The 57,671-nt window shown below is 73.9% G+C and carries 45 protein-coding genes and 1 pseudogene (2 of these 46 cut by a window edge); 23 read left to right on the forward strand and 23 right to left on the reverse strand.

Annotated features, from left to right (window positions below; all coding sequences use genetic code 11):
- Positions 1 to 1,062: the 5' portion of a M4 family metallopeptidase gene (locus tag IE180_RS00995; RefSeq protein ID WP_373302629.1), read on the reverse strand. The gene continues 549 nt to the left of window position 1, outside the view; the window shows 1,062 of its 1,611 coding nt (coding positions 1-1,062); it begins with the start codon at positions 1,060 to 1,062; its stop codon lies beyond the left edge, outside the window.
- Positions 1,063 to 2,287: 1,225 nt separating this feature from the next.
- On the opposite strand from IE180_RS00995, the gene IE180_RS01000 reads away from it, so the two are divergent.
- From IE180_RS01000 to IE180_RS01020, 5 genes are all read left to right on the forward strand, one after another.
- On the forward strand, positions 2,288 to 4,465 hold the full coding sequence (locus tag IE180_RS01000; protein ID WP_190154805.1) for a PBS lyase: 2,178 nt from the start codon (positions 2,288 to 2,290) through the stop codon (positions 4,463 to 4,465).
- A gap of 328 nt (positions 4,466 to 4,793) precedes the next feature.
- Complete coding sequence (locus tag IE180_RS01005) at positions 4,794 to 5,528, forward strand: hypothetical protein (RefSeq protein WP_190155188.1); 735 nt, start codon at positions 4,794 to 4,796, stop codon at positions 5,526 to 5,528.
- A complete protein-coding gene (locus IE180_RS01010) occupies positions 5,525 to 6,868 on the forward strand; it encodes an ATP-binding protein (RefSeq protein WP_190154806.1) in 1,344 nt (447 codons plus the stop codon). The genes IE180_RS01005 and IE180_RS01010 overlap by 4 nt, the downstream gene beginning before the upstream one ends.
- A gap of 136 nt (positions 6,869 to 7,004) precedes the next feature.
- Entirely contained in the window at positions 7,005 to 8,369 is a 1,365-nt protein-coding gene (locus tag IE180_RS01015) for an FtsW/RodA/SpoVE family cell cycle protein (RefSeq protein ID WP_190154807.1), read from the forward strand.
- A 92-nt stretch (positions 8,370 to 8,461) separates the two neighbouring features.
- Positions 8,462 to 9,982, forward strand: a complete 1,521-nt coding sequence (locus IE180_RS01020; RefSeq protein ID WP_190154808.1) for a penicillin-binding transpeptidase domain-containing protein — start codon at positions 8,462 to 8,464, stop codon at positions 9,980 to 9,982.
- 60 nt (positions 9,983 to 10,042) lie between these two features.
- On the opposite strand, the gene IE180_RS01025 is transcribed toward IE180_RS01020, so the two are convergent.
- Both IE180_RS01025 and IE180_RS01030 read right to left on the reverse strand, forming a co-directional pair.
- Complete coding sequence (locus tag IE180_RS01025) at positions 10,043 to 10,198, reverse strand: hypothetical protein (RefSeq protein ID WP_190154809.1); 156 nt, start codon at positions 10,196 to 10,198, stop codon at positions 10,043 to 10,045.
- Between the two features lie 243 nt (positions 10,199 to 10,441).
- Complete coding sequence (locus IE180_RS01030) at positions 10,442 to 11,554, reverse strand: ferritin-like domain-containing protein (protein ID WP_190154810.1); 1,113 nt, start codon at positions 11,552 to 11,554, stop codon at positions 10,442 to 10,444.
- A gap of 178 nt (positions 11,555 to 11,732) precedes the next feature.
- Here IE180_RS01030 and IE180_RS01035 point away from each other — a divergent pair, with 178 nt between their 5' ends.
- From IE180_RS01035 to IE180_RS01050, 4 genes are all read left to right on the forward strand, one after another.
- Positions 11,733 to 12,455: a TetR/AcrR family transcriptional regulator gene (locus IE180_RS01035; RefSeq protein ID WP_190154811.1), complete on the forward strand. Its 723-nt coding sequence runs from the start codon at positions 11,733 to 11,735 to the stop codon at positions 12,453 to 12,455.
- Between the two features lie 26 nt (positions 12,456 to 12,481).
- Positions 12,482 to 12,781 carry a DUF8847 domain-containing protein gene (locus tag IE180_RS01040; RefSeq protein WP_190154812.1) on the forward strand — a complete coding sequence of 100 codons (300 nt, stop codon included), beginning with the start codon at positions 12,482 to 12,484 and terminating at the stop codon, positions 12,779 to 12,781.
- A 75-nt stretch (positions 12,782 to 12,856) separates the two neighbouring features.
- Positions 12,857 to 14,284 carry a C40 family peptidase gene (locus IE180_RS01045; RefSeq protein ID WP_190154813.1) on the forward strand — a complete coding sequence of 476 codons (1,428 nt, stop codon included), beginning with the start codon at positions 12,857 to 12,859 and terminating at the stop codon, positions 14,282 to 14,284.
- A gap of 103 nt (positions 14,285 to 14,387) precedes the next feature.
- Complete coding sequence (locus IE180_RS01050) at positions 14,388 to 15,719, forward strand: MFS transporter (RefSeq protein WP_190154814.1); 1,332 nt, start codon at positions 14,388 to 14,390, stop codon at positions 15,717 to 15,719.
- On the opposite strand, the pseudogene IE180_RS37315 reads toward IE180_RS01050, so the two are convergent.
- The 6 genes and pseudogenes from IE180_RS37315 to IE180_RS01075 all read right to left on the reverse strand — a co-directional run.
- Positions 15,644 to 15,856: pseudogene (locus IE180_RS37315) on the reverse strand (DUF6584 family protein); the annotation flags it as partial. The gene IE180_RS01050 and the pseudogene IE180_RS37315 sit on opposite strands and share 76 nt — an antisense overlap.
- Before the next feature lie 112 nt (positions 15,857 to 15,968).
- Complete coding sequence (locus tag IE180_RS01055; protein ID WP_190154815.1) at positions 15,969 to 17,204, reverse strand: styrene monooxygenase/indole monooxygenase family protein; 1,236 nt, start codon at positions 17,202 to 17,204, stop codon at positions 15,969 to 15,971.
- A 47-nt stretch (positions 17,205 to 17,251) separates the two neighbouring features.
- Positions 17,252 to 17,968, reverse strand: coding sequence for a GTP-binding protein (locus tag IE180_RS01060; RefSeq protein ID WP_190154816.1), 717 nt, complete (start codon positions 17,966 to 17,968; stop codon positions 17,252 to 17,254).
- On the reverse strand, positions 17,949 to 18,362 hold the full coding sequence (locus IE180_RS01065; RefSeq protein WP_190154817.1) for a DUF742 domain-containing protein: 414 nt from the start codon (positions 18,360 to 18,362) through the stop codon (positions 17,949 to 17,951). Before IE180_RS01065 ends, IE180_RS01060 begins: the two co-directional genes overlap by 20 nt.
- Before the next feature lie 5 nt (positions 18,363 to 18,367).
- On the reverse strand, positions 18,368 to 18,859 hold the full coding sequence (locus tag IE180_RS01070; protein ID WP_190154818.1) for a roadblock/LC7 domain-containing protein: 492 nt from the start codon (positions 18,857 to 18,859) through the stop codon (positions 18,368 to 18,370).
- Positions 18,856 to 21,867, reverse strand: coding sequence for a sensor histidine kinase (locus IE180_RS01075; RefSeq protein WP_229860232.1), 3,012 nt, complete (start codon positions 21,865 to 21,867; stop codon positions 18,856 to 18,858). The genes IE180_RS01070 and IE180_RS01075 overlap by 4 nt, the downstream gene beginning before the upstream one ends.
- A 371-nt stretch (positions 21,868 to 22,238) precedes the next feature.
- Between IE180_RS01075 and IE180_RS01080 the strand changes: the two genes are divergently transcribed.
- Entirely contained in the window at positions 22,239 to 23,030 is a 792-nt protein-coding gene (locus IE180_RS01080; protein WP_190154819.1) for a protein phosphatase 2C domain-containing protein, read from the forward strand.
- Positions 23,031 to 23,045: 15 nt separating this feature from the next.
- On the opposite strand, the gene IE180_RS01085 is transcribed toward IE180_RS01080, so the two are convergent.
- Positions 23,046 to 23,528: a MarR family winged helix-turn-helix transcriptional regulator gene (locus IE180_RS01085; RefSeq protein WP_190154820.1), complete on the reverse strand. Its 483-nt coding sequence runs from the start codon at positions 23,526 to 23,528 to the stop codon at positions 23,046 to 23,048.
- Positions 23,529 to 23,762: 234 nt separating this feature from the next.
- Between IE180_RS01085 and IE180_RS01090 the strand changes: the two genes are divergently transcribed.
- Entirely contained in the window at positions 23,763 to 24,599 is an 837-nt protein-coding gene (locus tag IE180_RS01090; protein ID WP_190154821.1) for a lysozyme, read from the forward strand.
- Between the two features lie 192 nt (positions 24,600 to 24,791).
- Positions 24,792 to 25,661 carry a lytic polysaccharide monooxygenase auxiliary activity family 9 protein gene (locus tag IE180_RS01095; protein ID WP_190154822.1) on the forward strand — a complete coding sequence of 290 codons (870 nt, stop codon included), beginning with the start codon at positions 24,792 to 24,794 and terminating at the stop codon, positions 25,659 to 25,661.
- A gap of 63 nt (positions 25,662 to 25,724) precedes the next feature.
- Here the strand turns inward: IE180_RS01095 and IE180_RS01100 are convergent, their stop codons facing one another.
- Positions 25,725 to 26,315 carry a DUF4240 domain-containing protein gene (locus IE180_RS01100; RefSeq protein WP_229860233.1) on the reverse strand — a complete coding sequence of 197 codons (591 nt, stop codon included), beginning with the start codon at positions 26,313 to 26,315 and terminating at the stop codon, positions 25,725 to 25,727.
- A 110-nt stretch (positions 26,316 to 26,425) separates the two neighbouring features.
- Positions 26,426 to 28,837, reverse strand: a complete 2,412-nt coding sequence (gene lon / locus IE180_RS01105; protein ID WP_190154823.1) for an endopeptidase La — start codon at positions 28,835 to 28,837, stop codon at positions 26,426 to 26,428.
- Positions 28,838 to 28,968: 131 nt separating this feature from the next.
- On the opposite strand from lon, the gene IE180_RS01110 reads away from it, so the two are divergent.
- From IE180_RS01110 to IE180_RS01135, 6 genes are all read left to right on the forward strand, one after another.
- Positions 28,969 to 29,625 (forward strand): GNAT family N-acetyltransferase, encoded by a 657-nt coding sequence (locus tag IE180_RS01110; protein WP_190154824.1) that lies wholly within the window; start codon positions 28,969 to 28,971, stop codon positions 29,623 to 29,625.
- A 90-nt stretch (positions 29,626 to 29,715) separates the two neighbouring features.
- Positions 29,716 to 30,246 (forward strand): hypothetical protein, encoded by a 531-nt coding sequence (locus IE180_RS01115; protein ID WP_190154825.1) that lies wholly within the window; start codon positions 29,716 to 29,718, stop codon positions 30,244 to 30,246.
- 300 nt (positions 30,247 to 30,546) lie between these two features.
- The gene (locus tag IE180_RS01120; RefSeq protein WP_190154826.1) at positions 30,547 to 31,218 is read left to right on the forward strand and encodes a spermidine synthase family protein; all 672 of its coding nucleotides are present in this window, start codon (positions 30,547 to 30,549) and stop codon (positions 31,216 to 31,218) included.
- Positions 31,219 to 31,289: 71 nt separating this feature from the next.
- Positions 31,290 to 32,027 (forward strand): response regulator transcription factor, encoded by a 738-nt coding sequence (locus IE180_RS01125; RefSeq protein ID WP_030688813.1) that lies wholly within the window; start codon positions 31,290 to 31,292, stop codon positions 32,025 to 32,027.
- Complete coding sequence (locus IE180_RS01130) at positions 32,024 to 33,136, forward strand: HAMP domain-containing sensor histidine kinase (protein WP_373302631.1); 1,113 nt, start codon at positions 32,024 to 32,026, stop codon at positions 33,134 to 33,136. Before IE180_RS01125 ends, IE180_RS01130 begins: the two co-directional genes overlap by 4 nt.
- 331 nt (positions 33,137 to 33,467) lie before the next feature.
- Entirely contained in the window at positions 33,468 to 37,253 is a 3,786-nt protein-coding gene (locus IE180_RS01135) for a multifunctional oxoglutarate decarboxylase/oxoglutarate dehydrogenase thiamine pyrophosphate-binding subunit/dihydrolipoyllysine-residue succinyltransferase subunit (RefSeq protein WP_190154827.1), read from the forward strand.
- Between the two features lie 78 nt (positions 37,254 to 37,331).
- Here IE180_RS01135 and fxsT read toward each other — a convergent pair whose 3' ends face one another.
- From fxsT to IE180_RS01170, 7 genes are all read right to left on the reverse strand, one after another.
- Positions 37,332 to 40,349 carry an FxSxx-COOH system tetratricopeptide repeat protein gene (gene fxsT / locus IE180_RS01140; protein WP_190154828.1) on the reverse strand — a complete coding sequence of 1,006 codons (3,018 nt, stop codon included), beginning with the start codon at positions 40,347 to 40,349 and terminating at the stop codon, positions 37,332 to 37,334.
- Positions 40,350 to 40,408: 59 nt separating this feature from the next.
- A complete protein-coding gene (locus tag IE180_RS37060) occupies positions 40,409 to 41,686 on the reverse strand; it encodes an aKG-HExxH-type peptide beta-hydroxylase (RefSeq protein ID WP_190154829.1) in 1,278 nt (425 codons plus the stop codon).
- A gap of 78 nt (positions 41,687 to 41,764) precedes the next feature.
- Positions 41,765 to 41,971 (reverse strand): FxSxx-COOH-like cyclophane-containing RiPP peptide, encoded by a 207-nt coding sequence (locus IE180_RS01150; protein WP_190155230.1) that lies wholly within the window; start codon positions 41,969 to 41,971, stop codon positions 41,765 to 41,767.
- Between the two features lie 90 nt (positions 41,972 to 42,061).
- Entirely contained in the window at positions 42,062 to 45,193 is a 3,132-nt protein-coding gene (locus IE180_RS01155; protein WP_190154830.1) for an SAV_2336 N-terminal domain-related protein, read from the reverse strand.
- 7 nt (positions 45,194 to 45,200) lie between these two features.
- A complete protein-coding gene (locus IE180_RS01160; protein ID WP_190155192.1) occupies positions 45,201 to 46,217 on the reverse strand; it encodes an AAA family ATPase in 1,017 nt (338 codons plus the stop codon).
- A 301-nt stretch (positions 46,218 to 46,518) separates the two neighbouring features.
- A complete protein-coding gene (locus IE180_RS01165; RefSeq protein WP_190154831.1) occupies positions 46,519 to 48,540 on the reverse strand; it encodes a VMAP-C domain-containing protein in 2,022 nt (673 codons plus the stop codon).
- Positions 48,537 to 48,929, reverse strand: coding sequence for a CU044_2847 family protein (locus IE180_RS01170; protein WP_229860235.1), 393 nt, complete (start codon positions 48,927 to 48,929; stop codon positions 48,537 to 48,539). The genes IE180_RS01165 and IE180_RS01170 overlap by 4 nt, the downstream gene beginning before the upstream one ends.
- A gap of 144 nt (positions 48,930 to 49,073) precedes the next feature.
- Here IE180_RS01170 and IE180_RS01175 point away from each other — a divergent pair, with 144 nt between their 5' ends.
- Positions 49,074 to 49,259 (forward strand): DUF6104 family protein, encoded by a 186-nt coding sequence (locus tag IE180_RS01175; RefSeq protein ID WP_030207192.1) that lies wholly within the window; start codon positions 49,074 to 49,076, stop codon positions 49,257 to 49,259.
- A 140-nt stretch (positions 49,260 to 49,399) separates the two neighbouring features.
- Here the strand turns inward: IE180_RS01175 and IE180_RS01180 are convergent, their stop codons facing one another.
- The gene (locus tag IE180_RS01180; protein WP_190154832.1) at positions 49,400 to 50,215 is read right to left on the reverse strand and encodes a hypothetical protein; all 816 of its coding nucleotides are present in this window, start codon (positions 50,213 to 50,215) and stop codon (positions 49,400 to 49,402) included.
- Positions 50,216 to 50,375: 160 nt separating this feature from the next.
- Between IE180_RS01180 and IE180_RS01185 the strand changes: the two genes are divergently transcribed.
- A complete protein-coding gene (locus IE180_RS01185) occupies positions 50,376 to 51,251 on the forward strand; it encodes a DUF4097 family beta strand repeat-containing protein (protein ID WP_190154833.1) in 876 nt (291 codons plus the stop codon).
- A 1-nt stretch (position 51,252) separates the two neighbouring features.
- Positions 51,253 to 52,152 carry a PadR family transcriptional regulator gene (locus tag IE180_RS01190; RefSeq protein ID WP_190154834.1) on the forward strand — a complete coding sequence of 300 codons (900 nt, stop codon included), beginning with the start codon at positions 51,253 to 51,255 and terminating at the stop codon, positions 52,150 to 52,152.
- Between the two features lie 79 nt (positions 52,153 to 52,231).
- Here IE180_RS01190 and IE180_RS01195 read toward each other — a convergent pair whose 3' ends face one another.
- The 3 genes from IE180_RS01195 to IE180_RS01205 all read right to left on the reverse strand — a co-directional run bounded on the left by IE180_RS01195 (position 52,232) and on the right by IE180_RS01205 (position 56,078).
- Positions 52,232 to 53,515 (reverse strand): cellulase family glycosylhydrolase, encoded by a 1,284-nt coding sequence (locus IE180_RS01195; protein ID WP_373302653.1) that lies wholly within the window; start codon positions 53,513 to 53,515, stop codon positions 52,232 to 52,234.
- Positions 53,516 to 53,707: 192 nt separating this feature from the next.
- Positions 53,708 to 54,673, reverse strand: a complete 966-nt coding sequence (locus tag IE180_RS01200) for a zinc-binding dehydrogenase (RefSeq protein ID WP_190154836.1) — start codon at positions 54,671 to 54,673, stop codon at positions 53,708 to 53,710.
- Between the two features lie 193 nt (positions 54,674 to 54,866).
- Positions 54,867 to 56,078: an NAD(P)-dependent malic enzyme gene (locus IE180_RS01205; protein ID WP_093874118.1), complete on the reverse strand. Its 1,212-nt coding sequence runs from the start codon at positions 56,076 to 56,078 to the stop codon at positions 54,867 to 54,869.
- 536 nt (positions 56,079 to 56,614) lie between these two features.
- Here IE180_RS01205 and IE180_RS01210 point away from each other — a divergent pair.
- Complete coding sequence (locus tag IE180_RS01210; protein ID WP_190154837.1) at positions 56,615 to 57,580, forward strand: ABC transporter substrate-binding protein; 966 nt, start codon at positions 56,615 to 56,617, stop codon at positions 57,578 to 57,580.
- A gap of 31 nt (positions 57,581 to 57,611) precedes the next feature.
- Positions 57,612 to 57,671, forward strand: partial view of an amino acid ABC transporter permease gene (locus IE180_RS01215; RefSeq protein ID WP_190154838.1) — the start only. Its footprint extends 891 nt past the window's final position; 60 of the gene's 951 nt are visible here — the first part of the coding sequence; it begins with the start codon at positions 57,612 to 57,614; its stop codon lies beyond the right edge, outside the window.

The raw sequence follows: 57,671 nt of genomic DNA on the forward strand, positions 1-57,671 counted from the left end.
GTGGGACATCTCGTGGCCGGCCACGTCGAGGGACGTGAGCGGGTGGGTGTTGTTGATGCCGTCGCCGTAGGTCATGCAGAAGCAGGAGTCGTCCCAGAACGCGTTGACGTACGCGCTGCCGTAGTGGACGCGGGAGTAGGCGGCGACGCCGTCGCCGCGGATGCCGAGGCGGCCGAGCTCGTTCTTGTAGAAGTCCCAGGTCACCGCCGCGCCGTAGTGGGCGTCCGCGGCGGCCGTCTCGCGGTTGCTCGCGAGGCCGTTGCCCCAGGTGTCCGTGGAGTTGGTGAAGAGCGTGCCCTGGCCGGACGTGGCGCCCTTCAGGTCGTACGTCTTGTGGCCGCCGCGCGTGGCGTCGGTGAGGGTGTACGAGCCCGAGGTGCCGAGGGTGACCTGGCCGGCGTACATGGTGTTGCCGACGCCGGTCTCGATCGTCTCGGTGGAGAACAGCTCCTTGCCCGTGGTGGCGTCGGTGATGACCTGGCGGCGGCTCGGCGTGCCGTCCTTCTGGACGCCGGTGACGTAGGTCTCCCAGGCGAGGACCGGCTTGCCGGTGGCCGCCCAGATCACCTTGCGGGCGGAGGCGACGGCCTCGTTCGTGTTGGCGGCGGAGGCGAGGGCGGCCTTGTCGGCGGCGGCGCGCTCGACGGCGGGCGTCGTGCTGGCCACGGATATGCGGGCCGAGGTCGCCTTGGTGGTGGAGCGGGCGCCCGACTTCTTCTGGTGGACGACCAGGTCGCCACCGAGGACCGGGAGACCCTCGTAGGTGCGCTCGTAGCGCGTGTGCACGGTGCCGTCCGCGTCCTTGATGACGTCCCGGACGACCAGCTTCTCCTGGGCCTGCAGGCCGATGGCCCGGGCGGTGGCGGCCGCCTCGCCCTGCGCCTCGTGGATGGCGGCGGCGCGCTGGGCGCCGGCCGGCTGGACCGCCACGGCGTCGGCGGTGCGCTGGGCGTCGGCGTTGGCGGAGCCGGTCTGGACGCCGACGACGACCATGGCGGCCGATGCGATCAGCGCGGCGGCTCGGGCGGTGGTACGGCGGGACGAAGACTGCTGGCGGGTCACGCGGGCTCCTTCGCTGAAAAGCGTGGGGATCGTGGGGGTGGGTGGTGCGGCTGTGAGCGTGCCAGCGAAGTCGTCTGTTTGACAGGTCTGCAACAAGAATTTGACCATGTGTTGCCCGAAGGTCGGTGAACTCTGTTCGTTATGCGGGGAGTTCAGGGCTCATCGCGCCTCCCTCTGCCCAGATTCGGGCAGCACACAGCCCCCGGAAGGGGCGCCGGGGGGCTTGGGGCCCCCTGGGGTGTTTGGGATCCTGCGTGTACTTCTGGGGCTGTTGAGTCGAGTGGCGGGACCGCCTGCGGGCGGGCCCGCCCATGGGCGCGGTCGCCCGTGGGTGCGGTCGCTCTCGGCCGTGGCGCTTCCGGCGGCGACACCGTCGGGCTCGCACGCCTTGGCGCCGCCCTCCGGGCAGGCCTTCGTCGGCCACCGTCAGAACTTCGCCACCGCGACCGCCGCCGCCCCCTCCCGGGACCCCGACGAGCCCGCTCCGCCCGCCGGTCCCATGGGCGACATCGCGCCACGTCTGGGGCGGTACGGGAGGCTCATGGCACCGCTCCTCGCACCCGGGCGGGCCGGAGCCGTCCCGTGCCCCAGGGCCGGGGACGGGTGAGGGTGCGAGGTCCCGGCCGGTGAAGGCGGTGGGCGGGGTGGGCACGGTGGGCGGGGCGCGGCTCCGGGGCGTGGGGGTGTCGCGGGGGAAGGTAGGGGGGCGAGCCGTCGCTCCAGTGGGTGCCGGCCGCGGCGGACGGAGGGGATCGCGCGGGGCTTCCTCCGGGAGCCGTGGGCCGCTTGACGTCGAAGGCGTCGTCGTCAAGCGGCCCGCCTCGCCCGGCCCGGCGATCTCCGCCTCGCCCCGGCCGTCCTCCGCGCAGTCCCGCGAGGCCGGGGAGCCCGCGGCGGGCGGTACGAGACGGCCGCGCTCGTCCGCGTCCGGGCGGAGGGAGGGGCGGACGGGGAAAGGGGGCGGAGGGAGGGGTGCGGGGGGAAGGGGACGGAGGGAAGGCACAGGGGGTGGGGCCCGCTCGACGGCCCCGTCCCCCTCGTACGGCACCGGCGTGTCGTACGGGCGGGCACCGACCGCAACTGCCTTGCTCCGCACCGTACATGGCGCAAAGAGACCGCAACGGGCCCTCCCCGCAAGGCCGGTGTCGCCGGTTCGGCTTCGTTGTCCCTCCTGTGGTGCACACTTGCTGCCTGGCACAGCGCTCACGGGGAAGGCGGCCTGGCAATGCTGACGGGGATCGAGGAGGTCGACTGGGCCTCTTTGGGGCACGCGTACGGCCCCGCGGACGACGTGCCGGAGTTGCTCCGCGGACTCGCCTCCGCCGACCCCGCGGAGCGGGAGACCGCCCTCGACGGCATGTACGGCGCGGTGCACCACCAGGGCGACGTGTACGACTCGACGCTCGCCTGCATCCCCTTCCTCCTCGAACTCGTCGCCGACCCCTCCGTCCAGGACCGGGGGTGCATCGTCGAGCTGCTCACCAGCATCGGCGGGATCGAACTCGACGACGACGAGGAACTGGACGAACTCTGCTCCGAAGAAGAGGAGTTCATCCCCGCCGCCAACTACGCGATGGCCGCCGCCGCCATCGCCGCCGGGGCCGACGTCTTCCTCGGTCTCGTCTCGGACCCCGACCCCGAGGTGCGGCTCGCCGCCCCGTGCGCGCTCGCCTCGCTGCACCCCGAGCCCGCCCGGGTGCTGTCCCTGCTGCGGGAGCGGCTCACCGTCGAGCGCGACACCGAGGTGCGGCTCGCGCTGGTGGCCGCCGTCGGGCGGATCGCCCTGCGGCACGCCTCGCTGCGCGCCGAGACCGTCGACTGGCTCGACTGGCTCGCCCGCGCCGCGCAGGACCCCGGGCTGCGGCTCGCGGCCCTCGCGCAGCGGGCGCGCTGCGCGCCCGGCGACATCCCGGACGACGTGGTGCCGTGGGTGACGGGACTCCTGGAGGAGATCCGGACCTCGGTGAACCGGTCGGCCGCCCCCGGCACCGAGCGGGCCGCGGCGCCGACCCTCATCGGGCAGGTCCGCGAGCTCCTGGAGGAGCACGCCGCGGGGCGGCCCGCCCCGTGGACCGAGGAGCTGCTGCGGACCCTGCACGCGGCGCTCGACGACCGGGTCGACGACCGGATCGCGCTGATCCTCGCCCAGCTGCGCAGCCCCGACTGGGGGCAGCGCTCGGACGCGATCTGGCTGTGCGGCGGTTTGATACGGCTCTGGCGCGGGCGGTACGAGGAGGTCGTCCGGCTCGTCGGCGCCCAGCTCCAGGACCCCGAGCCCCGGCTCCGGGAGGCGGCCACGTCCTTCCTGGAGCGGCTCTTCGAGCTCGGCGCGCCCGCCGCCGACGCACTCGCCTCCCGTCTCGCCGCGGGACCGGGCACCACGGGACCGGATGCCACGGGACCGGGCACCACGGGGCCGGATGCCACGGGGCCGGGCGTCACGCGACCGGCCGGGTCCGCGCACGCCACCGGCCAGAGCCCCTTCGTCGGGCGGTCCGGGCGGGACGGGGCGCTGCTCGCGCTGGCCCGCGCCGGGGACACCCGGGCGGTGCCGCTGCTCGCCCGCGCCCTGGAGGAGGCCGAGGTGCGGCGCGAGCTGCTGTACGCCGTGGACGGGCTCGGCCCCTCCGCGGCGATGCTCGCCCCGCTGCTCCGGCGCCGGCTCGCCGAGGTCGAGTTCGACGAGCGGCTGTACGACCGGGCGGCGCCGCTGCTGTACGCCCTGGCGGCCGTGCGGGGCTCCCAGGCCCTGCCCGAGGTGCTGCGGATGCTGCGGGAAGCGCCGGCGAACCGGCGCGACTGGGTGCGGGAGGCCGCCCTGCGGACCCTGGCCGCCTTCGGGCCCGCCGCCCGGGAGGCCGTTCCGGACGTGCGAAGACTCCTGGCCGCCGAGTCGGCCTCCGTGGCCACTGCGGCGGCGCGGGCGCTGTGGGCGGCCGAGGGGGACCGAGGAGACGTGGTGCCGGCACTGGAGCGGTGGCTGCGGCCGGGCACGCCGGACGCGGACTGGTGCGCCGCCGCGCAGGTCCTCGGCGAGATCGGCCCGGCGGCCGCCTCGGCGGCCCCGGCCCTGCGGCCCGGTCTGGCCTCGCGGGACCTGTGGGTGCGGGTCCGCGGCGCGGCGGCGCTGTGGCGGGTCTCCGGCGAGGCGTCGGCGTCGCTCCCGGTGCTGCTCGCGGCCTGGGAGGAGAACCGGCACGCGCGCGTGGACATCGCGGAGTGTCTGGCGGAGATGGGCCCGGCGGCCTCGCAGGCGCAGCTGGTCGTCCTCACCGAGCTGACCCGAAGGCGCCGCCACAATGCGCGCGAGGGCAGCTCCGGCAGCCATGACATCCACCTCGACGAGAAGCTGCTGACCCTGTGCCGGGCGGCGCTGGCCCGGATGGAGCGGGGGGCGTTCTAGGGCCGCCCGCCGGGGCGCTCGACGGGCCCCGGCGGACCAGCCGGAGGATCACCGGAAGGACCACCCGGAGGACCCCTCGCCGAAGGCGGTCCGATGGTGAGACAAAAAGGACTTCACTCCGCATAAGGTCTACGGGGAGCCCCATCCCCCACCGACCCGACCGAGGAGCAGCGTGAGACCGCGCGGAGCGCGCCGTGGGAGACCACGCGGACGGCAGCGGACGGGACCGCGCGGCGCCCGGAGCGCGGCGGGAGCCCGGAACGCCGCCGGCGCCCGGAGCGTCACCGGCGCCCGGAACGCCACGGGCCTCCGGTGCGCCGCCGGCTTCCTGTGCGCCCTCGGTCTCGGCCTCGCGCTCGCCGGCTGCGGTGGCGGCGAGGGCGGGCTCGAGAGCGCCGGGCCCACGCCCACGGCCGTGGGGCCCGTCCGGCTCTGGCCCGATCTGCCGCCCGCCACGAATCCGCCGATCGACTACGGCGAGTCCGACATCCAGCGCGTCCCCGGCATGGAAGTCCCCGACAACGACGTCCACTCCGTCGACCCGGTGGCGGTCGTCCGCGCCGAGGTCCGCGCCCGCCCCGACGCGCGCACCGGCGCGGACGGCCTGTACGAGCAGACCGCCCGGGCGATCGAGGCCTGCGGCGCGGCACCGGCCGCCTGTCCGGTCCTGCGGCCGTACTACCGCGACCTCACCGGCAACGGCCGGGACGAGCTGATCGTCGGGATCCGGATGCCGGACCAGCAGGTCGGAGTGCGGGTCTACGTCGCCGAGAACGGCGGTCTGACCCGGATCATGTCCACCGTCGACCAGGTCATCAGCGTGGAGCTGGCGGGCCGGGACCTGATCATGCGGGTCGGCTCGGCCGGCATTCCCGGGTACGAGTACCGGACCGCCTGGTCCTGGGACGAGCAGCAGGGCAGCATGCTGCCCACCCGGGACGAGATCGTCCGGGTGAAGCCCTCCGACGCCGGGCCCTCCATGGTGCCCGCGCCCCACCTGGTGGGCCCGACGCCGACGCCCACGGGCAGACCCGTTCCCCTCCCGCCGGAGGCGACGCCATGAGGGCGCCCCGGCGGCCCGCCTGGACCGCGACCCTCACCTGGAAGGCCGCGGTCTTCATCGTGGTCATGTCCTGCGCCCTCGCCGCCCTGCTCGGCGTCCTCGTCCACGTCTCGGTGGCCGGCCAGACCGTGAACGACTCCCGGGAGAAGGCCCTGGCGCGGCTCACCGACGTCAGCGGTCTCTACGAGGCGGGCGAGCCGCTCCCCCGGTTCGCGGGCGTCGACCCGCCCGGCCTCCCGGCCCCGCTGCGGGCGCTCGCCGCGCGCGGGGAACGCGGCACGATGGTCGCGGAGCACGGGGGCCGGCCGACGATGTGGGCCGCGGGCCCGGCGGACGGCCCCGCGACAAGCCCGGCCGACGGCCCGGCGGACCGCCCCGGAGCAGGCCCCGCGGGCGGCCGCGCCCTCGCCGTACGCCTCGACTACACCCAGAGCGCCGAGACGATCGACGCCCTCGACCGCTCGATCCTCGGCTCCTCCGTCCTGGCCATCGGGGCGACCCTGCTCGTCGGCGCCTTCGCCGTCACCCGGGTCACCCGCCGCCTGCACCTCACCGCGCAGGTGGCCCGCCGGATCAGCGCCGGCGACCTCGACGCGCGCGTGGACGATCCCCGCACGAAGGACCCGACCCGGCCCCAGGACGAGGTGGCCACCGTCTCCGGGGCGCTCGACACCATGGCCTCCTCGCTCCAGCGCAAGCTGCAGAGCGAGCAGCGGTTCACCGCCGACGTGGCGCACGAGCTGCGGACCCCGCTGACCGGGCTCTCGGCCGCGGCCGAGCTGCTGCCGGAGGGCCGGCCCTCGGAGCTCGTGCGGGACCGGGTGCGGGCGATGCGGGGTCTCACCGAGGACCTCCTGGAGATCTCGCGGCTCGACGCCCGTACCGAGACCGTGGACCTGGCGGTGCACGAGCTCGCCCCGCTCGCCGAACGGGTGGTGCGCGCCTCGGGCACGGACACGGAGGTGCGGGTGGTCCGGGACGCCACGGTGGAGACGGACCGGCGGCGGGTCGAGCGGGTGCTCGGCAACCTGGTGGCCAACGCCCACAAGCACGGGGCGCCACCGGTGGTGGTGACGGTGGACGGCCCGGTGGTGTCCGTGCGGGACCACGGTCCGGGGTACCCGGCGTACCTGCTGGAGTCGGGGCCGCAGCGGTTCCGTACCGAGAGCGGGAGCAAGGGGCACGGCCTCGGGCTGACCATCGCGGTGGGGCAGGCGGAGGTGATCGGAGCCGAGCTGGTCTTCGCCGCCGCCCCGGACGGGGGCGCGGAGGCCCGGCTGCGACTGCCGGAGTACGTACGGTTCGACGAGCCCGAGCCCGCGTCCGGGTCCGAGGAGTGACGGCCGCCCGCACGCAAAGCCGACGCGCCTCCGCGCAGGGCCGACGCGCCTCCGTGCAGGGCCGACGCGCCCACACAAACACGGCACACCGTCACACAAAAGGGACATAGGGCATACCGCTTGCTACGTTGCGGCCATGACCGCACCACCGCCCGCCATCCGCGTCCCGAAGCGGCGCGGCGTGGAGCTGTCGCTCCTGATCGGCGCGGTCCTGATCGCCGTCCTGGGCTACGCCGAGGTCGGCCTCGTCCGCGGCGGCGCCGTGCCGCCCGACGCCGCCCGCTACGGGGCCGGGCTCGGGCTGCTCGCGCTCGTCGCCCATCTCGCGGTCCGCTTCCGCGCCCCGTACGCCGACCCCCTGCTGCTGCCGATCGCGGTCCTGCTCAACGGCCTCGGCCTGGTGCTGATCTACCGCCTCGACCTGGAGACGCCGAAGGACCAGGCGGCGACGACGCAGCTGGTCTGGTCGACGGTCGGGGTGGCGCTGTTCATCGTGGTCGTCCTGCTGCTGCGCGACCACCGGACGCTCCAGGGGTACGCGTACGTCTCGGTGGCCGCCGCGCTCGCCCTGATGATCCTGCCGATCTTCTTCCCCGCGGTGAACGGCGCCAAGATCTGGATCAGGCTCGGCGGCCTCTCCTTCCAGCCGGGCGAGTTCGCCAAGATCCTGCTCGCGGTCTTCTTCGCCGCGTACCTCGCCGCCAACCACAACGCGCTCGCGTACACCGGCCGCCGGATCTGGAAGTTCCAGTTCCCGACGGGCCGGGTCCTCGGGCCGATCGTGGCGATCTGGCTGCTCAGCGTCGGCGTCCTCGTCCTGGAACGGGACCTGGGGACCTCACTGCTCTTCTTCGGCCTCTTCGTGATCATGCTGTACGTGGCGACCGGCCGGACCGGCTGGATCGCGGTCGGCCTCGTCCTGGCCTCCGCCGGCGCCTTCTTCGTCGGCTCGCTCGAACCGCACGTCCACAGCAGGGTGCAGGACTGGCTCGACCCGTACGCCTCGATCCGCGCGGGCGAGGGACCGGGGCAGCTCGCCCAGTCGCTCTTCGCCTTCGCCGCGGGCGGGATGCTGGGCACCGGGCTCGGTCTCGGCCATTCCGTCCTCATCGGCTTCGCCACCAAGTCGGACTTCATCCTGGCGACGGCCGGCGAGGAACTGGGACTCGTCGGCCTCACCGCGCTCTTCCTGCTGTACGCGCTGCTCGTCGCCCGCGGCTACCGCGCCGGCCTCTCGCTGCGCGACCCCTTCGGGCGGCTGCTCGCGATCGGCCTCGCCTCGATCGTGGCGCTCCAGGTCTTCGTGATCGCGGGCGGGGTGATGGGGCTGATCCCGCTGACCGGCATGGCGATGCCGTTCCTGGCGCAGGGCGGTTCCTCGGTCGTCACCAACTGGGTGATCGTCGCGCTCCTCATCCGGGTCAGCGACTCGGCCCGCGCGCCCCGGCCCGACGCCGCCGACACCGGAGAACTCGCCAAGGTCGGGGAGGCCGCGCGGTGAAGGACTCCAACACCCCGGGAGACCGCCCGGCGACCGGCCCCGGCACCCGGAGGGACCGCCCGGCGGCCGGCTCCGGCGGACGGGGAGGTCCGATGGTCCGGTACATCCGGCGCGCGGCCGCGCTCTGTCTCGTCCTCCTGGTGGCGCTGCTCGTCAACGCCGCCCGGGTCATGGTCTTCGAGGCCGACTCCCTCGACGACGACCCGGCCAACCGGCGGATCGCGATCGAGCGGTACGCGAAGCCGCGCGGCGAGATCGTCGTCGACGGGAAGGCGGTGACCGGCTCCCGGGACAGCGGACAGCAGCTGCGCTGGGAACGGACCTACAAGCAGGGGCCGTTGTACGCGCCGCTGACCGGCTACGCCTCCCAGACGTACGGCACGACGCTCGTCGAGCACGCCGAGGACGCGATCCTGGCGGGCACCGACCCGATGCTGGCGCCGCTGCCCCTCTGGGACGACCTCACCCGCGGCCGGCAGCCCGGCGGCGACGTGGTGACGACGATCCGCGCCCCCCTGCAGGAGGCCGCCTTCCGGGGGCTCGACGGGAAGCGGGGCGCGGTCGTGGCGGTCGAGCCGTCCAGCGGCCGGATCCTGGCGCTCGTCAGCTCGCCCTCGTACGACCCGGGGGTGCTCTCCGGGACCGGGCAGGGCGTCAAGGACGCCTGGCGGCGGCTGAACGCCTCGCCGAACCAGCCGATGCTGAACCGGGCGCTGCGGCAGACGTACCCGCCGGGCTCCACCTTCAAGATCGTGACGGCCGCGGCGGCGCTGGACGCGGGGGTGGTGCGGGACGTGGACGCGCCGACGGACACCCCGGACCCGTTCGTGCTGCCCGGCACCCGGCAGGTGCTGCCGAACGAGGCGACGGGCTGCGGCGACGCGTCCCTCGCGTCGGCGATCCAGTGGTCCTGCAACACGGTGATGGCCGGACTGGGGGTGAAGGTGGGGCTGACGGAGATGGTCGACGCGGCGGAGCGGTTCGGCTTCAACGACACGGGGCTCCGGGTGCCGTCCTGGGTGGCGAGGTCCAACTTCGACCGCGCGATGAGCCCGGACCAGCTGGCGCTGTCGTCGATCGGGCAGTTCGACACGACGGCGACCCCGCTCCAGATGGCGATGGTGGCGGCGGCCGTCGCCAACAACGGGGAGATCGCCCACCCGTACCTCGTCGACCGCACGACGACCTCCCGCGGCACGACCGTGAACCGCACGGGCCGCCGCAGCTACCGGCAGGCGATGAACCCCGCGACGGCGATGCAGCTGCAGCGGCTGATGGTGCGGGCCGTGGAGGAGGGCACGGGCACGAACGCGGCGATCCCCGGGGCCCGGGTCGGCGGCAAGACGGGCACCGCCCAGCACGGTTTCGGCAACACGGGCACCCCGTACGCCTGGTTCATCGCCTGGGCGCAGGCGGACGACGCGGCCCAGCCGGCGGTGGCGGTGGCGGTCGTCGTCGAGGACGCGGAGGCCTCCCGCACGGACATCAGCGGGGGCGGCAGCGCGGCGCCGGTCGCGAAGGCGGTGATGGAGGAGGCGCTGAGACTGGAGGCGGAGGCGCGGAATCCGCAGCCCGCCCCCTCCGGGCCCCGGTCCGCCCCCTCCGGGCCGTAAGCCCGCTCCACCGGGCCCCACGCCCCTCCCGGCCCCCTGCCGCTGTCCCCTGCTCCGGTGTCAGCCGAGCGGCTTGCGGACCTCGGCGCGGATCCTGACCGTGGTCGCGGCGAGTCCGGCCAGGTCGACGTCCTCCGGGTCGGTGGTGGCCGTCTCGGGGGTGACGAGGGCGACGATCGCTCCGGCCGGCGGCTTCTTCTTCGGCGGCGGTCCCACGAGCGGCGGCCCCCAGGCGCCCGCGCCCGGCCCGGGGTACGGCGACGGGACGCCTTGCGGAGGGACGCCCTGAGGGGGGCATCCCTGCGGAGGAACGCCCTGAGGGGGATGCCCCTGCGGAGCCCCGAACGCGCCGGGCCGCCGCGGGGGCGGTACGGGGCCGCCGTACGGAGGGTGGGGCGGCGGGCTCGACGGTGGCGGCATGGCCATGACGGGCACGCTACGGCACCCTTACGGCCCCCCTCACTCCCCCTCCGCCGCCCCCTGCCCGATCGCGGCCTCCACCTCGGCGACCCGTTCCGCCTCCTCCGCCGCGAACCGTTCGCGGTCCAGCGCCTCCGCGATCTCCTCGTCCTGACTCATCAGCAGGTCGAGGTTGGAGTCGCCGAGGTCGAAGACGCCCATGTCCAGGTAGGCCTTCTGGAGGCGCTCGCCCCAGAGGCCGATGTCCTTGACGCAGGGGACGATCCGGCTGAAGAGGAGCTTGCGGAAGAGGTGCAGGAACTCGCTCTGCTCGCTGAGCTCCTCCGCCTCCTTCCTCGGGATGCCGAAGTCCTCCAGGACCTCGACCCCGCGCAGCCGGTCGCGCATCAGGTGGCAGCCCTCGATGACGAACTCCTCGCGCTCGCGCAGTTCGGCGTCGGTGAGCTGCTTGTAGTAGTCGCGCAGCGCCATCCGGCCGAAGGCGACGTGCCGGGCCTCGTCCTGCATCACGTACGCGAGGATCTGCTTCGGCAGCGGCTTGTCGGTGGTGTCGCGGATCATGCCGAAGGCGGCGAGGGCGAGTCCTTCGATGAGGACCTGCATGCCGAGGTAGGGCATGTCCCAGCGGGAGTCGCGCAGGGTGTCGTCGAGGAGGCCCTTGAGGTTGTCGTTGATCGGATACAGCATCCCGATCTTCTCGTGGAGGAAGCGGCCGTAGATCTCGGCGTGCCGGGCCTCGTCCATGGTCTGGGTGGCCGAGTAGAACTTGGCGTCCAGGTCGGGGACGGACTCGACGATCCTGGCGGCGCAGACCATGGCGCCCTGCTCGCCGTGGAGGAACTGGCTGAACTGCCAGGAGGCGTAGTGCCGGCGCAGGTCCCCCTTGTCCTTCTCGGTCATCTTCGCCCAGTGGCGGGTGCCGTGGAGGGTCAGGACCTCGTCGGGGGTGCCGAGCGGGTCGTACGGGTCGACCTCGATGCCCCAGTCGATCCGGGTGGCACCGTCCCACTGCTTGTCCTTGCCCTTCTGGTAGAGGGCGAGGAGGCGTTCGCGACCGTCGTCGTAGTCCCAGGAGAAGCGGGCGGCACCGGCGGCGGGCACCTCCCAGACGGATCCGGCGGGGGCGTTCACATAGAGGTCGTGCGTCGACACTGGCGACTCCTTCCGTCCGTTCGCAGCAGGCTCACACGTTGGTAGACGGATCGTCAACAAGTCGCGCACAGCCGCGCACGGGGGAAGGGCGGTCCTGCGCGCCCGGTGCGGGGCCCCCGCTCCGGAAGCCCCGGGGGACGCCACCCGAGGGACCGGCCCCGCGGTTACGCTGCGGTCCATGACGAGCGCCGCCACCCCCGCGTACCGCAGGCTCAGCGTCGAGGAGCGGCGCGGGCAGCTCCTCGAGACCGCCCAGGAGCTCTTCGCCCACCGCGCGCCCGAGGACGTCTCGCTCGACGACGTCGCCGAGGCGGCCGGCGTCTCGCGGCCCCTCGTCTACCGCTACTTCCCCGGCGGCAAGCAGCAGCTGTACGAGGTGGCCCTGCGTTCCTCCGCCGACGCCCTGAACCGCTGCTTCACCGAGCCGCCGGCCGGGCCTCCGACGGAGCGGCTCGGCCGGGTGCTCGACCGCTACCTGGCCTTCGTCGACGGGCACGACGCCGGGTTCAGCGCGCTGCTCCGCGGCGGCAGCGTCGCCGAGACCTCCCGGACCTCCGCGATCGTGGACGAGGTGCGCCGGGCCGCCGCCGAGCAGATCCTCGTCCACCTCGGGGCGGAGCGTCCGGGCCCCCGGCTCGACATGCTCGTCCGGACGTGGATCGCCGCCGTCGAGGCCGCCTCGCTCATCTGGCTCGACGGGGGGAAGCAGCCGCCGGCGGCGGAACTGCGGGACTGGCTCGTCGACCATCTCGTCGCCCTGCTCGCGGCGACCGCGGCGAGCGACGGGGAGACGGCGGGGGTCGTGAAGCGGCTCCTCGCGCAGGAGTCCCCCGAGGGGCCGGTGGCGGCGCTGGCCCGGCGGGTGATCCCGATGGCGGGCGAGGCGGCGCACCTGCTGTGAGTCCGGGGCCGGGGGAGACTGTGGGGGTGAAGAGCGAGAACACCCCCTTCCGCGGCGGCCCCCTCGACGGGCGGGTCCTGCCGATCCTGCTCGGCCCGACCGGCCACCCGCCGAAGTGGTACGAGGTCCCGGTCCCGGCGCACGACGGGCGCCCGCCGGCCCTGTACGCCTATCGGCGCGAGCCCGCGGGCTACACGAAGCGGCTCGGGCTCCAGCGCGGCTGGGTCTACGTGTACGTCCCCGAGGGGCGGGAGCGGCGCGAGCTGAAGTGGCCGTGGTCGAAGCCGACGCCGAAGCAGGAGCCGAGGCCGGAGCCGAACGAGTGACGCGGAGGGGCGCGCCCCGATTCGTACGGTAATCGCATGAAGTGACTTGTCATCATCCCCCGTGGAGGTGGTGACGTGTCACGAAGACTGCTGCGCACGGTCTGCACGGGGGCGCTCGCCGCGGCGACGGCGCTCACGGGGACGCTCCCGGCGGGCGCCGCCCCGGACCCGCCCGCGGCTCCCCCGGCGGAGGCCCCGATCGCCCGGGCGGACCCGGCGGCGGAACCGGTCGGCCCGGTCGACCCCGCCGCACCGGCCGCCACGGAAGCGGACGCGGGTTCGGATCCCGTGACGGGCCCGGTTCCCGGCCCGAGTCCCGCCACGAGTCCCGGCCAGAGCCCCGGCGCGGACCCCGTCGACCCGACGGCCCCGGCCGACCCCGCCCCCGTGCCCCCGCCCCCCTCCGCGCCCCCGTCCTCCCCCACCGCCGCTCCCCCCGTCGAGGACGACGCCGCCGCGCTCCCCGCCCCCGGCGGGAGCTCCGTCAGCGGGCTGCTCACCCGGCTGCGGACGCTGTACCAGCAGGCCGAGGCCGCGACCGAGCGGTACAACGCCGCGGAGGAGGCGCTGAAGCGCCAGGCCACCGACACGAAGAAGGTCACCGCCCGGCTCACCGCCGCCCGGACGGCGCTGGCGCAGGGCCGTGCCGCGGCCGGACGGATCGCCCGGGACCAGTACCAGGGCAGGTCCGCGTTCTCGTCGTTCCCCTCGTACGTCCGCCTGCTCTTCGCCGCGGACCCCCGGTCGGCCCTGGACCAGGAGCACCTGGTGGCCCGCGCGGCCCGCGACCGGGCCACCGCCGTCTCCCGGCTCACCAGGGCCGAGCGGCAGGCCGGCCGCCTCGCGAGCGCCTCCCGCAAGGCGCTGGACCGGCAGCAGGGGCTCGCCGCCGCGCAGCGCGCCCGGCGTGACGAGGCGCGGGCCAAGCTGCTCCAGGTGGAGAAGCTGCTCGCCGCCCTGTCGCCGGACCAGCTGGCCCGGATCACCGAGCTCGAACGGGTCCAGACCGCCGGCGCGCAGAGCGAGCTGCTCGGCTCCGGGGTCCTGGACGGCCCGCGCACCCCGTCCCGGGCGGGCGCGGAGGCGCTGCGCTTCGCGGTGGAGCAGATCGGCAAGCCGTACGAGTGGGGGGCGGAGGGCCCGGAGGCGTACGACTGCTCGGGGCTGACGCAGCAGGCGTGGGCGGCGGCCGGCCGGGAGCTGCCGCGGACCAGTCAGGAGCAGTGGGAGACCCTGCGCCGGGTGCCGCTGACCGAGCTCCGTCCGGGCGATCTGGTGGTCTACTTCCCGGGCGCGACCCATGTGGCCCTCTACCTGGGCGAGGGCCTGGTGGTGCAGGCCCCGCGTCCCGGCGGGAAGGTGAAGGTCTCCCCGCTCGCGGCGAACCCGGTGCTCGGGGCCGTACGGCCCGATCCGGAGGAGACGGCCCTGGAGAAGTACGTCCCGCCCGAGCTTCCGGCGGGCGCGGGGGACGGCGGGGACGAGGGCTACGACCGGAGCTGAACTCCCGCCGCCGCAAGGGGCCTTGCCCTCGAAAGTAATATGCAACAAGCTTACCGGGTCCTTACCGATGGCCGATCGCCCCTACCGGACGCGGAGCCCCGTCATGCCCGGACCCCTGCCGGACACCCGGCCTCAACGCGTGCTCGCCGCCTCGAACTTCGTCAACGCCGTCGGCAGCGGCCTCTTCCTGACCGCCGGAGTGCTGTACTTCACCCAGGCCGTGCGCCTCCCCGCCGCCACCGTGGGGTTCGGGCTCGGCGTCGCCGGACTGTTCTCACTGGTCGTGGGGATCGCCGTCGGCCACCTCGCGGACCGGCGCGGAGCGCGCGGGGTCCTGGTGTCCACGCTCGCGGTGCAGGCGCTCGCCACGGCGGCCTTCGTCCTCGCCGACGGCTTCTGGCCGTTCGTCCTCTCCGTCTCCGCGGCCACCGGCGCGAAGGCGGCGGGCCTCGCCGCCCGGGCGCCGCTCATCCGGCACCACGGAGGGGAGAGGCCGCAGGAGTTCCGCGCCCGTCTGCGGGCCGTGACCAACGTCGGCATCTCCTTCGGGGCGCTCCTCGCGGGGTGGGCGGTCCAGGTCGGCACGCCCGGCGCCTACCAGGTCCTGGTCGCCGGGAACGCCCTCGCGTTCGCGGCCTCCGCCGCCGTCCTGCTCCTGCTGCCGCCCGTCGCGCCCGCACCCGTCGCCCGCGGGCCCCGGTGGATCGCGCTGCGGGACCGGCCGCACCTGGCGCTCACCGCGCTCGACGGCGTCATGGCGATCCAGTTCAAGGTGCTCACCGTCGCGATCCCGCTCTGGCTGGTGGGGTCCACCGCCGCCCCGCACTGGCTGGTCTCCGGCACCATGCTCGCCAACACCGTCCTCGTCGTGGGCCTCCAGGTGCGGGCGAGCCGCGGCGTCGACTCGCCCCGGGCCGGCGGCCGCGCCTACCGGCGCGCGGGAGCGGCCTTCCTCGTCTCCTGCGCCCTGGTCCCGCTCTCCGCCGGGACGCCCGTCGCGGTGGCGGTGGTCCTGCTCCTGACCGCCGTGGTCGTCCACACGGTCGGCGAACTCTGGCACGCGGCGGGCGGTTTCGAGGTCTCGTACGCCCTCGCACCGCCCCGCGCCACCGGTCAGTACCTGGGCGTCTTCGGCCTGGGCGCCGGTCTCTCCGAGTCCCTCGGACCCGGGCTGCTCATCGCGCTCTGCATCGGCTGGGGCCGGCCCGGCTGGTTCGCCGTGGAGGCCCTCTTCGCCCTGACCGGCCTCCTGGCCCCGCTCGCCGTCCGGCGCGCGGAGGAGGACCGTCAGTCGCCGAGGAGCGAGATGACGCCGGGCACCCGGGCGCCCTCGAGGGCGACCGTCCCCAGCAGGCAGCCGGCGCCCACGACGAACCCGCCCAGCGACCAGCCGCCGGTGTCCGGCGCGCGCCCCTCGTCCGCGCCCTCCTCGTAGGAGGCGGGACCGTCCCGGGCGACGGGGCGCCCCGACTCCCCGGCGCGGACCGTCCGCACGGCCGCGAGCTGCCGCCCGGCGAACGCGGTGGCGGCCGACGCCTCGGGTCCGCGCCACGCGAGGGCCTCCGTGCGCCGCGCGGGAGACCCGTACCGCTCCTCGAAGGCGGCGGTCTCGTCCGGGCACCGGCCCTCTTCCCGTCGACGGCCGGCCCCTTCTCCTTCTCCGGGACCGGCCGTCGACGGGCCACTAGCCGGCGGCGACCTCGGCCAGGTACGCGTTCGTCTTCTCGGGGTCGAAGAAGAAGTTCTCGAAGTCCGCCGGGTCGTTGAAGCCGTTGGCGAAGCGGTCGGCGACGGGCTGGAGCTGTCCGGCCGCGCCGAGCAGGTTCAGGACGTGCTCCGGCGGGGGCGCCAGCATCGCGTTCGTCCACTTGGTGACGGGCTGGGCCGTCTTCCAGTAGCGGTCGAAGGCGCTCTGCATCCACTCCTCGTCGAAGGGCTCGTCGCCCCGCTCGACGATGGCGGCGAGGTACGCGGCGGCACACTTGGACGCCGAGTTGGAGCCCTGGCCGGTGATCGGGTCGTTGGCGACGACGACGTCGGCGACGCCGAGGACCAGTCCGCCGCCGGGGAGCCGGCCGATGGGGTTGCGGACGGTCGGCGCGTACCGGCCGGCGAGGGTGCCGCCCGCGTCGGTCAGCTCGACCTTCGTCGCCCGCGCGTACTCCCAGGGGGTGAACCTCTCCATCAGCTCCAGCGTCAGCGCCAGGTGCTCGGAGGGGTCCTTGACGCCCCGGAAGACGTCGAGCGGGCCGCCGGGGACACCCTCCCAGAAGAGGATGTCGGCGCGGCCGCCGGTGGTGAGGGTCGGCATGACGAAGAGCTCGCCGACGCCCGGGACGACGTTGCAGCGGACCGCGTCGAAGTCCGGGTGCTCGGGGCGCGGGCCGAGGCCGTGGACGTACGCGACGGCCAGGGCGCGCTGCGGCTCGCTGTACGGGGAACGGGACGCGTCCCGGCCGAACATGGAGACCAGCTCGCCCTTTCCGGCCGCGACGAGCACCAGGTCGTAGCCGCGGGAGAAGTAGTCCAGGTCGCCGACGGCCGCGCCGTGGATCACCAGCTGGCCGCCGCGCTGGGCGAAGGTGTCCATCCAGCCGGCCATCTTCACGCGCTGGTCGACCGACTGGGCGTAGCCGTCGAGCCTGCCGACCCAGTCGATCAGGCGGGCGGAGTCGGGGCCGGCGACGGAGACGCCGAGGCCCTGGATCTTCGGGGCCTGGGACTCCCAGAAGTTGAGACCGAGGTCCCGCTCGTGCTGGAGGGCGGTGTCGAACATGCACTGCGTGGACATGACCCGGCCGGCCCGGATCTCGTCCGCGGTCCGGTTCGACATGAGGGTGACCTCGTACCCCTGCGACTGGAGTCCGAGGGCGAGCTGCAGGCCGGACTGGCCGGCGCCGACTATGAGTATCTTCCGCATGGGCGGGGCTCCTGGCGTGACGGGTCGAACTGTTCGGGGGGGGCGGACTATTCGGGCGTGGCTTCGAGGGCGTGCGCGACCATCGCGAGCAGGGTCTCGACGACGCTGTACCGCTTGCGCGCGTCCATGATCACCACGGGCACGTGCGCGGGCACGGTCAGGGCCTCCCGCACGTCCTCCGCCTCGAACAGCTCGGTGCCCTCGAAGTGGTTGACGGCCACGATGTACGGCAGCCCGCAGCTCTCGAAGTAGTCGAGCGCCGGGAAGCAGTCGGTGAGCCGGCGGGTGTCGGCGAGCACGATCGCCCCGATCGCCCCGCGCACCAGGTCGTCCCACATGAACCAGAAGCGCTGCTGTCCCGGCGTGCCGAAGACGTACAGCACCAGGTCGTTGTCGAGGGTGATCCGGCCGAAGTCCATCGCCACCGTGGTGGTGAGCTTGTCCGGGGTGGCGGTGAGGTCGTCGGTGTCCTCGCTCGCCCGGGTCATCAGCGCCTCGGTCTGGAGGGGGGTGATCTCCGAGACGGCGCGGACGAAGGTGGTCTTGCCGACGCCGAAGCCGCCCGCGACGACGATCTTCGTCGCGATCGGGGCGCGGGAGTGGTCGAGCTGCCAGTCCTGGGCGCCCTCCTCGGTGTCCACCCCGTCGGTGGCGGCCTCCTCGGCGACCGGTTCGCGCGATGCGGACCCCGGCTGGGCGGGGATGCCGACGGCGACCGCCGGCGTTTCGGAGACGGCGGCGGCGTCAGAGACGACGGAGTCCACTCAGCACCCTTTCGAGGAGCGCGCGGTCGGGCTGCCCGGTGCCGTGACCGGTCCCGTACACACGGATCTTTCCCTGGTCGGCCAGGTCGCTGAGCAGCACCCGGACGACCCCCAACGGCATCTTCAGAAGTGCCGAGATCTCCGCGACCGTCCGCATCCGGCGGCAGATCTCGACGATGGCCCGCATCTCCGGCATCAGGCCGCGGGCCGCGGGCCCCCCGTCCGTAAGGACCTTGCGGGTGGCGGGCGCTTCGAGCGCGGCCACGAAGGTCTCGACGAGCAGGACGTGACCGAAGCGGGTCCGGCCGCCGGTCAGCGAGTAGGGGCGCACGCGCGCGGGGCGCCGTCCCCCTCCCCGTACCGGCAGCTTGAAGGCGTGATGCGCCGAGGACATGGCCGTCACCGGGTGCTCTCCATCGATTTGCGCAGCTCGCTGCGGACTTCGGGGGTGAGTACGTGACCGGCGCGGCCCACGAAGAGCGCCATGTGGTACGCCACGACGCTCATGTCGCAGTCGGGCGTGGCGTGCACGCCGAGCAGCGAGCCGTCGCTGATCGACATGACGAAGACGCTGCCCTCCTCCATCGCCACCATCGTCTGCTTGACGCCACCGCCGTCCATCAGCCGGGCCGCCCCGATGGTGAGGCTGCCGATGCCGGAGACGATGGTGGCCAGATCGGCGCTGGAGCCGCGCGGCCCGTCGGGACGCCCGGCGCCCGTGGTGGCCGCCGGGGCCTGCTGGGTGGCCGGATCCGACGAGAGCAGCATCAGGCCGTCGGAGGAGACGACGGCCACCGAGCGGACCCCCGGGACCTCCTCCACCAGATTCCCCAGCAACCACTGCAGGTTGCGGGCTTCCGTGCTCAGTCCGAACGTTCCCGTCGCGGTCAACTGCGTGCCTCCTCGACTGTGTCCCCCGTCTTCTCCCCTGTACGTGCGGTCTTCGTGGCTTCCGTGCGCGCCGCGCCCAGCTCCGCCTCCACGTCCCGGCGCCCCGCCTTGGCGCCCTGGTGGAAGCCTCCGAGCCGGCGGCGCAGTGCCTCCGCGTCCACGCCGCCCTGGCGGGGCGTGGTGGGGGCGGAGGGCTGGCGGACCACCTGCGGGGTGCGCTTGGGCAGCCCCTTGTCGGTGACCCGCTCCCACTGCGCGGGGCGCGGACCGGGCACCGTCCCGTCGGCGGGGGCCGCCTCCACGGGGGTCGCCTCCAGAGGGGCCGCCTCCACGGGGGCCGCCTCCAGAGGGGCCGCCTCCACGGGGGCCGCCTCCAGAGGGGCCGCCTCCACGGGGGCCGCCTCCACGAAGGTCGCCTCCAGGGGGGCCGCCTCCTCGCCGTCGGCGGCGCGCTCGTGGGCGTCCGGCTCCGGCGGCGGGTCGGGCAGCCGGACCTGGAGCGTGGTCTCGGAGACGGACTCGACGGGCCCGGTGGGCTCGACGGGCCCGTACGGCGCCTCGGGCGCGGCTTCCGGCTCGGGGGCGTACGCGGGCTCGGGCGCCGACTGCTCGGGCTCCGGGGCGTACGCGGGCGTGTGGGCCGCTCCCTGTTCCGGGGCGTACGGCGCCTCGGGCGAGGCTTCCGGCTCGGGGGCGTGCGGCGGGTCCTGCTCCCGGTGCTGTTCCGCCCCCGTCGCCAGGAACGCGGCCTCCGCCGCCTCCACGAGGGGGTCGCGGTGCCGGGGCGGCAGGGTGTTGGAGTTGGCCTCCGCGACCGAGCCGGGCAGCTGGATCGCGGGCGCGGAGCCGGCGACCCGCACGGGCTCCGACACGGCCGTCGGCGGGGTGGTCGGCAGCAGGGGCAGCGGCAGGACCACGACGGCCGCCGTGCCCCCCGGCTTCTGCTCGCGCAGCTCGACGCGCACCCCGTGGCGGGCGGCGAGCAGGGCGATGACCCGCATGCCGAGTCCCTCGCCCTCGAAGGCCTCCGGGTCGGCCTCGGCGAGGCGCGCGTTGAGCTCGGCGGACCGGGCGGCGGTCATGCCGATGCCCGAGTCCTGCACGGAGAGCATCACCTCGCCGCTCTCCAGGAGCCAGCCGGAGAGCTGGACCTCGGCGTCGGGCGGCGAGAAGGAGGTGGCGTTCTCCAGGAGCTCCGCCACCAGGTGGCTCAGGTCGTCCGCGGCGAAGCCGGCGACCTGGGCGTGCGGCGGCAGCGACTGGATGGTGACCCGCTCGTACCGCTCGATCTCGCTGACGGCCGCGCGCAGCACGTCGACGAGCGGGACGGGCCCGGCGTGGCCGTGGACGTGCTCGTGGCCGGCGAGGACGAGGAGGTTCTCGCTGTGGCGGCGCATGACGGTCGCCATGTGGTCGAGCTTGAAGAGGGTCGCGAGGCGGTCCGGGTCCTGCTCGCGCTCCTCCAGTTTCTCGATGACGCCGAGCTGCCGCTCGACGAGCCCGAGGCTGCGCAGCGAGAGGTTGACGAAGGTGTGGTGGACGGTGCCCCTGAGCCGTTCGAGGTCGGCGGTGAGGAGGGCGACCCGGCCCTGGAGGTCGGCGCGCTGGGTGGCGAGTTCCGCGCCGACGGCTTCCTTGGCGGCGGCCAGGTCGGCGCGCTCGTCGGTGAGCCGCTCGGTCTGCGCGGCGAGGCCGGCGAGCTTGCCGTGCAGGGCGTTGAGGGAGCGGACGACCTGGGCGAACTCGTCGTTGCGGCCGGTGAAGCGGATCGCTTCCTCGGTGTGCGGCTCGGGGGCCGCGGCGAGCCGGGCGGCGCCGAGGCGGAGCACGGCGAGCGGCCGGGTGAGGGTGCGGGCGACGTAGGTGGAGACGCCGACCGCGACGAGGAGGCAGCCGCCGAGGAAGGCGACGCGCAGTTCGAGGGCGGTGACGTCGTCGTCGCGGAGCGCGGCGAGGCGTTCGACCCGCTGGGTGGCGAGGGCGGACTCGACGCCGCGCATCTGCTCGATGCGGGCGGAGAGGGCGGACTCCAGGGCGACCGGGTCCGTGCCGCGCTCGGCGTCGGTCAGCTTGGGCTGGTCGGTGAGGCTGGCGAGGGCGAGTTCGGCGGTCTTGACGTCGGGGCCGGTGACGGTGGCCGCGAGGGAGTCGCGGGCGGTGGAACCGGCGGCCTGGTCGAAGTCGCCGAGGGCGGCGAGCTCGCGGACGCGGGCCTGCTGGGCGGCCGCGGTGAGGCCGTCGCGGGCCCGGTCGGCCTCGGCGGCGCCCTCGGGCTCGTCGGCGACGTAGGTGCCCGTCCGGGGGTCGTAGTGGACGCCCCCCGTGGGCTCGGGCTGCGGTACGGAGAGCGCGCCGAGGAGCAGGCCGCGGGTGGCGGAGGCCTGTTCGACGGCGCGGCCGAGGGCGGCGGGGGCGCGGGTGGCCCCGGTCAGCGCGGCGTCGGAGGCGCGGGCCGGGGTCTTGTCGGCCAGCTCGTCGGCGAGGGCCTGGAGCTTGCCGATGACGTCGGTGTACGCCTTGTGGGCCTCCAGGGCCGTGCCCTTGCCGGTGAGGGCGGTGCGGCGGACGGAGGGGACGCCGGCGAGGTCGCGGCGGAGTTCGGCGGGGGCGGCGGCCCGGATCTCGTCGATCTGGCGGTCGACGCGGGTGGAGCGCGCGTCGGTGACCTTCCGCCGGTGCTTGGCGTCGCCGGTCTGGGTCTCGCGTCCGGCGGCGATGTACGCCACGACCTCGTCGCGCTCGTCGGCGAGGGAGTGCGCGAGGGTGACGGCCTGCCGGTCGAGTTCGGCGAGGGTGACGAGGCGCTGGGACTCGGTGAGCTCGGCGGAGGCGGCGAGGATCGCGGGGGCTCCGGCGGCGAGGACGGTGACGCCGACGAGGGCGACGCCGGCGACCAGCCGGTTGCGGACGCGCTTGGGCCGACCGGCGGGGGCCTGCGGCTCACCGGTGGTCTGGCTCTGCGTGCCGTTGTTGCTCCGAGGCCGCTTCTTCTGCACCGGTGCTCGCATTCTTGATTCGTCCGCCGATGAAGCAGAGGTGACGGCCGGTCACATGGAGCGCCCCCACCCCTGGTACGGCTTCCGACCATTCCAGCGCTTCTGGCAGGGGGACGGGCATCGGCCGCTCCGCCACCCGAACGAGTGAACAACACTCGGCAGTTGGCGAACAACTTCCGGAGGCGTATTCCAGGGGCTCGCGCGGGGCGCCGGTTGGATCTTCCGGGCGGCCTTTGGCAGGATGCGCGCCCGCAGTTTCCCGGAGGTGCCCCTTCCGCCTCTCGGGCCGCGTCCGCGAGGTTGGTACAGGCCTTTTCCGGTCATTTGCAGGTCTCGTGAAGGAGTTCCGGGAAGGACGCGCGGGGGCGGGCAGACTGGACGCCATGCGCAGCGAAGTCGCCTCCCTCCCCGGCAGCCCCGAACGCCCCAATGAGGACTGGGTGGCCACCGTTCCGTCCAGCTCGGACGGCGGAGGGGCGGTCGTCCTGCTCGACGGCGTGACGCCTCCCGCCGGCGATGACGGTTGTGTGCACACGGTCCCGTGGTTCACCGCGCGACTGGGCGGAGCTTTGACCGAACTGTCCGGTTCTCGCCGGGACATGTCCCTGTCCGAGATCCTGTCGCTGGCGATCCGGCGCACCGCGGACGCCCACCGCGACACCTGTGACCTTTCTCACGTGCGAACGCCCCAGGCGACCGTGGTGCTCGCCCGCTGGGACGAGGCCCGGGTCGAGCACCTCGTCCTCTCCGACTCCGCCCTCCTCCTGGAGGCCCCCGACGGGACGGTGCGGGCGGTGCTCGACGACCGGCTCGACCGGGTGCCGGACGAGGTGCGCCGCTCGCTGGAGGCGACGGACCGGCTGCGGAACCGCGCGGGCGGCTTCTTCACCGCGGCGGCCGACCCCGCGGTCGCGGCGCGGGCGGTGACCGGGGCGACCCCGCGCGCGGAGGTACGGGCCCTGGCGGCGCTCACGGACGGGGCGAGCCGCTGGGTGGAGCTGTTCGGCGAGGGCGACTGGGCGGACTGCTTCGGCGTGCTGCGCGAGGAGGGCCCGGCCGGTCTGCTCCACCGGGTGCGGGTCCTGGAGGCGGGCGACGCGCGGGTGGGCGGGCCGCGCCGCTGGAAGCTCCACGACGACGCGACCGCGGTGTACGCGGAGCTGTGGGACCGCTGAGCGGCGGCCCGGGCGTCAGCCTTCCGAGCGGACGTTGAAGTGGTGCAGGAGGCGGGCCAGTTCGGCGACCTCGGCACGGTCCCAGTCGGCGAGTTTGCGGACGTAGCGTTCGCGCCGGGCGTCGCGGACGCTGCGGAAGCGGCTGCGGCCCTCCTCGGTGAGGCGGACCAGCGAGGCGCGGCCGTCCGCGGGGTCGGGGTCGCGGGCGACGAGTCCGAGGTCCTCCAGGGCGCGGAGCTGGCGGCTCATGGTGGCCTTGCCGACGCCGAAGTAGCCGGCGAGTTCGGTGGCCCGCTGGGGTCCGGCGTCGTCGAGGCGCACGAAGAGGCCGTAGGCGGCCGGCTCCAGTTCGGGGTGGACCTCGCGGGCCATCTCGCCGGACTGGGCGCGGGCGCGGCGCAGGAAGACCGCCAGCTCCCGCTCGAGGGCGAGGAATTCCTGGTCCACACCACCTCCGGCGGTGACCCGGCCTTCGTTTCCCGTACCGCTTCCGTGCACGTCAGCACCTCCCGCGCGCTTTCCGGTCGCTGAAAGTTTCTCGCCGGGGCGCCCATCGCCGCAGCTCCTTCAGTATTTCGCAGGCGTAGACCAACGGCGGCGACCGGGCCCTCTTCCGTGGGCGGGTCTACGTGCGTAGCGTCTTTCGCGGCAGCCCTGAATGACATGTTCATTCCAGGCCATGTCGCGGGTTCTGCCGCCCCCCGCTCCCACCGAGCCTTTCGGAGGCACGCAATGCGTGTGCACAGATCCGGAACGACCCTCGCCGGCGCCGCCCTCGCGGCCCTGACCCTCCTCCCCCTCGGCCTCTCCGGCACCGCCACCGCCGCCCAGGACCCGGGCGCCCGGCAGGCGGTCCCCCCGCGCGGCTCCGCCTACATGGGCATGGGCGTGATCGCGCACGACGGCCAGGGCGCCAAGCCCGGCGGCGCCTCCACCCTGGCCACGCAGACGGAAGGCGTGGACGTCTCCAGCCACAACGGCAACGTGGCCTGGTCCACGCTGTGGAACAGCGGCGTGAAGTGGGCCTACGTCAAGGCGACCGAAGGCACGTACTACAAGAACACCTACTTCACCCAGCAGTACAACGGCTCCTACGACGTCGGCATGATCCGCGGCACGTACCACTTCGCCACCCCGGACACGACGACCGGAGCCGCCCAGGCCGACTACTTCGTCAACAACGGCGGCGGCTGGTCGAGGGACGGCAGGACCCTGCCGGGCGTGCTGGACATCGAGTGGAACCCGTACGGCGCGACCTGCTACGGCAAGACGGCGTCCGGGATGGTCGCCTGGATCCAGGACTTCGTGAACCGCTACCGGTACCGGACCGGCCGCGACCCGGTGATCTACACGGCCACCAGCTGGTGGAAGCAGTGCACCGGAAACTCCCCGGCCTTCGGCTCCACCAACCCGCTGTGGATCGCGCGGTACGCCTCCGAGGTCGGCGAACTCCCCGCCGGCTGGCCTTACCACACGATCTGGCAGTACACCTCCTCCGGTCCGACGGTCGGCGACCACAACCACTTCAACGGGGACTACTCGCGCGTGCAGGCACTCGCGAACGGCTGAGCCGCCCCTCCGCCCGACGGCGGCCTCCCGGGTGCGGCGGCGCCCGGGAGGCCGCCTTTTTCCGTCCCTCCCCTTGCTCATTGGTATGGACCAATGCGAGGCTTCCTCCGCCGGACGCCCGGGGGCCAACTCCCCTGCGTCCGCAGCGCGTTGCTCACCCGTACTCCCCCACGCACGAGAGAGAGCCCCCGCATGCCGTCCTCCCGCCGTACCGTCACCGGCGCCGCAGCCCTGTCCGCCGCCGCGGCCCTGGTCAGCCTCACCCCCGCCACCGCGAGCGCCCACGGGGCCGTCTTCAACCCCGTGAGCCGGGTGGCGGCCTGCTACGCCGAAGGTCCCGAGACGCCCAAGTCGCAGGTGTGCAAGGACCTCGTCGCCGACTCCGGCACCCAGCCGCTCTACGACTGGAACGAGGTCAACATCGCCGACGCCGCCGGCCGGCACCAGGCCCTCATCCCGGACGGCAGGCTCTGCTCGGCCAACCGCGAGAAGTACCGGGCCCTGGACTGGGCGCGCACCGACTGGCCGGCCACGGCCGTCGCCGCCGGCTCCTTCGACTTCAGGTTCCGGGTGACGGCCCCGCACTCGGGCACGATGACCGTCTACATCACCAAGGCCGGGTTCGACCCCACCCGCCCCCTGAAGTGGTCGGACCTGGACCCGACCCCCGTCGCCGTCTACGCCACCGGCCGCACCGCCACCGACGGCTACTACGCCTTCACGGGCACCCTCCCGGCCCGCACCGGCCGCCACGTCGTCTACAAGATCTGGCAGCGCAACGACAGCCCCGAGGCCTTCTACAGCTGCTCGGACGTCACCTTCGGCGGCACGACGACGGGGGCCCAGGCCCCGACCGAGGCGAAGATCGCGGCCGGCGCCGAGCTGTCCACCGTGAGCCACGCGGGCCACGGCGGCGACGAGCGGCCCCCGGCCCTGTCCGCCGACACCACCGGGGCCCCCTCCTCGCCGCTGCCGACGGCCCTCGCGGGCGCGGGCGCCCTCGCCGTCTTCGCGGCGGGCAGCCTGCTCCTGGGCCGCCGCCGCGGCACGTCCGCCTCCTGAGGTCGCGGGGGCGCCTCCCGAGACGCCGGGGCGCCTCCCGACCTCGCGCGGCTCCTCCGGCTCCTAGGAGCCGGAGGAGAGCGGGAAGAGGGCGGTGAGCCGGGGCAGTGCCGAGGCCTCCGGCCGGGCCCCCCGGACCTCCTCGTCCTCGTCCCACTCCCCCGCCGCCTCCGCGGCGTCCTCCGCCTCCTCGACGGCGTCGAGGAACTCCTCGCCGTCGTCGTCCTCCTGGCCCGTCAGCTCGTCGTACGCGTCCTGGGCGACGTAGTCGAGCTCCTCCCACTCGGGCCACTCGTCGTCGTCCCACTCGTCGTGGTGCCGTCCCACGAGCACGCGCACCCCGGGCACGTCCGCCAGCGCGTCCGGGTCGGCGAGGACCGACTCGTACGCCTTCCGGCCCTGGCCCACCAGCCACAGCGTGAAGTAGTGGAAGCCGTCGTCCGTGCAGGCACCGCCCTCGATCCGGTTCGCCGCCGTCCACATCGCGCGCGTGTCGGCCCTCTCGCACGCCCGCTCCAGACGCACCTGGAAGTCCACGCTCTCGGCCACCGGACGCCGCACCAGCTCCGCCCGCAGCCACTCCAGGCGTTCGTCCCGGTCGCCGGACCGGCGGCTCAACTCGTCGATGAGAGCCCAGAAGGCGTCGTCGTTCATGCGTACGAGCATGCCAGCCCCGACTGACATCCGGGTAACGAGATCCGGGCGCGGGACCCGGGCGCGCCGGAGCGGGGTGCCCCGGAAGGGCACCCCGCTCACCGGGGGAGTTACGCGGCCACCTCCACCGGCACCACCGCCGGCGCGAGGGCGATCTCCAGGACCTGGCGGACGTCCGTCACCGGGTGGACCTCCAGCTTCTCCAGGATCTCGGCCGGGACGTCGTCCAGGTCGGCCTCGTTCCGCTTGGGGATCACGACGGTCGTGATGCCCGCCCGGTGCGCGGCGAGGAGCTTCTGCTTCACGCCGCCGATCGGCAGCACCCGGCCGGTGAGGGAGACCTCGCCGGTCATGGCCACGTCCGTGCGGACGAGCCGGCCGCTCAGCAGGGAGGCGAGGGCGGTCGTCATGGTGATGCCCGCGCTCGGCCCGTCCTTGGGCACCGCGCCCGCCGGGAAGTGGATGTGCACGCCCCGGTCCTTCAGACCGGTGACGGGCAGCTCCAGTTCCGCGCCGTGCGAGCGGAGGAAGGAGAGCGCGATCTGCGCCGACTCCTTCATCACGTCGCCCAGCTGGCCGGTGAGGGTCAGGCCGGCGGCGCCCGTCTCCGGGTCGGCGAGGGACGCCTCCACGAAGAGGACGTCACCGCCCGCGCCGGTCACGGCGAGCCCGGTGGCGACGCCCGGCACGGCCGTCCGCCGCTCCGCCGGGTCCTGGGCCGACTCCGGCACGTGGTGCGGGCGTCCGATGAACTCCCGCAGGCCGTCGGGACCGACCGTGAACGGCAGTTCCCGGTCGCCCAGTTCGTGCTGGGCCGCGATCTTGCGGAGCAGCCGGGCGATCGAGCGTTCCAGGGTGCGGACGCCGGCCTCGCGGGTGTACTCGCCGGCCAGCTTCCGCAGCGCGGCCTCCTCCAGGACGACCTCGCCCGGTTCCAGACCGGCCCGCTCCAGCTGGCGCGGGAGCAGGTGGTCACGGGCGATGACGACCTTCTCGTCCTCCGTGTAGCCGTCGAGGCGCACCAGCTCCATGCGGTCCAGGAGCGCCTCGGGGATGGCTTCGAGGACGTTGGCGGTGGCCAGGAAGACGACGTCGGAGAGGTCGAGCTCGACCTCCAGGTAGTGGTCGCGGAAGGTGTGGTTCTGCGCGGGGTCGAGGACTTCGAGGAGCGCAGCCGCGGGGTCGCCGCGGAAGTCGGAGCCGACCTTGTCGATCTCGTCGAGCAGGACCACCGGGTTCATCGAGCCGGCCTCCTTGACGGCGCGGACGATCCGGCCGGGCAGGGCGCCGACGTACGTCCGCCGGTGACCGCGGATCTCCGCCTCGTCGCGCACGCCGCCGAGGGCGACCCGGACGAACTTCCGGCCCATGGCGTGGGCCACCGACTCCGCGATCGACGTCTTGCCGACGCCGGGCGGGCCGACGAGGGCGAGGACGGCACCGCCGCGGCGGCCGCCGACGACGCCGAGGCCGCGGTCGGAGCGCCGCTTGCGCACCGCGAGGTACTCGGTGATCCGTTCCTTCACGTCGTCGAGGCCGGCGTGCTCGGCGTCCAGGACCGCGCGGGCGCCCCGGATGTCGTACTCGTCCTCGGTCCGCTCGTTCCACGGCAGTTCGAGGACGGTGTCGAGCCAGGTGCGGATCCAGGAGCCCTCCGGGGACTGGTCGCTGGCCCGCTCCAGCTTCTCGACCTCCTTGAGGGCGGCCTCGCGCACCTTCCCGGGCAGGTCGGCGGCCTCCACGCGGGCGCGGTAGTCGTCGGACTCGTCGCCCTCGGACTCGCCGTTGAGTTCGCGGAGTTCCTTGCGGACGGCTTCGAGCTGGCGGCGGAGCAGGAACTCGCGCTGCTGCTTGTCGACGCCCTCCTGGACGTCCTTGGCGATGGTCTCGGCGACCTCCTGCTCGGCGAGGTGCTCGCGGAGCTGGGCGGTGGCGAGCTTGAGGCGGGCGACCGGGTCGGCGGTCTCCAGGAGCTCGACCTTCTGCTCGACGCTGAGGAAGGGCGAGTAGCCGGAGTTGTCGGCGAGGGCGCCGACGCCGTCGATCTGCTGGACGCGGTCGACGACCTGCCAGGCGCCGCGCTTCTTGAGCCAGCTGGTGGCCAGCGCCTTGTACTCCTTGACCAGTTCGGTCACGGCGCCGGGCAGCGGGTCGGGCAGGGTCTCCTCGACGGTGCTGCCCTCGACCCACAGGGCGGCACCGGGGCCGGTCGTGCCGGCACCGATGCGGACGCGGCCGAGGCCGCGGATCAGCGCGCCGGGGTCGCCGTCGGACAGACGGCCGACCTGCTCGACGATGCCCAGGACGCCGGTGGCCGCGTAGGTTCCGTCGACGCGCGGCACCAGCAGGACACGGGGCTTGCCCGTGCCCGTGCGGGCCGCGGCCTGGGCGGCCTCGACGGCGGCCCGTACGTCGGTGTCGGACAGGTCCAGCGGCACCACCATTCCGGGCAGCACGACCTCGTCGTCGAGCGGCAGCACAGGCAGAGTGAGCGGCACGGACGCCATGGACTCAGAAGCCATGATCTCCCCTTCGGCAGTCAAGTTGAGCTACACGCACTCAATGCTTGTGAGCCCCGGGATGTTCCCGGACGTCCGTTCGCTCTGAGCGATCACCCCCACGCGCGCCCGCACCGAACAGATGTAATACTCCTATGGATATCTCAGCCATTACTTTAGCCTGGGTGGCGGGCTGGACCGTCTCCCGGGGCACCCCGGCCGCCGTCACCGAGCCCTGGGGCCACCGGATCGACGTCGGCCTGCCCCGGCACGTCGTGCGGCACGTCCTGCCCGCCCCCGACGCGGCCTCCGTCGGCGCGCTCTGCGCCCGGCTGACCGCGCCGTACAGCTGGCTCAAGGTGATGGCGGGCCCCGAGGAGGCGGCGTCCTGGATCACCGACGGATGGACGGTCCCCGACGACCCCGGCTTCATGATGGTCAAGCGACTGGATCCCGGGATCCGTCCCGCGCCGCCCGAGGGGTACGCGCGCACCACCGAGATCGACGGCGGGGTCATCCGGGTCCGCGTCCTCGCCCCGGACGGCACCCTCGCCGCCCGCGGCCAGATCGCCCCGACCGGCCCCACCGCCGTCGCCGACCAGATCGAGACCGACCCCGCGCACCGGCGCCGGGGCCTGGGCGCGAACGTCATGCGCACCCTGGAGGCCGCCGCCGCCCAGGCCGGCGCCGAGACCGGCGTGCTCTCCGCGACCACGGACGGCCGCGCGCTCTACGACTCGCTGGGCTGGCGCCACCGGGGACCCCTCACCGGGATCGTCCGGACGGATCCCGCCGCTCCCCGGCCCGCCTGACGCCCCGGCGCTCCCGACGCCCCGGGGTTCTCCGGCGCCTCCCGCCGCGTCCGGCTGCGCGCGGGGCCCCGGAGCGGGCATGCTCGTCCCATGGTGCGAGGCGTACGGGGTACGGGAACGTGGTGCGGGGCCCTGCTGCTGGCGGGGGCCCTGGTCGGCGGCGCGAGCGGCTGCGGCCCCGGGACGCCGCCCGCGCCCGGCGGGCCGTCGAGCGCGAGCGCGCCGGCCCTGCCGAGCCCCGTGACGGACCCCGGCACACCGGCGGCGGACCCCCAGCCGGGCGAGGTCCTCGTCGAGGTGGTCGTCAGCGGCGGTCTGGCGGGCGTCCGCAACCGGCTCGTCGTCCACTACGACGGCAGCTGGAGCAGCCGCTCCGGCGCCAAGCCGCCCCGGACCGGCAGGCAGACCCCCGCCGAGGCCGCCGAGCTCCGGGCGGCCCTGGAGGACCCGGCGTTCGCCCTGGTCCCGGAGCGCCCGACGGGCAGCCCGATCGCGGACGGCTTCCAGTACGCCGTGACGTACCGCCACCGTCTGGTCGTCGCGGACGACGGCGCCCGCCCGGCCGCCCTCGAGCGCGTCTTCGCCGCCCTGCCGGGGGGCGGCCCGCCGACGAGCCGCTGAACGGGGCCGCGGCGAGGGCCCGCCGCGGGTCCGCCCCGCCCGCGGACGAGGCTCCTTCACGGGTCCCCTCCCCGGACGAGCCACCCGGCCACGGATCCGTCCTGCCCCCGGACGAGACCCCCGGCCACGGATCCACCCCGCCCCCGGACGGGACCCCGACACGGATCCCCTCCGCGGGCGAGCCCCACCACGCGTTCCTCTCCTCCCCCGGCGAGCCCTCGTTATGCGTTTGTCCCGGCCGTCGGCGCCCCGCCAGGATGGCCGGAACGAACCGGACGCACACGAGACCACGGAGTGATCATGACCAGCCCCGTCACCCTCGACCGACGTGAAGGGCCGTACGGAGAAGTGGTGCTCCGCCGCCGCGCCGAGCACTACGAGATCATCGCCAACGGCACCTTCCTGATGGACACCTCCGACGGACGCTCCGAGCGGCTCCTGATCGACGCGGCCCTCGGCGCCCTCCCGGAGGGGTCCCTGCCCGGTGCCTCCGTCCTCGTCGGCGGCCTGGGCGTCGGCTTCTCCCTGGCCCGCGCCGCCGCCGACCCCCGCTGGGGCCGGATCACGGTCGCCGAGCGCGAGGAGGCGATCATCGACTGGCACCGGCAGGGACCGCTCGCGGCGATCTCGGGGGCCGCGCTCGCCGATCCGCGGACCGTGATCCTGCACACGGACCTCGTGACCCACCTCCGCACCACCACCGACACCTACGACGCCCTCTGCCTCGACATCGACAACGGCCCCGACTGGACGGTCACCGAGGACAACGAATCCCTGTACTCGGCCGAGGGGTTGGCGATCTGCGCGGCCCGCCTGAACCCCGGCGGGATCCTCGCCGTGTGGTCCGCGCGGCCGTCCGCCGATTTCGAGGAGTCGTTGCGGAATGCCGGATTCAGCGGGGTACGGACGGAAGAGGTCCCCGTTGCCCGGGGCGTCCCCGACGTGGTCCACCTCGCGGTCCGTCCCGGGTAGCTCCTGGATAGCCGGGACGCCGCCGGTACCTCTAGGCTGCTGCACCGACATCGGCGACGCGAGGCGGGGCAATGGAGCAGACACACACCACTCACCACGGTGCGGCGGCCACTCCGGGGGCCCAGCGGCGCGTCCTGGTGGTCGAGGACGACGCCACGATCGTGGAGGCGATCTCCGCGCGGCTGCGCGCCGAGGGCTTCCTCGTGCAGACCGCGACCGACGGCCCCGCGGCCGTCGACGCGGCCGAGGCCTGGCAGCCCGACCTGATGGTCCTGGACGTGATGCTGCCCGGTTTCGACGGCCTGGAGGTGTGCCGCAGGGTGCAGGCCCAGCGCCCCGTCCCGGTCCTCATGCTGACCGCCCGCGACGACGAGACCGACATGCTGGTCGGTCTCGGCGTCGGCGCGGACGACTACATGACCAAGCCGTTCTCGATGCGCGAGCTGGCCGCCCGGGTGCACGTGCTGCTGCGCCGCGTGGAGCGGGCCGCGCTCGCGGCGGTCACCCCGCGCAGCGGGATCCTGCGCCTGGGCGAGCTGGAGATCGACCACGCGCAGCGCCGGGTCCGGGTCCGCGCGGAGGACGTGCACCTGACCCCGACCGAGTTCGACCTGCTGGTCTGCCTGGCGAGCACCCCCCGGGCGGTCCTCTCCCGCGAGCAGCTGCTCGCCGAGGTGTGGGACTGGGCGGACGCCTCGGGCACCCGGACCGTGGACAGCCACATCAAGGCGCTGCGCCGGAAGATCGGGGCCGAGCGGATCCGTACGGTCCACGGCGTCGGCTACGCGCTGGAGACCCCGGCGCCGTGAGCCGGCCGGGGCCCGGGAGGCCGCACGCGGGACAGGGGCCGCTCCGGCCCCGCCGGATCGTGATCTCGATCAAGACCAAGCTGGGCGCCCTGGTCGTCGGGGCGGTCCTGCTGACCTCCTGCCTGGCCCTGGTGGCGATCCGCACCTCCACCGAGTTCCGCTACATCACGATCTTCGCGATGATCGCGACCCTGCTGATCACCCAGTTCGTGGCGCAGTCCCTGACGGCGCCGCTGGACGAGATGAACACGGTGGCGGGGTCGATCTCGCGGGGGGACTTCAGCCGCCGGGTGCAGGGCGCGGACCGGCGGGACGAGCTGGGCGACCTCGCCTCGACGATCAACCGGATGGCGGACGACCTGGAGGCCGTCGACCGGCACCGCAAGGAGCTGGTGGCCAACGTCTCGCACGAGCTGCGCACGCCGATCGCCGCGCTGCGGGCCGTCCTGGAGAACGTCGTGGACGGGGTGTCCGAGGCCGATCCGGAGACCATGCGCTCGGCCCTGAAGCAGACGGAGCGGCTCGGGCGGCTCGTGGAGACCCTGCTCGACCTGTCCCGTCTCGACAACGGTGTCGTCACGCTCCGGGCGAGCCGTTTCGAGGTGTGGCCGTACCTGTCGGGCGTCCTGCGGGAGGCGAACCTGGCCGCGTCCCAGCGCGGCCTGTCGTCCACCTCGGGGCTGCACCGCCGTACGGACGTGCACCTGCACCTGGACGTGTCGCCGCCCGAGCTGGTCGCGCACGCGGACGCGGAGCGGCTGCACCAGGTGATGGCGAACCTGATCGACAACGCGGTGAAGCACTCCCCGCCGCACGGCCGCGTCACGGTCCGGGCCCGGCGCGGCCCGTATCCGGACTCGCTGGAGCTGGAGGTCGAGGACGAGGGCCCCGGCATCCCGGAGTCGGAGCGGCACAAGGTCTTCGAGCGGTTCAACCGGGGTTCGGCCAAGGACCGGCAGGGGCCGGGCAGCGACGGCGGAACGGGCCTCGGGCTCGCGATCGCCCGCTGGGCGGTGGATCTGCACGGCGGCGGGATCGGAGTGGCCGAATCGTCACGTGGATGCCGCATCAGAGTCACTCTTCCGGGCAGCCTTCCCCTGAGAGGTTGACGTAGGGTTCGAACCGGAAGCGAACGTTCTGCGTGCACGTGAGCAGGACGTACGTCAACGTGAGCGGAACTGCGTCTCCGTGAGCGGGGCCTGTGTCTCCGTGAGCGGGACGCGATCAGGGGTGCGGCCGAACCGGGCCGTGCCGACGCTTCCTCGTACCCTCACACCTGCGGAACCACGGTTGTTTCCCGCCATTCACGGCATCGAAACGCCCTGTCAAGTGTGACTTGCACAACGTTGGACTGCCCGGCCTGCACCTCCCGGCCGGACAGGCGTAGCCTTTATTTCCGCTGTCCATCACCTTGCGAAGCGGAAGAGGGCGGTTGCCGCCGTGTCGTCTCAGTCCCCCAGTACCCCGAGCTCCCCGGCCGACCAAGACGGGCAGGGCGTAAGCCCCGCAGCCGCCTTCGGTGCCAACGAGTGGCTCGTCGACGAGATCTACCAGCAGTACCTCCAGGACCCGAATTCGGTCGATCGTGCCTGGTGGGACTTCTTCGCCGACTACAAGCCCGGAGCGTCGGAGACCCCGGCCGCCCCGGCTCCCACCACCACTCAGAGCGCGCCCGCCGCGCCGCAGGCGGGCCCCGCACAGGCCGCGCCTTCGGCTCCGGCGGCCGTCCCGGCCCCCGCCCCGGCGCCGGCCCCGGCCCCGGCGCCCGTGAAGCCCGCAGCGGCTCCCGCGCCCGCTGCCGCGGCGCCGGCCAAGGCCGCCCCGGCCGCCAAGGCCGCTCCCGCCGCCGAGGCCCCCGCCGGCCCCGAGCTGATCACGCTGCGCGGCCCCGCCGCCGCGGTCGCGAAGAACATGAACGCCTCCCTGGAGGTGCCGACGGCCACGTCCGTCCGCGCCGTCCCGGTGAAGCTGCTCTTCGACAACCGGATCGTGATCAACAACCACCTGAAGCGCGCCCGGGGCGGGAAGATCTCCTTCACGCACCTCATCGGCTACGCGATGGTGCAGGCGATCAAGGCCATGCCGTCGATGAACTACTCCTTCGCGGAGAAGGACGGCAAGCCGACCCTGGTCAAGCCGGAGCACGTGAACTTCGGCCTCGCGATCGACCTGGTGAAGCCCAACGGCGACCGCCAGCTCGTCGTCGCGGGCATCAAGAAGGCCGAGACGCTCAACTTCTTCGAGTTCTGGCAGGCGTACGAGGACATCGTCAAGCGCGCCCGCGTCGGCAAGCTGACGATGGAGGACTTCTCCGGCGTCACGGTCTCCCTGACCAACCCCGGCGGCCTCGGCACCGTCCACTCCGTGCCGCGCCTGATGCCCGGTCAGTCCGTCATCATGGGCGTCGGCTCGATGGACTACCCGGCCGAGTTCCAGGGCACCTCCCAGGACACCCTGAACAAGCTGGGCATCTCCAAGGTCATGACCCTGACCTCGACGTACGACCACCGCGTCATCCAGGGCGCCGCCTCCGGCGAGTTCCTGCGGATCGTGTCGAACCTCCTCCTCGGCGAGGACGGCTTCTACGACGAGATCTTCAAGGCCCTGCGCATCCCCTACGAGCCGGTCCGCTGGCTCAAGGACATCGACGCCTCGCACGACGACGACGTCACCAAGGCCGCGCGCGTCTTCGAGCTCATCCACTCCTACCGGGTCCGCGGCCACGTCATGGCCGACACCGACCCGCTGGAGTACAAGCAGCGCAAGCACCCCGACCTGGACATCACCGAGCACGGCCTCACCCTGTGGGACCTGGAGCGGGAGTTCGCGGTCGGCGGCTTCGCCGGCAAGTCGATGATGAAGCTCCGCGACATCCTCGGCGTGCTCCGCGACTCGTACTGCCGCACCACCGGCGTCGAGTTCATGCACATCCAGGACCCGAAGCAGCGCAAGTGGATCCAGGACCGCGTCGAGCGCCCGCACTCCCGCGTGGAGCGCGAGGAGCAGCTGCGGATCCTGCGCCGGCTGAACGCCGCGGAGGCCTTCGAGACCTTCCTGCAGACGAAGTACGTCGGCCAGAAGCGCTTCTCCCTGGAGGGCGGCGAGTCCGTCATCCCGCTGCTCGACGCGGTCATCGACTCGGCCGCCGAGTCGCGCCTCGACGAGGTCGTCATCGGCATGGCCCACCGCGGCCGCCTGAACGTCCTGGCGAACATCGTCGGCAAGTCGTACGCGCAGATCTTCCGCGAGTTCGAGGGCAACCTCGACCCGAAGTCGATGCACGGCTCCGGCGACGTGAAGTACCACCTGGGCGCCGAGGGCACCTTCACCGGCCTGGACGGCGAGCAGATCAAGGTCTCGCTCACCGCCAACCCCTCGCACCTGGAGGCCGTCGACCCGGTCCTGGAGGGTGTCGTCCGCGCCAAGCAGGACGTCATCAACAAGGGCGGCACCGACTTCACCGTCCTGCCCGTCGCCCTCCACGGCGACGCGGCCTTCGCCGGCCAGGGCGTCGTCGCCGAGACGCTGAACATGTCGCAGCTGCGGGGCTACCGCACCGGCGGCACGGTCCACATCGTCATCAACAACCAGGTCGGCTTCACCGCCGCCCCGGAGTCCTCGCGTTCCTCGATGTACGCGACCGACGTGGCCCGCATGATCGAGGCGCCGATCTTCCACGTGAACGGCGACGACCCGGAGGCCGTGGTCCGCGTCGCGCGGCTCGCCTTCGAGTTCCGCCAGACGTTCAACAAGGACGTCGTGATCGACCTCATCTGCTACCGCCGCCGCGGTCACAACGAGGGCGACAACCCGCAGTTCACCAACCCGCAGATGTACAACCTGATCGACAAGAAGCGTTCGGTGCGCAAGCTGTACACCGAGTCGCTCATCGGTCGCGGCGACATCACCCTCGAAGAGGCGGAGCAGGCGCTCCAGGACTTCCAGGGCCAGCTGGAGAAGGTGTTCGCGGAGGTCCGCGAGGCCACCGCCGCCCCGGCGTCGACCACCGTGCCGGACGCGCAGGCCGAGTTCCCGGTCGCCGTCACCACCGCGGTCTCCCAGGAGGTCGTGAAGCGGATCGCCGAGTCGCAGGTCAACATCCCGGAGCGGATCACGGTCCACCCGCGTCTGCTCCCGCAGATGCAGCGCCGCGCCGCCTCCATCGACGACGGCACCATCGACTGGGGCTTCGGCGAGACCCTCGCCATCGGCTCCCTGCTGATGGAGGGCACCCCGGTCCGCCTCTCGGGCCAGGACTCCCGCCGCGGCACGTTCGGCCAGCGGCACGCGGTCCTGGTCGACCAGGAGACCGGCGAGGACTACACCCCGCTGCTCTACCTGACCGAGGACCAGGCCCACTACAACGTCTACGACTCGCTGCTCAGCGAGTACGCGGCGATGGGCTTCGAGTACGGCTACTCGCTGGCCCGTCCGGACTCCCTGGTCATCTGGGAGGCCCAGTTCGGTGACTTCGTCAACGGCGCGCAGACCGTCGTCGACGAGTTCATCTCCTCGGCCGAGCAGAAGTGGGGCCAGACCTCCGGCGTCACGCTCCTCCTGCCGCACGGCTACGAGGGCCAGGGCCCGGACCACTCGTCCGCGCGCCCGGAGCGCTTCCTCCAGATGTGCGCCCAGGACAACATGACGGTCGCCATGCCGACGCTGCCGTCGAACTACTTCCACCTCCTGCGCTGGCAGGTCCACAACCCGCACCACAAGCCGCTCATCGTCTTCACCCCGAAGTCGATGCTGCGTCTGAAGGCCGCGGCGTCCAAGGTGGAGGAGTTCACCACCGGCGGCTTCCGCCCGGTGATCGGCGACGCGACGGTCAACCCGGCCGACGTCCGCAAGGTCGTCTTCTGCGCCGGCAAGGTCTACTACGACCTGGAGGCCGAGCGCCAGAAGCGCGGCGACACGGAGACCGCGATCATCCGTCTGGAGCGCCTGTACCCGCTGCCGGGTGCCGAGCTGCAGGCCGAGATCGCCAAGTACCCGAACGCGGCGAAGTACATCTGGGCCCAGGAGGAGCCGGCGAACCAGGGTGCCTGGCCGTTCATCGCGCTCAACCTGATCGACCACCTCGACCTGGCGGTCGGCGCGGACATCCCGGCGGGCGAGCGCCTGCGCCGGATCTCGCGTCCGCACTCCTCCTCCCCGGCGGTCGGCTCGGCCAAGCGCCACCAGGCGGAGCAGCAGCAGCTGGTCAACGAGGTCTTCGACGCCTGATCGACCGGAGCACGTACGGAGGCCCGGCACCCCACTCGGGGTGCCGGGCCTCCGGCGTCTCCCGCGTCTGTACGGGGCTCAGCCCAGGTTGGCCTCGAAGTCCCAGTAGGGCCGGTTGCGCTGGCGCGCCGACAGGGTGTGCGGGTGCTGGGCCCCCAGCGTGCGGGTGAGGGTGAGCAGCGCGTCCTCCTCCAGCTTCCCGGCCTCCTCGTTCTCCCTGAGCCCGCGCAGGTCGGTGGCGAGGGCCACCTGGCACGACAGGGTGAGCGGGTGCTCGTTGCCGAGGACGTGCCGGGCCCGGCGGAGGGTGTCCCGGCTGAGCTCGGCCGCGTCGTGCACCCGGCCGTTGAAGTTGCGTGCCGCGCAGGCGTTGAGGGCACAGCCCAGGACCCAGGGGTGATCGGCCCCGAGGGAGGCGGTCAGTCCGGCGAGCGCGGCCTCCAGGATGGCCAGGGCGTCCGCGCGTTCGCCGGACGCCTGGAGGACCAGGGCGGTGTTGGCGAGGACACCGGTGGCGACCGGGTGCGCGGGGCCGAGGAGGGCGCGGTAGCCGGCCTCGGCCTCGTGACTGAGTTCGCGGGCCTGGTCGAGGTCGCCGTGCTCGCGGAGGTAGTTGGCGTAGTTGTTGATGGCGTTGAGCGTGAGGTAGTGCCCGCGGCCGTGCACCTGCTGCATCTGTTCGAGCAGGCTGGCCATGGTGGCTCCGAGGTCCTGCTGGAAGCCGCCCTCGCGGCGCCGGCACAGGGCCAGCTGGGTGCGGGCGTACAGGGTCTGCAGGTGCTGCGGGCCGAGCACCTGCACGTGGCGCAGGACGTTGGCCTCCTGGCGGGCGAGGGCCTCGCGGTACTGGCCGAGCAGTCGCAGGTCGTGCGCGAGGGCGTTGCTGGAGTTGAGGGTGTGGGAGTGGCGCTTGCCGAGGACCCGCTCGCTGAGGGCGAGGGTCTCGACGTCGGACTCGTGCGCCTCCCGGAAGCGGCCGAGCTGCCGCAGGGTGACGCCGAGGTTGTGGCGGGCGACGAGGGTGGAGAACTCGGTGCTGCCGAGGAGCCGTTCGGCGTCGGCGAGGACGCCGCGCTGGAGCCGCTCCGACTCCTTGTACTGCCCGAGGAAGCGCAGGTCGCTGGAGATGGCGCTGCTGGAGAGCAGGGTGCCGAGCTCGTTGGGGGGCTGGGCGGTGGCGAGGCGTTCCCGCTGGGCGAGGTCGAGGTCGTACGCCTCGCGGAAGCGGCCGAAGGAACGCAGGATGTTGCCCTGCTGGGTGGTCAGGTCCAGCATGGGCTGGTCCAGCGGGTCCATGAAGGCGGACCAGTTGTCCCGGATCTTCTCGGCGAGCTGGATGCCGGCCCTGAACTCGCCGCTGCGGAAGCAGTAGCGCAGACAGTTGAGCACGGCGGTCTGGGTGCGCGGGTTGCGGCTGTGGAGCGCGCCGGAGGGTTCCAGGTGGGGCAGGAGTTCGGCGTAGCGGGGCCAGTGCCGGCTGTCCATGGGGTTGCCGGGGTCGGCCTCGGCGAGCAGGGTGCGGACGGCCTGGCGGTGGGCGGCGCGGTGGTCGCCCTCGGTGAGCCGGGCGACGATGTCGTGGACGAGCCGGTGCATGTGCACGGACTCCTGGTGCGGGCCCACCTCGGCGTTGTTGACGGGGCCCCGGGTCTCGCGGGTGAGCACCGAGTAGTTGACCAGCGTGTCCAGGGCCCGGGACCAGGCGGCGAGGTCGGTGACCATCCAGCGCAGGTCCTCGGGGAGATCCGCCTGCGGGTAGGCGCGGATGAGGCCGAGCGGGATGCGGCCGGGGGCGAAGGAGGCGCACAGGCTGAGCACGTCGATGGCCTGCGGCTGGGCGCGTCGGAGCCGGTTGATCAGTATCGACCAGGAGGTCAGGGACGCCTGGGGGAAGCCTTCGCCGGCCGGCTCGACGGCGGAGATCCGCCCGTCGCGGACCATGTGCAGGTATTCGGAGACCTCCATGCGGGACTCGCCGAGCCAGGCCGCGGCCTGGACCAGCGGCAGGGGGACGTCCCCGAACTCGGCGGCGACCTCGTCGGCCTCGGGCGCCGTGACGTGCGGGGCGCGCCGCATCAGGTAGGCGGTCGACTCGGCGCGGTCGAAGCCGGGGATCTCCAGGATGTCGGTGTAGTCGCCCCAGCCGCGGTTGCGCGAGGTGACGAGGACGTGGCCGGGGCCGTGCGGCAGCATGACGTTCGCGCCGTCCGTGTCGTCCCAGCCGTCGAAGACGATGAGCCAGCGGGAGTGCGGGTCGCCCCGGCGCAGCGCCTCGCGGACGGCGCGGATGCGTTCGCCGGGTTCGTTGCCGGTGGAGAGGCCGAGTTCGGCGGCGAGTTCGCCGAAGCGGTCGCGCTGCACGTTGCGGTCGTCGGAGCTGACCCACCACACGACGTCGTAGTCGGAGCTGAAGCGGTGGGCGTACTCGGCGGCGATCTGGGTCTTGCCGATGCCGGACATGCCGAGCAGGGTGCACGCGGCGCTGCCGCGCTCGGCGTCCATGAGCCGTTCCTGGAGCTCGGTGAGCAGGTCGTCCCGGCCGGTGAAGCGCGGGTTGCGGCGCGGGACCTCGCCCCAGATCTCGGGAGGGGTGTCCGGGAAACGGACGAGTGATCCGGCGGGCAGCCGGCGGCCGGTGGGGCGGCGGGGTTCGACGCCGAGCCGGCTGAGCAGCCGGGCTTCGGCCTCCTCCTCGCCGACGCCCCAGAGGCTGACGGGTTCGAGGACGGCGGTGGCCGGCAGCAGGGTCCGGTTGGTGAGGTTGACCGCGGCGAACCGTTCGGCGTGGGAGGCGACGAAGCCGCGCAGGACGTCGTTCCACTCGCCGGCCGCACGGGGGCCGAGCTGGAAGAACCAGTCGTCCAGGACGAGCAGCACCTGGCCGCGCGCGAGCAGCAGGTCGCCGAGCGAGTCCTCCAGGGGCGCCTCGCGCGGCGGGTCCCAGCGCTGGAGGCTCGCCCGGACCCCGTAGGCGTCGAGCCGCTGGTTGATCCAGGTCGCCCACGGACGGTGGTAGCCGGGGAAGACCACGAGGACGTGTTCCGGCGCGCTCCTGGCTCCGTGGTCCGCCGCACCGCCCGATCGCTGTTCCGCCATCTGTCGTGTCTCCCGTCCCGCTCCCGCGCAACGCAGTGTGATGTGCCGTGGGCACAGTGTTACCCAGCGACCAGGGGGGCCGCGCCGAGGCTCGCGTGGTGCATCCTCATGTGACGGACGAACTTCCGCCCGGTCACGGTCAGTTCATCGGATTCAAGCAGGATCCGCAGCGCCCCGCCCACCTGATCGTGGATGTCGTCGAACTGGTGCCCGGCAGCGGTCCGCCAGGCCGTCGGCACCCCCTCGGCGGCGACCGCGCGCCGCCACAGGTCGGCCAGGGCCAGATGCGCGTAGGCGCCGTGCAGCACGCCGGCGAGGGGCCGCGGGTCCGACCGCCAGCCGACCCGGTGCACGGCGTCCCGCCCGGGACCGTAGAGCGGCACGAGTTCGTGGAGCGTCGCGAGCTTGCTGTGGTGCAGCTCGTGCACGAGCGTTTCGGCCATCCCCCACCCCTCGGCGGGCAGCGAGGTCAGTACGGCTCCGGGGGCGGCGCTCAGCGTGGCGCCCAGGTGCCGGGGGCCGCGCGGAACGACCGGGACGACCGCACGGACGCCGCGCGCCACCTCGGCCGCCCGGCCCGGGTCCGTACGGCCGAGGAGGTCCAGGGCCGCGCGCCAGGTGGCGGACCAGGCGGTGTGATCGGTGTCGGCGGGGTCGGCGGCGGCGACCGCCGTGCCGCCGCCCGCGCCGGACGGCACCCGGTACGGGTCGAGGTCGTCCAGGCGCGCGGCGCTGCGGGGCAGCGGCCGGACCGCGCGCCAGCCGGGCCCGCGGCCCGTGAGCACCCCGTGGCGCCGGCCGGTCAGGGTCAGGACGGCGGGTGCGGCGTGACGGGCGCCGTCCGGGTGGAACCGTACGGTCCGCTCGCCGGCGCCGATCCGGACGCGGTCCGCGGCCACCCCCAGCCGGCCCACGCCGGGCAGCGACAGCAGGCCGTCCGGGGTCTCCACGGTGAGGTCGAGCGGGCCGCCGCCGCGCAGGGCGGCGGTGACCGCGAGGCTGTCGAGGTGGCCGAGCAGTCTGTCGAAGGCCGGTCCGGCGGGCTCGGCGAGCGCCCCGGCCAGCCAGGCCCCGGTCGTCGGGTAGTCGAGGACGTCCCGGACCACGGCGGGATGGCGCCGCTCGACCCGTTCGAGCAGTTCCCAGGAGCGCTCGAAGCGGCCGAGCACGCCCGGTTCGACGGACGTCCGGTGCCGGTGGACGCGCACCAGGAGCGCTTTGAGGAGCAGCAGTCGCCGGGCGTGCAGGGCGGACCGCAGCAGTGCGAGCCCGTCCGGGTCGGGGCTGAGCCGCGCCAGCCGGGCGAGGACGGGGGCGGGCGGGGGCGCGGTGTTCACTCCCGCCTCCACGGGCCCACGGCGGGTGATGCGCATCTGACCGAAAACGGCCGGTCGGCGCGGCCGGTCCACCGGAGGTCAGCCGTGGGCCCTGTCCCCGGCGGTCTCCGCCCAGGAATCGGCCAGCTCCTGCGGATGCCAGAGCACCCGCTCGACGGCGGCAGCCAGTTCGGGGTCGTCCATGAAGCGCAAGGTCCGCAGGTCCACGCCGGTGAGGTCGGGAAGGCGCCATGGCCGTTCGCCGCCCCGGTCGGCGCCTGCGACCCGCTTCGTGTGCTCCAACACCCTCGGCTCCTCCTCACCGACCCCTGTCCCCCACGGTCGTAGCGGCGGAGCGGTTCTTCCCGACGCCCCAAAGGCGGAAACCCGTTCGACTCAACTGCGCCCGTGCGCGCCCCCGTTATCAAGCCGTTCCGCCTCCTCTTCCCTCCATGCCCACCAGGGCGGCACGATCCGGCGCCGTTCCTCGCGGGAGAAGCGGTCAGGCCGCGGCCGGGGGTCGGCGCGGACCTCGGCGAGCAGGGCCCTGGTCCGCTCCACGTCCGCCCAGTCCACCGCCACCAGCACGCCGTCGAGCCGCCGCCACTGCTCGGCGGCCTCCTCCAGGACGGCCGCGGCCCGGCCGACGCGGTCCATCAGGTACAGCACCGCCCCCTGGGCGTGGAGCGCCCGTGCCAGGGTGATCGTGCCGGGGGTGTCGCCGTGGGCGGCCCGGGTGTCGTCGGCGGCGTGCCGGAAGGCGGCGAGGGCGCCGACGAGCTGTCCGTCCCGCGCGGCCTCGCTCAGCTGCAGGAGCACCCGGCCCAGCTGGAGCCGGACCCCGGCCCGGGCCGCCGGGTCGCGGGTGGCGCGGACGGCTTCCTCCAGGAGGTGGCGGCTCTCGTACAGGTCCGGCAGGAACCCTGCGCGGTCGAAGCGCAGGGCGAGCACACTGCCGATGAGGATCCTGGTCCGCTCGCGGGCGGCGGCGCCGGCGGGGAGGCAGGTGAGGGCCTCGCGCAGCACGGACTCCGCGCGGTCGACCGGCCGGGTGCCGGTGCCGGCGGCGGCGCGGCGCAGCAGGGACTCGCCCCAGGTGAGCAGGAGCCGGCCGCGCTGTTCGCCCTCGGCGGGGGTGAGGAGGGTGGCCCGCTCGTAGGCCGCGTCGGCGGCCGGTCCGTCGCCGGCGGTCTCGTGCAGCCGGGCGAGCGCCACGGCGTGCCGCAGCCTCAGGGCCCGGCCGTCGCCGAGGAGGGCTTCCGCCCGGTCGAGGACGGGGCCGACGCGGTCGGGGCCCGCTTCGGCGAGGTGCAGGGCGTCGGCGAGGTCGAGCAGGGCCGCGGCGCTCTCCCCGAGGGCGAGGGCCGCGGTGAGTTCCTCGGCCGCCGCGGTGCCGTCGCCGCGCGCCAGGAGCAGCCGTCCGCGGCGCAGGCGCAGGGTGGGCCGGACGGCGGGGGGCCACCGGTCCGCGTCCTCGGCGAGCGCGGAGAGGGCGGCGTCGAGCTGCCGGGGGTCCCCGGTCTCCTGCCACAGGGCGTGCTGGACGACGGCCCGTTCGAGGCGGGCCTCGGCCCAGTGGTCGTCCCCGGGGCGGGCCAGCTCCGCGGCGTGGTCGAGGGTCTCGGCGGCCCGGGCGAGGAGTTCGCCGCGTCGTCCCGCACGCCGGGCGGCCCCCGTGCCCGCCTCCGCGTACATGACGCGGCCGAGGACGACACGGGCCTCGACGGGTGCGGCGGGAAGCGCCTCCTCGGCGCGCTCGCGGGCGGCGGAGAGCAGGGCGGGGTCGGACTGGGCGCGTCCCTGTTCGAGGAGGCGGCGGGCTTCGGTGAGGGGGTCGGGGGTGACGAGGTCGGGGTGGTAGAAGCGGAGCACGCGCGCGGGGATGCGGGCGAACAGTTCCGCCTCGGCACCCTCGCTCCCGGTGGGTTCGTCGGTCTCGTCGGGCGCCGTGACGGGGCCGGGGCCGCCGTCGGCGGGTCCGTGACCGGCGAGCCGGGCGGCGGCGAGCGCCGGGAAGTTCCGCATGCCCTGGCCGAAGTTGCGCTCCACGTAGGCGGAGCAGTGTTTGAGGACGAGAGCGGCGGCACCGGGGTCGAGCGAGGAGAGCAGGAGCTGCTGGACGCCGGGCGGATAGCTGAAGCAGGGGTACGGGGTGGGGCCGGGCAGTCGCCGAAGGAGCCCGCTGAGCAGGACCTCGGCCAGCTCCATCGGCCCGGTGTCGGGCAGCATCGCGCGCTGGACGAGCTGCATGACGGGGAGGGTGAGCGGGGCCGCCGCGAGGTGGACGGCGAGCCGGAGCGCCCCAGGCGAGGCACCCGCCCGGAAGGCGCGCAGGAGTTCCTCGTCGCCGCGCGGCACGCGGGGCGTCCGGGGCGCCGGCGGTCGCGTCGGCTCGGGGGCGAGCCAGGCGGCCCAGCCCCGGACGGTGTCGCCGCCGTGACCGGTGTGGAGCCGGACCCAGGAGGCGAAGGCCTCGGGGGTGGGGGTGAGCACGGGAACGGCCTGCCTGGCCGGATCCGGAACCGCCCAGGGTTCGTCGTCGGAGCGGAAGGCGGCGGGGCCCCCGGGACTCGTGGAACGCTGGAAGGAGCCCGGTTCGGCGGGGAGCGCGGTGCGCGGCCAGAGGCGCGGCGGCAGCGGCTGGACGAGGGCGAGCGGGGAGTGTCGGGGCCACTGGCGCAGGAAGCGCTGGGCGGCGCCGCGCTGCCAGAGGGGTCCGACGCAGTCGCTGACGACGAGGGTGAAGCGGCGCCCGGTGGGGTCGTGGAGCTGGTCGACGGGCCGGAGCCGGGGGCGGCCGTCGGCGCCGGAGGTGGTGGTGACGAGCGGGGGGCCCTCGCCGGTGTCGTACAGACGGTGCACCTGGACGTCGCGGAAGGCGCCGGACTGCTGGCAGGCCTGGCGGAGCTCCTCGACCATGCGGTCCCAGACGACCATGGCGGGGCCGGTGTCCATGAGGAGCTGGATGTCGGGGCGGCGGCCGGCGGCGGGGCGCAGGACGGGCGTCAGGATGCCCGCGGCGGCGCTGCGTTCGGCGGTGGCCTCCTCGTCGAGGGTGCCCTCGCCGGGGCGCGGCGGGGCGGGTGCGTACCCCCGCAGCGGGCGCAGGGCCTTCTGCAGGCCGAGGAGTCCGGGCAGGGCGTTGGCGCCGGGGGCTCGTACGGGCAGGGCGGCGCCCCGTCGCGTCGCCCCGCCCGCGTCGCCGCGCGCTCCGTCCGCCGGGACGGCTCCGGAGCGCATGTGGAGGGCGACGGACTCCCGGGTTCCGGTGCGTCGGGACGGGGACGCGGGCGCACCCGCGGTCGCCTCCTCCGGATCGGCCGGATCTCGCCCCCCGTCGGTGGGTCCGGCGGTCTCCGTGCTCCCGTCGACCGCGCGGGACGGCTGCTCCGGATCAGGGGCCTCCGGTTCCGGCAGCCACTGGGACAGCCAGAGCGCGTCCGCGACCGCCTCGGCGGACGGGTCCGCCCCGCCCGCCCGCAGTCTGCGGGTCAGCTCCTCCAGAGGCGTCCGGTGCGTCCGGTGCATCCGGCCATCACCTCGGCTGATCGAGCGGCTGCATGAGCATGTCCGCGATGCGTTCCCTGGTCACCCGCTCGGCGCGGGAGGCGTGCTGGGTGAGGTAGAGCGCGTTGAGCAGCTGGTCGGTGGCGATGACCTCGCCCGGCTCGCGGTTCAGGAACCGCTGGACGAGGCCCTGTTCGCCCTCGCCGGCGACGGCGTCGCTCCCGAGGTGGGCCTCGATCATCGCGCCGAGCTGCTCCTCGCCGGGCGGTTCGAGCTCCAGCCGGATGCAGCGGCGCAACAGGGCGGCGGGGAAGTCCCGTTCGCCGTTGGAGGTGAGCACGATGAAGGGGAAGGTGGTGCAGCGGATCCGGCCGCCGTACACCGGCACCTTGCGGCCGTCGTCGCCGAGCACCTCGACGACGGGTTCCCGGTCGGCGATCCGCTCCAGCTCGGGGATGGCGAACTCACCCTCCTCCAGCGCGTTCAGGAGGTCGTTGGGCAGGTCGAGGTCGCTCTTGTCGAGCTCGTCGATGAGCAGGACCCGGGGCTGCTCGGAGGGGAGCAGCGCGGTGCCGAGCGGTCCGAGCCGGATGTACGAGCCGATGCCGGCCGGGGCCGCGGCGGCGGAGCCGGGCGTCCCCGTCCGGGCGCGCTCCAGCTGGACGTCCTGGAGGCGGCCGATGGCGTCGTACCGGTAGAGGCCGTCCTGGAGGGTGGAGCGGCTGACGATGGGCCAGCGCAGCACGCGGCCGAGGCGCAGCTCGTGGGCGACGGCGTGCGCGAGGGTGGACTTGCCGGTGCCGGGGTTGCCGGTGACGAGGAGCGGACGCCGCAGGTACAGGGCGGCGTTGACCGCGTCGGTCTCGGCGGGCCGGGGGTGGTGGTTCTGGACGAGCCGGCGCTTGACGCCGAGCCGTCGGTCGGAGCCGGCGAGGGTGTCGTCGGCGCCGCCCGCGGAGAAGTCGCGCCAGGGCGGCGGGGCGGGCAGGCGCCGTATCTCGTCGTGCGGATGCCCGGCCCCACGGTAGATCCGCCAATCGTTCACCATGAACTCCTTCTGGCTGTGGTGTGCTGGCCGCGCCCTCCGAACGTACTGCCCGGATCCCGCCCCTGCCGACCCCCGAACCGGTCGTCCGGAACGGGCCCGGGAGCCGGCGGGGACGCGGGGTGTCCGGGGGTGGGGCCGGGAGGCGGTGGGGACGCCGGGCGTCCCGGGCCGACGGCGAGAGACGGACTCGTGGGGCGTCCCGGGCCGGGAGCCGCCGGAGTCGCGGGGCGTCCGGAACCGGGCCCGGGAGCCGCCGGACTCACGGGGCGTCCCGGGCCGGGGGCGCGCTCGGCCGGACTCACGGGTCCTCCTCGCCGAGCAGCGGCGGGGCCTCCAGACGGCCGGCGGGCGGCGGGCGGTCGGGCGGGTCGTACAGGACGGCGATGGTCTCGGCCCAGGCGAGGTCGGCCCGCTCCGGCGTCAGGGCGCGCAGGGCGCGGACGGGCTCGCCGAGTCCCTGGGCCGTGCGCGCGTCCGCGAGCATCCAGTCCGCCTCCACGTGGAAGGCCGCGCAGTCGGCGTGGTCGTGGGCGCCGGTCCGCCAGAGGGCCAGCGGGTGGCCGGCGGCCAGGGCCGCGTTCATCGCCATGAGCCCGTCGCCGCTGCCCACCGGACCGCAGTAGACGGGAACGGTGCCGCCCTGGGCCCCGCTGAGCCGCTCGTACGTCTTCGCCCAGGTCTCCCGGCGCACGCGCGGGGTGTGGGCGTCCGGGCCCGCGCCGGGCACCTCGGCGCGCAGCGGGACCGCGCGCAGCGGCCCTCGCTCGCCGGCCGCCCAGCGCTCCCGCCACTCGGGCGACGGCGGTCTGCCGTGGCGCCGGGCGTCCCTGATGACCACGACGCGGCGCTGCCCGAGGGTGGTGGCCCCCCACTCCTCGTCGGGGCCCTGCGGGGGTTCGAGCCGCCAGGTGTCGAGCGGCTCGTCGAAGAGCTCGCGCGGCAGCACCGCCTCCACGGAGGCCAGGTACGGCCCGTTGTCGCCGAGCCGGAGGGCCTCGGCGAGCGGCCCGCGCAGGATCTCCTTGAGCTCGGCCCGCTCGACGCCGCGGTCGTCGCCGTGGAGCGGGGTGACCATGTGGCCGTCGCGGAGCAGCTTCACCCGCCAGGGGTAGCGCCGGTCCCAGCGGGGCGTGTCGATCTCCAGGAGCACGTCCGCGCGTGCCCGGCGCTCGCGGACCTCCGCGACGCCGGAGCCGATCAGGTCGTCGATCTCCCGGCGGAGGAACGGCCCCGCGTCGACGGCCAGGTCGACGAGCCAGTCCCGGAAGGCGGTCGCGTCGCCCAGCCCGCCGGGGCGCCCGGAGACGCGCCGGACGACGTGGGCCGCGTACAGGAGGACGGCGTCGAGGCCGGGGTCGCCCGGATCGCTGCGGTCGGGCGCGCGCAGCCCGTACAGCAGGGCCGCGCCCTCGCTCCACGTGCGCGGGTCGTCCTCGAACGCGTCCGGGGTCGTGGTGTTCCTGATCCAGGCCTTGACCCGGTCGACCAGGTCCATGATCTCGCCGGGGTTGATCGGCGGCGGCAGGGCGGCGAGCCGTCCCCGCAGCCGGGTGCGCAGGCTCGGGCTCAACGGGTGCGGGCCGTCGAGCTTCTTCTGCGCGCGCGTCCAGTCGGACCCGTCCTCCAGCGACTTGAGGTAGTGGTCGAGGTGGTGACGGTCGTGGTCGCGCAGGGCCTCGGCCCAGAACCGGCCCCCGGGAGCGTCGTGCAGACGGCGCAGGGCGGTGAGGGGGACGAGGGCGCCCCGGTCGGACCAGCGCCCCTTGTTGAAGCCGATCACGGCGCCCTGGAGGTCGTCGACGACGGGGCCGCCGGAGCAGCCCTCGACGGGCAGCACCCCCTCCGTCACCAGGGCCTGGGCGTCGACGCCGCTGAGCCGGCCGTGGACCTGGCGGATGCCCAGCTCCCCGGTCTCCCGCGACCAGCCGTGCAGGCCGACCTCGGTGGTCCGGGCCGGAGGGCGCTCGGAGAGCAGGACGCAGGAGGCCCTGCCGGTGCCGGGCACGCGCACGAGCGCGACGTCGGGGAAGCCCCAGGGCTCGGGGCGCGCGTCGGGGTCGTCGGGCCGGGGCAGGGCGAGCACCACCGTGCCGATGGACCGGCGCGTGGACCTGCCGTCCTGCCAGGTGATGCCGACGGCCGGCTCCTTCCTCCACACCTCGCCACCCCCCTCGGCCACGACATGGGCGCACGTCAGCACCCAGCCGGGGGCGATGAAGAAGCCGGTGCCCCAGAACTGGTCGCCGTGCGGGTCATACCCGCCGTCGGGAGCGCCGATGCGTACGAGTGCGGGGCGCACGAGAGCGTCGAAGGCGCTCATGCGGTGCCATCGGCCGCCGGGCGCCGCTGCGGGACGATGCCGGGCCGTCGTTCCGCGGGCTCCGGCTCGGCGGAGCCGGGCGCGGACTCCACCGCGTGCCCGGTGGGGCCCGGTTCGGTCCAGGTGAGGGAGACGTTCACGGAGGCCTTGCCCGCGCCGTCCGCGAGGACGCCGATCACCTTGCCGGACTGCGCCGACAGTTCGATGCCGAAGCTGACGGCGACCTCCACCGGCCCCTGGGGGTCGAGGCCGGCGCGCAGGGAGCCGACGACTCCGCGCACCACGTCCGTGAGCCCGCCGGCCATCGAGACGACCCGGTCCCTGACCCCGGTGTCCTGGAAACCGCCGCCCCGCCCGAGTTCCTCCACGTCGCCGACCCGTGCCCACACGGGCGTGCCGTCGTCCAGCCGAATCCGAGCGATCCCGTGCGCCACAGCGGCCCCCGCTCCCCGAAGCGATGTTGGATCCAGAAGGCTAATCGGTGGGGCTGACGGGCGACAGGGGACGTGAGGGGTACGGCCTATCCTGATCGCATGTACTTCACCGACCGTGGCATCGAGGAACTGGAGAAGCGGCGAGGCGAGGAGGAGGTCACCTTCGAGTGGCTCGCCGAGCAGCTGCGGACGTTCGTCGACCTCAACCCCGACTTCGAGGTGCCGGTCGAGCGCCTCGCGACCTGGCTGGCCCGTCTGGACGACGACGAGGACGACGAGGAGTAGGAGACGCGCCCGGCTGCGGGACCGGCGGCCCGCTCGCCGCTCCCGCGGCCTGCCCCTGGCTCACCGCTCCCGCGGCCTGCCCCTGGCGCGCCACTGCCGCGGTCGGTCGTGGGCTCACCACTGCCCGGTCGGTCGTGGGCTCACCGCTCCCGCAGCCGGTCGTGGGCGAGCCCGAGCGCGCCGTGCGCGACGAGCAGCGCGCCGGCCGTCGTCCAGCCGCCGCTGCGCCGGCCCGCGCCCCAGAGCAGCAGCGGCACCCCCGCGGCGAGCTGTGCCCCGCCCAGTGCGCGCGCCCCGGGGCCGCGCGGGCAAAGGCCGACGGGACCGCCCTCCGGACCGTCCGGCTCCGCCCGTACGGCGTCGCGCCAGCCGTGTCCTTCGAGCTCTTCGGCACCCCGGTCGAGGGCGGCGGAGCGGAGCCGGTCGGCGCTCTCGCCGGGGACGAGCCCGGCGGGCAGGGCGAGTCCGGCGCGGGCGAGGACGGCGACGACCCCGACGAGACGGGTGCGGGCGTCGGCGTCCGGGTCGGGCGCGGTGAGCGGTTCGAGCGCCTGCACGTCCAGGACGGGGTCGAGGGCGAGCCGGGCGGCGAAGGTGCTCATGGCCTCGTCCTCGCCGACGGGGGTGCCGTCCGCGAGCCAGGTGTAGCCGACCGTGCGGCGGAAGCCGGCGGCGAGCGTGAGGCCGGCGCGATCGCGGTCCCACCAGAGCGCGACGACGGGCCGGCCGCCGGCCGGGACGGCGAGGGCGGTGGCCCAGCCGGTGACGACCCGCTCGACGGACTCCCCGCCGTGCAGCCAGGGCTTCCCCTCCGGTACGAGCACGGTCCACTCGGCGCCCGCGGGGGCGAGGAGCAGCGGTTCCCGGAGGAACCGGGCCGACGGCCGGACCTCCGGCGGCTCGCCGCGGCAGAGCAGGAGGGCTCCGGCGGAATGCGGTCCGGACGTCGCGTTCATGGCCCCACGCTAGGGCAATTTGTCCGTGGATGACGGCATTCACCCTTCCCCTGTCAGGGGCGAATGAGGGATGAGTCAGGGTTGACTCCGCGAGGCCGCGATATATCGTGTTTTTCGAGAGACGCGATATGTTGCGTTGCCGATACGGGAGGTCAGCACCATGACAGAGTGGTCCGTCACCGAGCCGACGAAGCTGGCTCCGGTCGACCCCGTGACGCTGCTGCAGGTCCGCATCGTCAACGGCACGGTGAACGTGGTGGGGACGGACGAGAGTTCCGCCCGTGTGGAGATCTCGGAGATCGAGGGCCCGCCCCTGATCGTGACGCAGGACGGCTCCACGCTGACCGTGACCTACGAGGACCTGCAGTGGAAGAGCATCCTCAAGTGGTTCGAGCGCAAGGAGTACCGGCGCCGGGCCGTCGTCTCCGTCGCCGTCCCCGCGGGTGTCGACGTCGAGGTGGGCGCGGTCGGCGCCGAGACGGTCGTCACGGGGATCAGAGGGCGTACGGAGGTGCGCGGCGTCACGGGCGACACCACCCTCCTCGGACTCTCGGGTCCGGTCCGGGCCGAGACCGTCTCGGGGAACCTGGAGGCCCAGTCGGTCACCGGCGCGCTGCGCGTCAACTCCGTGACCGGTGACGTGACGGTGATCGAGGGGTCGGGCTCCTCCGTGAAGGCCGACACCGTCAGCGGCGACATGGTCGTCGACCTCGACCCGGACCGGCTCGACGGACCGCCCGCCGACATCCGGCTCACCAGCGTCTCCGGCGAGGTCGCCATCCGGCTCCCGCACCCGGCCGACGCCCGGGTCGAGGCGAGCACCACGAGCGGCGCCGTGTCGAACGCCTTCGAGGACCTGCGGGTGGGAGGGCAGTGGGGCGCCAAGTCCATCACCGGCACCCTCGGTTCGGGCCGGGGGACGCTCAAGGCGACCACCGTCTCCGGATCCATCGCCCTGCTCCGCCGCCCCGAGTCCGAGGAGGACGGCGGCACCGCCCCCTCGTCCGCCCCCTCCGCGACCGGAAAGGTGCTCTGAGATGCCGCCCGTCTTCGCCCACGGACGCCTCCGCCTCTACCTCCTCAAACTGCTCGACGAGGCCCCGCGCCACGGGTACGAGGTGATCCGGCTCCTGGAGGAGCGCTTCCAGGGGCTGTACGCCCCCTCGGCGGGCACGGTCTATCCGCGCCTCGCCAAGCTGGAGGCCGAGGGCCTCGTGACCCATGCCAGCGAGGGGGGCCGCAAGGTCTACTCGATCACCGACGCCGGCCGCGCCGAACTGGCCGGTCGCGGGGCCGAACTGGACGACCTGGAGCGGGAGATCCGCGAGTCGGTCTCGGAACTGGCGGCGGAGATCCGCGACGACGTGCGGGGCGCGGCCGGCCGGGTGCGCAGCGAGATGCGCGCGGCCGCGGGCCGGACCCGCGCGGCGGAACCCTCCTCGTTCGCCGAGGCCAGGGAGGAACTGCGCCGGGTCGGGCAGGAGTGGAAGCAGCAGGCCCGCGAGGCCCGTGAGGAGGCCCGCTCGGCACGCCGCCAGGCGAAGGAGTTCCAGCGGATCGCCCAGCAGGTGCAGGAGGAGGTCCAGGACCGGTTCTCACGGGGCGACTGGCCCAAGGGGGTCTGGGAGGGGATCTCGGGCATCACCGCCCAGCTCGGCGACCTGGTGACGGGCACGACCCACCCGAAGGCCGCGTCGCCGGAGTCGCCGTTCACGAAGGCCCCGGCCGACGAGACGTCGGAGTGGGCGCGGGACGTGGCGGGCTCGGGCGACCCGGCCCGCGACCTCGACCGCCTCCTCGACCGCTTCCGCGACGAGATCCGCGACGCGGCCCGCGACCACGGCGTCACCGAGTCGCAACTCGCCGAGACCCGGGGCCACTTGTCCGCTGCGGCAGCCCGGATCACGACCCTGCTCCGCCCGGACCGAAAGGCCTGAGGAGCGACCGGGGGCGACCTGGGGGCCGCACCCCCCGGGGCCGGACCCTCAGCCCGGGTCCGACCCCGGCCGGGACCCCTCAGCCCCGGGTGACCGTGACCGTCACCCGGGCGCCGGGGGTCGCGAGGATCGAGGCCCTGCCGCGGTCCTCGCGGAGCACTCGCGCGCCGCCGCGGGCGGTGATCCGCCAGTCGCCGGGCGGAAGGGAGAGTTCGGTGACGCGGGGTCCGCGCCGGCCGGCCGCGTCGTAGGACAGGCGGTAGACCCCGGCCCCGGAGTCGTACGCGGCGGAGCGGACCGTGCCCGCGACCGCCTCCGCGTACGGCTCGGCGGTCAGTTCCTTGTTCGTACGGAAGGCGCCGGTGCCGTCCACCGCGCAGTAGCCGCCGCCGTAGCACCACACGTACCCCGCCCAGCCGGAGGTGTAGCGCCCGAGGGAGGCCATGGCCTCGCGGTAGAAGCGGTTCATGTTCGGCAGGGAGTTGTTGAGCGGTCCCCACTCCCCCACCACCACGGGGACCTTGTACTCCTTGGGATACAGGGTGACGGCCTGCTCGTAGCTCTCGATCCAGCCGGCGGCGGGGTCGTAGTCGGCGCCGGCCTCCATGCCGGTGTTGTAGAAGTGCGGGGCGTAGACGACCTTCGGGTCGTCGATCCTGCCCAGTCCGGTGGGCACGCCCTCGCCGACGATCGGGGTCGGCTCGACGAAGACCCAGGCGTCCCGGTCGGCCGAACGGACCGCGTCCGCGAGGCGGTCGTACATCGGGGTGAGCTGGTCCCGTTCGATGCGCCGGGCCGCCGTCGGCAGGTCCTCGCCCTCCCGCAGCTCGCCCATCGGCTCGTTGATGAGGTCGTAGCCGAGCACGGCCGGGTGGTCCTCGAAGCGGTCGGCGAGCACCCGCCACATGCGGGCCTGGGCGCGTCTCAGGTCCTCGTCCTCGTACAGGTGGGTGAAGGCCCGCTGGACGGCGGGTTCGAAGTACTCGGAGAACCAGTCGTCCGGGTGCGGGGTGAAGGGCAGTCCGTCGGTCCTGGTCGCCCAGGCCGGCACGCCCCGGTGGCCGAAGGCGGGGCCGAAGACGTCCTGGTGGGCGTCGACGAGGACCTTGACGTCGTACTTCTCGGCCCAGTCCAGGATGCGTTCGATCTTCCGCAGATAGGTCTGGCTGTACCGGCCGGGGCGGGGTTCGAGGTCGTCCCAGAAGACGAGCAGGCGGGCGAAGCCGAAGCCCTTGGCCCGCAGGTCGCGGAAGTGCTTCTCGGTGATCGCGGAGAGGGCCGCGTCGCCCCGGTTGGCCTTGTCCTCGACGTTCCAGCCGCGCAGGGTGAGCACGCGGCCGTACTCGTCGGTGAGGGCCGGCATCGCGTCCCCTCCGGTCTCCGCCGGTTCCGCGCGGGCGGACGTCGGGGCGAGCAGGGCGGCGACGACGAGGGTCGCCGCGAGGGTGGTTCGCGTTCGCAGCAAGGAAGACCTCCGGCACGAGGAAGTGAGAGATGTTCACGTTTCGCGTGCCGGAGATCCCATCAGCAGTACTGACGAGTCATCAAGGGGTCGTCACGAGGTCTTCAGGACGATCTTCCCGAAGAGCTCGCCGGAGGCCATCTTCTCGAAGCCCTCCCGCGCCCGGTCCAGCGGCAGCACCTCGTCGATCACCGGCCGGAGGCCCGTCGCCGCGCAGAACGCCAGGAGGTCCTCCAGCTCGTCCTTGGAACCCATCGTCGAGCCGACGACCTTCAGCTCCAGGAAGAAGATCCGGGTCAGTTCGGCGTGCGAGGGGCGGTCACCGCTCGTGGCGCCCGAGATGACGAGCGTGCCGCCGGGCCGCAGCGACTTGACCGAGTGCGACCAGGTGGCGGCGCCGACGGTCTCGATGACGGCGTCCACGCGCTGCGGGAGCCGCGCGCCCGGCTCGTACGCCTCGACGGCGCCGAGTTCGACGGCCCGCTTCCGCTTGGCCTCGTCGCGGCTGGTGGCGAAGACCCGCAGGCCGGCCGCCTTGCCGAGGGCGATCGCGGCGGTGGCGACGCCGCCGCCCGCGCCCTGCACCAGCACGGAGTCGCCGGGGCGCACGCCGGCGTTGGTGAAGAGCATGCGGTAGGCGGTCAGCCAGGCGGTGGGGAGGCAGGCGGCCTCCTCGAAGGACAGCTCCTTCGGCTTGCGCAGCACGTTCCAGCTGGGGACGGTCACCCGCTCGGCGAAGGTGCCCTGGTAGCGCTCGGTGAGGATGGACCGGGGCTCGTCGGGGCCGACACCGTGGCCCGTCTGGCCGATGACGGAGTGCAGGACGACCTCGTTGCCGTCCTCGTCGATGCCCGCGGCGTCGCAGCCGAGGATCATCGGCAGCTTCTCCTCGGGCAGTCCGACCCCGCGCAGCGACCACAGGTCGTGGTGGTTGAGCGAGGCGGCCCTGACGGTGACGGTGGTCCACCCGGGCCGTGCCTCGGGTTCGGGGCGTTCGCCCAATTCGAGGCCGTTCAGGGGCTGGTCGCGGTCGATTCGGGCAGCGTAGGCAGCGAACATGGCCCCGACCCTAGGCCGCCGCCGGTGGGCGACGGAACCACGCACCCGTGTGACCCGTGTCGCCTGGACAGCGCGCACCTGCGCCCCCTCCCGTGCGCCCCGCACGCCGAAGGGCCCCGTCCCGGTGATCGGAACGGGGCCCTTCGGGGTGCCCGGAGCGCGCCGTGGCGGCGCGCGTCGGCGGGTGGGCGCGTCAGCGGCGGGCGACGCCCTCGGCGCGGGCGGCGGCGGCGACCGCGGCCGCGACGGCCGGGGCGACCCGCTCGTCGAACGGCGACGGGATCACGCAGTCGGCGGCGAGCTGGTCGCCGACCACGTCCGCGATGGCGTTGGCCGCGGCGATCTTCATGCCCTCGGTGATCCGGGAGGCCCGGACCTGGAGCGCGCCGGCGAAGATGCCGGGGAACGCGAGGACGTTGTTGATCTGGTTCGGGTAGTCCGAACGGCCGGTCGCCACGACGGCCGCGTACTTGTGCGCGACGTCGGGGTGGACCTCGGGGTTCGGGTTGGCCATGGCGAACACGAAGGCGTTCGGCGCCATGGCGGCGACGGCCGCCTCGGGGACCGTACCGCCGGAGACGCCGATGAAGACGTCCGCGCCGGCCAGGGCGCTCTCCAGGGAACCGGTGAGGCCCGCCTTGTTCGTGAGCTCGGCGATCTCGCGCTTGACGTCCGTGAGGTCCTCGCGGTCGCGGCTGACGATGCCCTTGCGGTCGGCGACGCAGACGTCGCCGAGGCCGGCCTCCAGGAGGAACTTGGCGATGGCCACACCGGCCGCACCGGCGCCGGAGATGACACCGCGCAGGTCGCCGAGGGTCCGGCCGGTCAGCTTCGCCGCGTTGCGCAGGGCGGCGAGGGTGACGATGGCGGTGCCGTGCTGGTCGTCGTGGAAGACCGGGATGTCGAGGCGCTCCTGGAGCTTGCGCTCGATCTCGAAGCACCGCGGGGCCGAGATGTCCTCCAGGTTCACGCCGCCGAAGGACGGGGCGAGCCGGACGACGGTCTCGACGATCTCGTCGGTGTCGGTGGTGGCCAGGGCGATCGGGACCGCGTCCACGCCGCCGAACTGCTTGAAGAGGATGGCCTTCCCCTCCATGACCGGGAGGGAGGCCTCCGGGCCGATGTCGCCGAGGCCGAGGACGGCCGTGCCGTCGGTCACGACGGCGACGACCTGGGACTTCCAGGTGTAGTCGTTGACCAGCTCGGGCTGCTCGGCGATCGCGGTGCACACCTTGGCGACGCCGGGCGTGTACGCGAGGGACAGGTCGTCCTTGTCCCGGAGGGGGACGGTGGCCTGCACGGCCATCTTGCCGCCCCGGTGAAGGGCGAAGACGGGGTCGAAGGGCTCCTCGGGAGCTCCGTCCGTGCCACTGTCGTTGCGAGGATTGACGATTTCCGCTGCCATTGGGTTGACCCCTTGAGTCTGCTTCATTTGAGGGTTGGCCGCTCCTGGTGTGGAGCGGTGGGCGGGTCCCGCGGCCGCCGTGTCTGGCAGCCGCGCGGGCGCGCCGCACAACGCGCCCTGAGCCCCGGATGAGGGGTGTAAGGATCCTTCTTACCGGACGGACGGCACCGCAGACGAGTTCATATCCGTTCGGTGACGCGACTCATACCGAGTGCATCCGGACGGGGACGGAGAACGACACGTCACCCGATGTCCCGATAGATGGTCCCCGCACCCGATTGGCGGCCTTCCATTCGTCCGTATGCCGAGATGAACCGCAGATTTTCCGGTGCCGGGGAAGGGATTCCGCAGAAGATCCGGCCCTGATGTACCGGCCTGTCGGGATTTCGGGGTCACCTGTTACCCGATTTTGACATCCGAGGCCGTCGGTTTGTGGCAGTCCGAATGGCAAGATGCCGTAATCACACGAGGTCGCGACACTCGAAGGTACGTACGCGACCACCTGGCAGCACTTCACACGCCGGAGGAACCCGACCATGACCGCACGCTCCACGCGCTGTACGACCGCCAAGACCCGCACGTCCCGTCTTGCCGCGGTCGCCGCCATCGCGGTCGCCGGCTCGATGCTGCTGACCGCCTGCGGCGACCAGACCGAGAGCGGTTCGACCAAGGAGGGCGGCTCCTCCTCCGCCGCCGCGAGCAAGGCCCCGCTCTTCTCGAAGCTGCCCGCCGACATCCAGAAGGCGGGCGTCATCAAGGTCGGCACGGACGCCTCGTACGCCCCGATGGAGTTCACCGAGGGCGGCAAGATCGTCGGTGTCGACCCCGACCTCGGAGAGGCCCTCGGCAAGCAGCTCGGCGTCAAGCTCGAGTTCGTCTCGGGCACCTTCGACGGCCTGATCACCTCGATCTACACCGGTCGCCAGCAGCTGATCATGTCCTCGATGACGGACAACAAGAAGCGCCAGGAGGGCCTGGACGACAACGGGAAGAAGATCGGCAAGGGCATCGACTTCGTCGACTACTTCAACTCCGGCGTCTCCCTGCTGGTCAAGAAGGGCAACCCGCAGGGCGTCGACTCCCTCGACGACCTCTGCGGCAAGACCGTCGCCGTCCAGCGCGGCACGATCTACGAGGACACCTTCAAGGCGCAGGCCACCAAGTGCGGCGACAAGAAGCTGACCATCCAGGCCTTCGACACCGACGCCGAGGCCCAGACCCGGGTGAAGGCGGGCGGCGCGGTCGCCGACCTGAACGACTACCCGGTCGCCTCGTACATCGCGAAGACCTCGGGCGGCGGCAAGGACTTCGAGGTCGTCGGCAACCAGAGCGACGTCGGCCTCTTCGGCATCGGCGTCTCGAAGGACAACACCCAGCTGCGCGACGCCGTCAAGGAAGCGCTCGACGCGATCATCAAGGACGGCTCGTACGCCGAGGTCCTGAAGAAGTGGGACGTCGAGGGCAGCGCGGTCAAGTCGGCCACGATCAACGCCGGCAAGTGACTCCTCCTCGTACCACTGAAGGGCAGTCGTCATGACTGACAAGATCAGCAAGGACCCGGCCGCCGCTCCGGCCGGGCCCACCCCCTCGGGC

This window comes from Streptomyces litmocidini, assembly GCF_014649755.1.
Lineage (GTDB): Bacteria > Actinomycetota > Actinomycetes > Streptomycetales > Streptomycetaceae > Streptomyces > Streptomyces litmocidini.

What these genes read in the sequence shown, in the direction of transcription:
- IE180_RS01000 (WP_190154805.1), top strand. Translation starts at nt 2,288, where the DNA reads ATGCTGACGGGGATCGAGGAGGTCGACTGGGCCTCTTTGGGGCACGCG.
- IE180_RS01205 (WP_093874118.1), bottom strand. Translation starts at nt 56,078, where the DNA reads ATGGCAGCGGAAATCGTCAATCCTCGCAACGACAGTGGCACGGACGGA.
- IE180_RS01015 (WP_190154807.1), top strand. Translation starts at nt 7,005, where the DNA reads ATGACCGCACCACCGCCCGCCATCCGCGTCCCGAAGCGGCGCGGCGTG.
- IE180_RS01175 (WP_030207192.1), top strand. Translation starts at nt 49,074, where the DNA reads ATGTACTTCACCGACCGTGGCATCGAGGAACTGGAGAAGCGGCGAGGC.
- IE180_RS01200 (WP_190154836.1), bottom strand. Translation starts at nt 54,673, where the DNA reads ATGTTCGCTGCCTACGCTGCCCGAATCGACCGCGACCAGCCCCTGAAC.
- IE180_RS01065 (WP_190154817.1), bottom strand. Translation starts at nt 18,362, where the DNA reads ATGTCCTCGGCGCATCACGCCTTCAAGCTGCCGGTACGGGGAGGGGGA.
- IE180_RS01190 (WP_190154834.1), top strand. Translation starts at nt 51,253, where the DNA reads ATGCCGCCCGTCTTCGCCCACGGACGCCTCCGCCTCTACCTCCTCAAA.
- lon (WP_190154823.1), bottom strand. Translation starts at nt 28,837, where the DNA reads ATGGCTTCTGAGTCCATGGCGTCCGTGCCGCTCACTCTGCCTGTGCTG.
- IE180_RS01180 (WP_190154832.1), bottom strand. Translation starts at nt 50,215, where the DNA reads ATGAACGCGACGTCCGGACCGCATTCCGCCGGAGCCCTCCTGCTCTGC.
- IE180_RS01125 (WP_030688813.1), top strand. Translation starts at nt 31,290, where the DNA reads ATGGAGCAGACACACACCACTCACCACGGTGCGGCGGCCACTCCGGGG.
- IE180_RS01185 (WP_190154833.1), top strand. Translation starts at nt 50,376, where the DNA reads ATGACAGAGTGGTCCGTCACCGAGCCGACGAAGCTGGCTCCGGTCGAC.
- IE180_RS01055 (WP_190154815.1), bottom strand. Translation starts at nt 17,204, where the DNA reads ATGCGGAAGATACTCATAGTCGGCGCCGGCCAGTCCGGCCTGCAGCTC.
- IE180_RS01115 (WP_190154825.1), top strand. Translation starts at nt 29,716, where the DNA reads ATGGTGCGAGGCGTACGGGGTACGGGAACGTGGTGCGGGGCCCTGCTG.
- IE180_RS01090 (WP_190154821.1), top strand. Translation starts at nt 23,763, where the DNA reads ATGCGTGTGCACAGATCCGGAACGACCCTCGCCGGCGCCGCCCTCGCG.
- IE180_RS01120 (WP_190154826.1), top strand. Translation starts at nt 30,547, where the DNA reads ATGACCAGCCCCGTCACCCTCGACCGACGTGAAGGGCCGTACGGAGAA.
- IE180_RS01080 (WP_190154819.1), top strand. Translation starts at nt 22,239, where the DNA reads ATGCGCAGCGAAGTCGCCTCCCTCCCCGGCAGCCCCGAACGCCCCAAT.
- IE180_RS01035 (WP_190154811.1), top strand. Translation starts at nt 11,733, where the DNA reads ATGACGAGCGCCGCCACCCCCGCGTACCGCAGGCTCAGCGTCGAGGAG.
- IE180_RS01010 (WP_190154806.1), top strand. Translation starts at nt 5,525, where the DNA reads ATGAGGGCGCCCCGGCGGCCCGCCTGGACCGCGACCCTCACCTGGAAG.
- IE180_RS01110 (WP_190154824.1), top strand. Translation starts at nt 28,969, where the DNA reads ATGGATATCTCAGCCATTACTTTAGCCTGGGTGGCGGGCTGGACCGTC.
- IE180_RS01050 (WP_190154814.1), top strand. Translation starts at nt 14,388, where the DNA reads ATGCCCGGACCCCTGCCGGACACCCGGCCTCAACGCGTGCTCGCCGCC.
- IE180_RS01195 (WP_373302653.1), bottom strand. Translation starts at nt 53,515, where the DNA reads ATGCCGGCCCTCACCGACGAGTACGGCCGCGTGCTCACCCTGCGCGGC.
- IE180_RS01100 (WP_229860233.1), bottom strand. Translation starts at nt 26,315, where the DNA reads ATGAACGACGACGCCTTCTGGGCTCTCATCGACGAGTTGAGCCGCCGG.
- IE180_RS01020 (WP_190154808.1), top strand. Translation starts at nt 8,462, where the DNA reads ATGGTCCGGTACATCCGGCGCGCGGCCGCGCTCTGTCTCGTCCTCCTG.
- IE180_RS01155 (WP_190154830.1), bottom strand. Translation starts at nt 45,193, where the DNA reads ATGCACCGGACGCACCGGACGCCTCTGGAGGAGCTGACCCGCAGACTG.
- IE180_RS01210 (WP_190154837.1), top strand. Translation starts at nt 56,615, where the DNA reads ATGACCGCACGCTCCACGCGCTGTACGACCGCCAAGACCCGCACGTCC.
- IE180_RS01165 (WP_190154831.1), bottom strand. Translation starts at nt 48,540, where the DNA reads ATGAGCGCCTTCGACGCTCTCGTGCGCCCCGCACTCGTACGCATCGGC.
- fxsT (WP_190154828.1), bottom strand. Translation starts at nt 40,349, where the DNA reads ATGGCGGAACAGCGATCGGGCGGTGCGGCGGACCACGGAGCCAGGAGC.
- IE180_RS01075 (WP_229860232.1), bottom strand. Translation starts at nt 21,867, where the DNA reads ATGCGAGCACCGGTGCAGAAGAAGCGGCCTCGGAGCAACAACGGCACG.
- IE180_RS01095 (WP_190154822.1), top strand. Translation starts at nt 24,792, where the DNA reads ATGCCGTCCTCCCGCCGTACCGTCACCGGCGCCGCAGCCCTGTCCGCC.